The 53024-nt window shown below is 71.4% G+C and carries 58 protein-coding genes and 2 pseudogenes (1 of these 60 running past the window's edge); 25 read left to right on the forward strand and 35 right to left on the reverse strand.

The genetic code is table 11. From position 1 onward, the window contains the following. A partial coding sequence (locus ACZ6CL_RS23675; RefSeq protein ID WP_468938417.1) for an MFS transporter occupies positions 1-1385 on the reverse strand: 1385 nt, incomplete at its 3' end. A 252-nt stretch (positions 1386-1637) separates the two neighbouring features. Here ACZ6CL_RS23675 and ACZ6CL_RS23680 point away from each other — a divergent pair. Continuing rightward, positions 1638-2180 (forward strand): GNAT family N-acetyltransferase, encoded by a 543-nt coding sequence (locus ACZ6CL_RS23680; RefSeq protein ID WP_468938419.1) that lies wholly within the window; start codon positions 1638-1640, stop codon positions 2178-2180. 84 nt (positions 2181-2264) lie between these two features. On the opposite strand, the gene ACZ6CL_RS23685 is transcribed toward ACZ6CL_RS23680, so the two are convergent. The 5 genes from ACZ6CL_RS23685 to ACZ6CL_RS23705 form a co-directional block, all read right to left on the reverse strand. Then, positions 2265-2618 carry a VOC family protein gene (locus ACZ6CL_RS23685; RefSeq protein ID WP_468938420.1) on the reverse strand — a complete coding sequence of 118 codons (354 nt, stop codon included), beginning with the start codon at positions 2616-2618 and terminating at the stop codon, positions 2265-2267. 26 nt (positions 2619-2644) lie between these two features. Further along, positions 2645-3457 (reverse strand): methyltransferase domain-containing protein, encoded by an 813-nt coding sequence (locus ACZ6CL_RS23690; protein WP_468938423.1) that lies wholly within the window; start codon positions 3455-3457, stop codon positions 2645-2647. Positions 3458-3602: 145 nt separating this feature from the next. After that, the gene (locus tag ACZ6CL_RS23695; protein WP_468938426.1) at positions 3603-3743 is read right to left on the reverse strand and encodes a CBS domain-containing protein; all 141 of its coding nucleotides are present in this window, start codon (positions 3741-3743) and stop codon (positions 3603-3605) included. 131 nt (positions 3744-3874) lie between these two features. Then, on the reverse strand, positions 3875-4258 hold the full coding sequence (locus tag ACZ6CL_RS23700; RefSeq protein ID WP_468938428.1) for a DUF2795 domain-containing protein: 384 nt from the start codon (positions 4256-4258) through the stop codon (positions 3875-3877). Between the two features lie 59 nt (positions 4259-4317). After that, on the reverse strand, positions 4318-5490 hold the full coding sequence (locus tag ACZ6CL_RS23705) for a baeRF2 domain-containing protein (protein ID WP_468938431.1): 1173 nt from the start codon (positions 5488-5490) through the stop codon (positions 4318-4320). 258 nt (positions 5491-5748) lie between these two features. On the opposite strand from ACZ6CL_RS23705, the gene ACZ6CL_RS23710 reads away from it, so the two are divergent. Continuing rightward, positions 5749-6348 carry a TIGR03086 family metal-binding protein gene (locus tag ACZ6CL_RS23710; protein ID WP_468938433.1) on the forward strand — a complete coding sequence of 200 codons (600 nt, stop codon included), beginning with the start codon at positions 5749-5751 and terminating at the stop codon, positions 6346-6348. 19 nt (positions 6349-6367) lie between these two features. Here the strand turns inward: ACZ6CL_RS23710 and ACZ6CL_RS23715 are convergent, their stop codons facing one another. Beyond that, a complete protein-coding gene (locus ACZ6CL_RS23715) occupies positions 6368-6964 on the reverse strand; it encodes a MarR family winged helix-turn-helix transcriptional regulator (RefSeq protein ID WP_468938436.1) in 597 nt (198 codons plus the stop codon). Positions 6965-7332: 368 nt separating this feature from the next. On the opposite strand from ACZ6CL_RS23715, the gene ACZ6CL_RS23720 reads away from it, so the two are divergent. The 3 genes from ACZ6CL_RS23720 to ACZ6CL_RS23730 all read left to right on the forward strand — a co-directional run bounded on the left by ACZ6CL_RS23720 (position 7333) and on the right by ACZ6CL_RS23730 (position 10177). Further along, positions 7333-7908 carry an NADPH-dependent FMN reductase gene (locus tag ACZ6CL_RS23720; protein ID WP_468938438.1) on the forward strand — a complete coding sequence of 192 codons (576 nt, stop codon included), beginning with the start codon at positions 7333-7335 and terminating at the stop codon, positions 7906-7908. Between the two features lie 113 nt (positions 7909-8021). After that, positions 8022-9287 carry an MFS transporter gene (locus ACZ6CL_RS23725; protein ID WP_468938441.1) on the forward strand — a complete coding sequence of 422 codons (1266 nt, stop codon included), beginning with the start codon at positions 8022-8024 and terminating at the stop codon, positions 9285-9287. Positions 9288-9319: 32 nt separating this feature from the next. Further along, positions 9320-10177 (forward strand): arylamine N-acetyltransferase family protein, encoded by an 858-nt coding sequence (locus ACZ6CL_RS23730; protein ID WP_468938442.1) that lies wholly within the window; start codon positions 9320-9322, stop codon positions 10175-10177. A 16-nt stretch (positions 10178-10193) separates the two neighbouring features. Here ACZ6CL_RS23730 and ACZ6CL_RS23735 read toward each other — a convergent pair whose 3' ends face one another. From ACZ6CL_RS23735 to ACZ6CL_RS23755, 5 genes are all read right to left on the reverse strand, one after another. After that, positions 10194-12299 carry a catalase gene (locus ACZ6CL_RS23735; RefSeq protein ID WP_468938443.1) on the reverse strand — a complete coding sequence of 702 codons (2106 nt, stop codon included), beginning with the start codon at positions 12297-12299 and terminating at the stop codon, positions 10194-10196. Next, positions 12299-12862 carry a type 1 glutamine amidotransferase domain-containing protein gene (locus ACZ6CL_RS23740; protein WP_468938843.1) on the reverse strand — a complete coding sequence of 188 codons (564 nt, stop codon included), beginning with the start codon at positions 12860-12862 and terminating at the stop codon, positions 12299-12301. Before ACZ6CL_RS23740 ends, ACZ6CL_RS23735 begins: the two co-directional genes overlap by 1 nt. A 95-nt stretch (positions 12863-12957) precedes the next feature. Continuing rightward, on the reverse strand, positions 12958-14049 hold the full coding sequence (locus ACZ6CL_RS23745; RefSeq protein ID WP_468938445.1) for an enolase C-terminal domain-like protein: 1092 nt from the start codon (positions 14047-14049) through the stop codon (positions 12958-12960). A 13-nt stretch (positions 14050-14062) separates the two neighbouring features. After that, positions 14063-15883, reverse strand: coding sequence for a thiamine pyrophosphate-requiring protein (locus tag ACZ6CL_RS23750; protein WP_468938447.1), 1821 nt, complete (start codon positions 15881-15883; stop codon positions 14063-14065). 68 nt (positions 15884-15951) lie between these two features. Then, positions 15952-16917 carry an LLM class F420-dependent oxidoreductase gene (locus ACZ6CL_RS23755; RefSeq protein WP_468938449.1) on the reverse strand — a complete coding sequence of 322 codons (966 nt, stop codon included), beginning with the start codon at positions 16915-16917 and terminating at the stop codon, positions 15952-15954. Between the two features lie 236 nt (positions 16918-17153). Here ACZ6CL_RS23755 and ACZ6CL_RS23760 point away from each other — a divergent pair, with 236 nt between their 5' ends. Further along, complete coding sequence (locus tag ACZ6CL_RS23760; protein WP_468938450.1) at positions 17154-18038, forward strand: SigB/SigF/SigG family RNA polymerase sigma factor; 885 nt, start codon at positions 17154-17156, stop codon at positions 18036-18038. A 14-nt stretch (positions 18039-18052) separates the two neighbouring features. Here ACZ6CL_RS23760 and ACZ6CL_RS23765 read toward each other — a convergent pair whose 3' ends face one another. Continuing rightward, a complete protein-coding gene (locus tag ACZ6CL_RS23765; protein WP_468938452.1) occupies positions 18053-19297 on the reverse strand; it encodes a PAS domain-containing protein in 1245 nt (414 codons plus the stop codon). Positions 19298-19412: 115 nt separating this feature from the next. Here ACZ6CL_RS23765 and ACZ6CL_RS23770 point away from each other — a divergent pair, with 115 nt between their 5' ends. The 5 genes from ACZ6CL_RS23770 to ACZ6CL_RS23790 all read left to right on the forward strand — a co-directional run bounded on the left by ACZ6CL_RS23770 (position 19413) and on the right by ACZ6CL_RS23790 (position 24786). Beyond that, positions 19413-20156: an ANTAR domain-containing protein gene (locus ACZ6CL_RS23770; RefSeq protein ID WP_468938454.1), complete on the forward strand. Its 744-nt coding sequence runs from the start codon at positions 19413-19415 to the stop codon at positions 20154-20156. Between the two features lie 118 nt (positions 20157-20274). Further along, the gene (locus ACZ6CL_RS23775; RefSeq protein WP_468938456.1) at positions 20275-21495 is read left to right on the forward strand and encodes an aminotransferase class I/II-fold pyridoxal phosphate-dependent enzyme; all 1221 of its coding nucleotides are present in this window, start codon (positions 20275-20277) and stop codon (positions 21493-21495) included. Between the two features lie 28 nt (positions 21496-21523). Continuing rightward, positions 21524-22600, forward strand: a complete 1077-nt coding sequence (locus ACZ6CL_RS23780) for an MBL fold metallo-hydrolase (RefSeq protein WP_468938458.1) — start codon at positions 21524-21526, stop codon at positions 22598-22600. 73 nt (positions 22601-22673) lie between these two features. Beyond that, positions 22674-23738: a right-handed parallel beta-helix repeat-containing protein gene (locus ACZ6CL_RS23785; protein WP_468938461.1), complete on the forward strand. Its 1065-nt coding sequence runs from the start codon at positions 22674-22676 to the stop codon at positions 23736-23738. Position 23739: 1 nt separating this feature from the next. Next, positions 23740-24786 carry a methyltransferase gene (locus ACZ6CL_RS23790; RefSeq protein WP_468938462.1) on the forward strand — a complete coding sequence of 349 codons (1047 nt, stop codon included), beginning with the start codon at positions 23740-23742 and terminating at the stop codon, positions 24784-24786. A 71-nt stretch (positions 24787-24857) separates the two neighbouring features. Here the strand turns inward: ACZ6CL_RS23790 and ACZ6CL_RS23795 are convergent, their stop codons facing one another. The 9 genes from ACZ6CL_RS23795 to ACZ6CL_RS23835 all read right to left on the reverse strand — a co-directional run bounded on the left by ACZ6CL_RS23795 (position 24858) and on the right by ACZ6CL_RS23835 (position 31847). Next, positions 24858-25586, reverse strand: coding sequence for a class F sortase (locus tag ACZ6CL_RS23795; protein ID WP_468938845.1), 729 nt, complete (start codon positions 25584-25586; stop codon positions 24858-24860). Positions 25587-25694: 108 nt separating this feature from the next. Further along, complete coding sequence (locus ACZ6CL_RS23800) at positions 25695-26273, reverse strand: hypothetical protein (protein ID WP_468938465.1); 579 nt, start codon at positions 26271-26273, stop codon at positions 25695-25697. 341 nt (positions 26274-26614) lie between these two features. Next, positions 26615-26938, reverse strand: a complete 324-nt coding sequence (locus ACZ6CL_RS23805) for a TcmI family type II polyketide cyclase (RefSeq protein ID WP_468938468.1) — start codon at positions 26936-26938, stop codon at positions 26615-26617. A gap of 5 nt (positions 26939-26943) precedes the next feature. After that, positions 26944-27408: an SRPBCC family protein gene (locus ACZ6CL_RS23810; protein ID WP_468938471.1), complete on the reverse strand. Its 465-nt coding sequence runs from the start codon at positions 27406-27408 to the stop codon at positions 26944-26946. Position 27409: 1 nt separating this feature from the next. Beyond that, positions 27410-27667 (reverse strand): acyl carrier protein, encoded by a 258-nt coding sequence (locus tag ACZ6CL_RS23815; RefSeq protein ID WP_468938473.1) that lies wholly within the window; start codon positions 27665-27667, stop codon positions 27410-27412. Continuing rightward, positions 27667-28941 (reverse strand): beta-ketoacyl synthase N-terminal-like domain-containing protein, encoded by a 1275-nt coding sequence (locus ACZ6CL_RS23820; RefSeq protein ID WP_468938476.1) that lies wholly within the window; start codon positions 28939-28941, stop codon positions 27667-27669. Before ACZ6CL_RS23820 ends, ACZ6CL_RS23815 begins: the two co-directional genes overlap by 1 nt. Then, complete coding sequence (locus ACZ6CL_RS23825; RefSeq protein ID WP_468938479.1) at positions 28938-30200, reverse strand: beta-ketoacyl-[acyl-carrier-protein] synthase family protein; 1263 nt, start codon at positions 30198-30200, stop codon at positions 28938-28940. The genes ACZ6CL_RS23820 and ACZ6CL_RS23825 overlap by 4 nt, the downstream gene beginning before the upstream one ends. Further along, positions 30197-30604, reverse strand: coding sequence for a cupin domain-containing protein (locus ACZ6CL_RS23830; protein ID WP_385446916.1), 408 nt, complete (start codon positions 30602-30604; stop codon positions 30197-30199). The genes ACZ6CL_RS23825 and ACZ6CL_RS23830 overlap by 4 nt, the downstream gene beginning before the upstream one ends. A 76-nt stretch (positions 30605-30680) precedes the next feature. Beyond that, positions 30681-31847 (reverse strand): SchA/CurD-like domain-containing protein, encoded by a 1167-nt coding sequence (locus tag ACZ6CL_RS23835; RefSeq protein ID WP_468938482.1) that lies wholly within the window; start codon positions 31845-31847, stop codon positions 30681-30683. Positions 31848-32006: 159 nt separating this feature from the next. Here ACZ6CL_RS23835 and ACZ6CL_RS23840 point away from each other — a divergent pair, with 159 nt between their 5' ends. Next, on the forward strand, positions 32007-33644 hold the full coding sequence (locus ACZ6CL_RS23840) for an FAD-dependent oxidoreductase (RefSeq protein ID WP_468938485.1): 1638 nt from the start codon (positions 32007-32009) through the stop codon (positions 33642-33644). Positions 33645-33912: 268 nt separating this feature from the next. Here the strand turns inward: ACZ6CL_RS23840 and ACZ6CL_RS23845 are convergent, their stop codons facing one another. Both ACZ6CL_RS23845 and ACZ6CL_RS23850 read right to left on the reverse strand, forming a co-directional pair. Beyond that, a complete protein-coding gene (locus ACZ6CL_RS23845) occupies positions 33913-34518 on the reverse strand; it encodes a DedA family protein (RefSeq protein WP_468938488.1) in 606 nt (201 codons plus the stop codon). Further along, positions 34515-35297 carry an MBL fold metallo-hydrolase gene (locus ACZ6CL_RS23850; protein WP_468938491.1) on the reverse strand — a complete coding sequence of 261 codons (783 nt, stop codon included), beginning with the start codon at positions 35295-35297 and terminating at the stop codon, positions 34515-34517. Before ACZ6CL_RS23850 ends, ACZ6CL_RS23845 begins: the two co-directional genes overlap by 4 nt. Positions 35298-35396: 99 nt before the next feature. Here ACZ6CL_RS23850 and ACZ6CL_RS23855 point away from each other — a divergent pair, with 99 nt between their 5' ends. Continuing rightward, positions 35397-35990 carry a MarR family winged helix-turn-helix transcriptional regulator gene (locus ACZ6CL_RS23855; RefSeq protein WP_468938494.1) on the forward strand — a complete coding sequence of 198 codons (594 nt, stop codon included), beginning with the start codon at positions 35397-35399 and terminating at the stop codon, positions 35988-35990. 7 nt (positions 35991-35997) lie between these two features. Beyond that, positions 35998-36846: an EamA family transporter gene (locus tag ACZ6CL_RS23860; protein ID WP_468938497.1), complete on the forward strand. Its 849-nt coding sequence runs from the start codon at positions 35998-36000 to the stop codon at positions 36844-36846. A 35-nt stretch (positions 36847-36881) separates the two neighbouring features. On the opposite strand, the gene ACZ6CL_RS23865 is transcribed toward ACZ6CL_RS23860, so the two are convergent. Further along, positions 36882-37361 carry a GNAT family N-acetyltransferase gene (locus ACZ6CL_RS23865; protein WP_468938499.1) on the reverse strand — a complete coding sequence of 160 codons (480 nt, stop codon included), beginning with the start codon at positions 37359-37361 and terminating at the stop codon, positions 36882-36884. A 71-nt stretch (positions 37362-37432) separates the two neighbouring features. Here ACZ6CL_RS23865 and ACZ6CL_RS23870 point away from each other — a divergent pair, with 71 nt between their 5' ends. The 4 genes from ACZ6CL_RS23870 (at position 37433) to ACZ6CL_RS23885 (ending at position 39918) form a co-directional block, all read left to right on the forward strand. Then, complete coding sequence (locus ACZ6CL_RS23870) at positions 37433-37918, forward strand: MarR family winged helix-turn-helix transcriptional regulator (protein WP_468938501.1); 486 nt, start codon at positions 37433-37435, stop codon at positions 37916-37918. Positions 37919-38033: 115 nt separating this feature from the next. Continuing rightward, positions 38034-38699 (forward strand): nitroreductase, encoded by a 666-nt coding sequence (locus ACZ6CL_RS23875; RefSeq protein WP_468938502.1) that lies wholly within the window; start codon positions 38034-38036, stop codon positions 38697-38699. A gap of 48 nt (positions 38700-38747) precedes the next feature. Beyond that, positions 38748-39164, forward strand: a complete 417-nt coding sequence (locus ACZ6CL_RS23880; protein WP_468938505.1) for a cupin domain-containing protein — start codon at positions 38748-38750, stop codon at positions 39162-39164. 19 nt (positions 39165-39183) lie between these two features. Next, complete coding sequence (locus ACZ6CL_RS23885) at positions 39184-39918, forward strand: SDR family oxidoreductase (protein WP_468938508.1); 735 nt, start codon at positions 39184-39186, stop codon at positions 39916-39918. Positions 39919-40112: 194 nt separating this feature from the next. Here ACZ6CL_RS23885 and ACZ6CL_RS23890 read toward each other — a convergent pair whose 3' ends face one another. The 7 genes and pseudogenes from ACZ6CL_RS23890 to ACZ6CL_RS23920 form a co-directional block, all read right to left on the reverse strand. After that, on the reverse strand, positions 40113-40793 hold the full coding sequence (locus ACZ6CL_RS23890) for a polysaccharide lyase family 7 protein (RefSeq protein WP_468938511.1): 681 nt from the start codon (positions 40791-40793) through the stop codon (positions 40113-40115). A 131-nt stretch (positions 40794-40924) separates the two neighbouring features. After that, a complete protein-coding gene (locus ACZ6CL_RS23895) occupies positions 40925-43327 on the reverse strand; it encodes a SpoIIE family protein phosphatase (protein ID WP_468938513.1) in 2403 nt (800 codons plus the stop codon). A gap of 74 nt (positions 43328-43401) precedes the next feature. Further along, entirely contained in the window at positions 43402-43755 is a 354-nt protein-coding gene (locus tag ACZ6CL_RS23900) for an MmyB family transcriptional regulator (RefSeq protein WP_468938846.1), read from the reverse strand. Continuing rightward, positions 43680-44323: pseudogene (locus tag ACZ6CL_RS23905) on the reverse strand (NADPH-dependent F420 reductase). Before ACZ6CL_RS23905 ends, ACZ6CL_RS23900 begins: the two are co-directional and overlap by 76 nt. 36 nt (positions 44324-44359) lie before the next feature. Then, a pseudogene (locus ACZ6CL_RS23910) lies at positions 44360-44560 on the reverse strand (inositol monophosphatase family protein); the annotation flags it as partial. A 407-nt stretch (positions 44561-44967) separates the two neighbouring features. Next, a complete protein-coding gene (locus tag ACZ6CL_RS23915) occupies positions 44968-45948 on the reverse strand; it encodes a hypothetical protein (protein ID WP_468938516.1) in 981 nt (326 codons plus the stop codon). Then, positions 45948-46292 carry a PadR family transcriptional regulator gene (locus tag ACZ6CL_RS23920; protein ID WP_468938517.1) on the reverse strand — a complete coding sequence of 115 codons (345 nt, stop codon included), beginning with the start codon at positions 46290-46292 and terminating at the stop codon, positions 45948-45950. Before ACZ6CL_RS23920 ends, ACZ6CL_RS23915 begins: the two co-directional genes overlap by 1 nt. Before the next feature lie 116 nt (positions 46293-46408). Here ACZ6CL_RS23920 and ACZ6CL_RS23925 point away from each other — a divergent pair, with 116 nt between their 5' ends. The 3 genes from ACZ6CL_RS23925 (at position 46409) to ACZ6CL_RS23935 (ending at position 48676) form a co-directional block, all read left to right on the forward strand. Further along, positions 46409-46879, forward strand: coding sequence for a DUF3592 domain-containing protein (locus tag ACZ6CL_RS23925; RefSeq protein ID WP_468938520.1), 471 nt, complete (start codon positions 46409-46411; stop codon positions 46877-46879). Positions 46880-46931: 52 nt separating this feature from the next. Further along, positions 46932-47381, forward strand: coding sequence for a hypothetical protein (locus ACZ6CL_RS23930; RefSeq protein ID WP_468938522.1), 450 nt, complete (start codon positions 46932-46934; stop codon positions 47379-47381). Between the two features lie 86 nt (positions 47382-47467). Continuing rightward, positions 47468-48676: a cytochrome P450 gene (locus tag ACZ6CL_RS23935; protein WP_468938524.1), complete on the forward strand. Its 1209-nt coding sequence runs from the start codon at positions 47468-47470 to the stop codon at positions 48674-48676. Here the strand turns inward: ACZ6CL_RS23935 and ACZ6CL_RS23940 are convergent. Together ACZ6CL_RS23940 and ACZ6CL_RS23945 are read right to left on the reverse strand one after the other, a co-directional pair. Next, positions 48660-48902 carry a DUF397 domain-containing protein gene (locus ACZ6CL_RS23940; RefSeq protein WP_468938526.1) on the reverse strand — a complete coding sequence of 81 codons (243 nt, stop codon included), beginning with the start codon at positions 48900-48902 and terminating at the stop codon, positions 48660-48662. The genes ACZ6CL_RS23935 and ACZ6CL_RS23940 overlap by 17 nt on opposite strands. Then, positions 48899-49720 (reverse strand): helix-turn-helix domain-containing protein, encoded by an 822-nt coding sequence (locus tag ACZ6CL_RS23945; RefSeq protein ID WP_468938528.1) that lies wholly within the window; start codon positions 49718-49720, stop codon positions 48899-48901. Before ACZ6CL_RS23945 ends, ACZ6CL_RS23940 begins: the two co-directional genes overlap by 4 nt. Before the next feature lie 119 nt (positions 49721-49839). Here ACZ6CL_RS23945 and ACZ6CL_RS23950 point away from each other — a divergent pair, with 119 nt between their 5' ends. Next, positions 49840-50253: an ATP-binding protein gene (locus ACZ6CL_RS23950; RefSeq protein ID WP_468938531.1), complete on the forward strand. Its 414-nt coding sequence runs from the start codon at positions 49840-49842 to the stop codon at positions 50251-50253. A gap of 14 nt (positions 50254-50267) precedes the next feature. Here the strand turns inward: ACZ6CL_RS23950 and ACZ6CL_RS23955 are convergent, their stop codons facing one another. Further along, positions 50268-50735, reverse strand: a complete 468-nt coding sequence (locus tag ACZ6CL_RS23955) for a MarR family winged helix-turn-helix transcriptional regulator (RefSeq protein ID WP_468938534.1) — start codon at positions 50733-50735, stop codon at positions 50268-50270. A gap of 160 nt (positions 50736-50895) precedes the next feature. On the opposite strand from ACZ6CL_RS23955, the gene ACZ6CL_RS23960 reads away from it, so the two are divergent. From ACZ6CL_RS23960 to ACZ6CL_RS23970, 3 genes are all read left to right on the forward strand, one after another. Next, a complete protein-coding gene (locus tag ACZ6CL_RS23960; protein WP_468938536.1) occupies positions 50896-51552 on the forward strand; it encodes a hydrolase in 657 nt (218 codons plus the stop codon). Positions 51553-52028: 476 nt separating this feature from the next. After that, positions 52029-52976 (forward strand): GlxA family transcriptional regulator, encoded by a 948-nt coding sequence (locus ACZ6CL_RS23965; RefSeq protein WP_468938539.1) that lies wholly within the window; start codon positions 52029-52031, stop codon positions 52974-52976. A gap of 42 nt (positions 52977-53018) precedes the next feature. Next, positions 53019-53024: the 5' end (the start) of a DJ-1/PfpI family protein gene (locus tag ACZ6CL_RS23970; protein WP_468938540.1), read on the forward strand. The gene runs 627 nt beyond the window's last position; only the first 6 of its 633 coding nucleotides appear in the window; it begins with the start codon at positions 53019-53021; its stop codon lies beyond the right edge, outside the window.

Consider the following 53024-nt stretch of genomic DNA (forward strand, 5'->3'; position numbering starts at 1 on the left):
CCTCCCCTAGGCACACCCCTCCCGCGCTCTCCCCTCAACCCCCCGGCGGCGTCACCCCCTCCCCCCTCCCCGGCGCCGGTCCCCGCCGCCGGGCGGCGCAGTAGGTAGACCCCGACGACGGCGACCAGGGAGGCGGCGGAGAGCGCGTAGAGCCCGCCGTTGGTGCTGCCCGTGCTCTCCTCCAGGTAGCCGAAGAGCGTCGGGGCGACGAAGCCGCCCAGGTTGCCGAGCGAGTTGATGACGGCGAGCCCGGAGGCCGTGACCTTGAGGTCGAGGCTGGACTGGGCCAGCGGCCAGAAGAGGTTGGCGCCGCACTTGCTGCCGACGGCGGCCAGCGTGATGGCCGCGAGGCCGAACCACGGGGAGCCGAGCGTGGCCAGGAAGGTGCCGATGGCCGACAGCACCAGCACGATCGCCAGGTAGGGGCGCCGGTCCGGCACGCGGTCGGTGTAGCGGCTCATGGTGTACATGGTGATCACGGCGCAGATCCACGGGACGGCCGAGAGCAGTCCGATCTGGAAGGGCGACAGCCCGCCGATGTCGTCGACCAGGCTCGGCAGCCAGAAGGTGATGGCGTAGCCGGTCAGCGCCATGGCGAAGAAGACGAGCGTGAGGAGCGCGACCTGCGGGTGGAGCACCAGCCGCAGCCGGGACACCTTGGGCTCGCGGCTGCGGCTGGCCCGGTCGCGCTCGACCGCCGCGCTCAGCGCCGTCCGCTCCTCGGCGGTGAGCCAGCGGGCGTCGGCGATCTTGGAGACCAGGAAGAACGCGGCGATGAGGCCCACCACGATCGAGATGGCGCCCTCCATGGCGAACATCCAGCGCCACCCGGCGAAGCCGCCGAGGCCGTGCATTTCGAGGAGCGCGCCGCTGATCGGGCCGGTGACGATGTAGGCGGTCGCGGAGCCGCCGAGGAAGAGGGCGCTGGCCCGGCCCCGGTAGGAGTTGGGCAGCCAGGTGGTGAAGTAGTACATGACGCCCGGGAAGAACCCCGCCTCAGCGATGCCGAGCAGGAAGCGCAGGACGTAGAAGGAGGTGACGCCGTGCATGAAGCACATGGCGAGCGTCACCGCTCCCCAGCTGATCATGATGCGGGTCAGCCAGACGCGGGCGCCGAAGCGCTCCATGAGCATGTTGCTCGGCACTTCGAAGATCGCGTAGCTGATGAAGAACAGCCCGGCGCCCAGTCCGTAGGCGGCGGCGCCGACTCCGATGTCGGCACTGAGGTCGTCCTGGACGAAACCGACGTTGGTGCGGTCCATCTGATTGACGACCAGCATCAACACCAGCATCGGCATGACGCGCCGCAAGAACTTGCTCACCGCCCGGTCGACCAGCTCCGGGGCGGGCGCCGCGTCCTGGCCGGTGGGTCCCTGCTGTGCCATGGTGCTCTCCTGGCGATATGTTCATCCCTGTGAACGCTCAACGAGTGGTGCGCAGGACCATACGGTTCTGCATGTACTCGGTCAATGCCTCATGAAGCAACGATTCCGCAGTGCTGACCTGGCGTTCAGGTCTCCCGTCGAGCCCGAAAAGTCAAGAGGGCCTTCGCGGGCGGAGTTCATGAATGTGACCGTAGAGGTGTGGCGTGGCCCAAAGCGGTGGCAGAGGAGCGGCCTCCGTACCATCATCGGCCCATGCCTGATCACGCGTATCTCGCCGAGGGGGCCCGCGCGGCCATCCGGCCGCACCGGCGCGAGGACGGTGCCGAATTCGTCCGTCTCGCGCGGCAGAGCGCCGGCTTCCACAGCCCCTGGCTGACGCTGCCCACGACCGACGAGGCGTACGAGGGCTTCATCGGTCAGCTGGAGCGGGAGGACCGGCGCGGCTTCCTGGTCTGCGTACGGGAGACCGGAGCGCTCGCCGGGTTCATCAACATCAACAACATCGTGCGCGGCGCGTTCCAGTGCGGCGCGATCGGCTACGGCGCCTTCCCGCCCGCCGCCGGGCGCGGCTATATGTCCGAGGGGCTCGGGCTGGTGCTGCGGCAGGCCTTCGGGCCGCTCGGGCTGCACCGGATCGAGGTCAACATCCAGCCCGGCAACGAGGCGTCGACCGCGCTCGTGAAGCGGCACGGCTTCCGGCTGGAGGGCTTTTCACCCGACTTCCTCTACATCGAGGGCGCGTGGCGCGACCACGACCGCTGGGCCATGACCAGTGACATGCTGGGGCCGGAGTGAGGCTCACGGCTGGTGAGGTTCACCGCTGACGAACAGGAGACGCCCCCGGCCCGATCCGGCCGAGGGCGCCTCACCAGGGGGTTCTCATGCGCCGGGGTTGCGGTCCACGTACTCGAAGATCGAGCCGTCCGGGTGGCGGGCGATCAGCATGCGGCCGGTGGGGGCGGGGATCGGGCCCGCGACGATCTGCGCGCCGACCGCCGTCAGATCGGCGATCGCCTCGTCCACGTCCTTCACCGCGATCGTCGCCGCGATCTTGCGGAGGATCTCCATCTCCGACTCCGGGCCGCTCATCAGAAAGAAGCAGCCGACCGCCGCGACCGAGACGCCGCCGCGCTGGAAGCGGGATGCCTCGGCGCCGGTGAGCCGTTCGTAGACGGTGATGGCCGAGTCCAGATCGTCGACGCAGACCCGCAGTGAAGTCCCCATGATGTCCATGCGGGCGAGCCTAGTTGAACCGCATGTCAGACGCGGCACAGGACCTCGCCGTGCAGGACGGCGAACCATCCGTCGGCCCGGTCGCCCCACTCCCGCCAGGCGCTCGCTACGTCCCGTAGCTGCGCCTCGGTGGCGTGGCCGCCCTCGACCGCGCGCCGGGCGTACGAGGACGCCACCGTGCGGTCCGCCCACAGTCCGCTCCACCACGCGCGCTCCTCGGGGGTGGCGTAGCACCACGTACCGGCGGTCGAGGTGACGGCGGTGGCAGGGAAGCCCGCCTCCAGGGCCCAGGAGCGCAGCCGCCGCCCGGCGTCCGGTTCGCCGCCGTTGGCGCGGGCGACCCGGCGGTAGAGGTCCAGCCAGGCGTCCAGCCCGGGGACGTGCGGATACCAGGTCATCGCGGCGTAGTCGCTGTCGCGGGCCGCGACGATGCCGCCCGGTTCGCACACCCGCCGCATCTCGCGCAGCGCGCGCACCGGGTCACCGACGTGCTGGAGTACTTGGTGGGCGTGGACGACGTGGAAGGAGTCGTCGGGGAAGTCCAGACCGTGGACATCGGCGACCGCGAAGCGCGTGTTGGTCAGCCCGCGCTCATCGGCGGCCGCCCGCGCCTGCTCCAGGATGGACGGCTCCGCGTCGACGCCCACGACCTCGCCCTGGGGCACCAGTTCGGCCAGATCGGCGGTGATGGTGCCGGGGCCGCAGCCGATGTCCAGGATGCGCGTGGAGGGTGTGAGGTGGCCGGTCAGATAGGCCGCGGAGTTGGCGGCGGTGCGCCAGGTGTGCGAGCGCAGCACCGACTCGTGGTGTCCGTGGGTGTAGACGGCGTCGTTCGGCATGCCGGAACCCTACGCCGCCATCTCGTATCACGAGAAGAGTTGTCTCGCCATGTGGTCTAGTGATGGGTGTGAGAAAGGCGGTGGGGAACGGCAACTACCGTTCCCCACCGCCCATGTGACGTCCCTTGGCGTCCGGGTCCGTCCCTCAGGCGGGCGCCCGCTCCAGGTCCGCCATGCTCACCACACCCACCGGGCGCCCCGCCCGGACCACCGGCAGCCGCCGCACCTCGTGCTGCCGCATCAGCGCGGCCGCCTCGGCGATCTCCTCGTCTGGGCCGATGGTCACCGGGTCCGGGGCACACCGGATGGCAGCTGACCGTCAGCGGACGGATCGACGCCGTCCGCGACCGCGCGCAGCGTGATGGGTGAGGGCGCGGAGTGGGGACCCTATGCCCTGAAGCCTTACGCCGTGAGGCGTTACGCCTCCGGGCGCAGGCCGAGCGCGGAGACCACCTCCTGCACGGTGTGGAACGTCTCGTCGGCGGGCAGCTCCTGGGCCAGGGCGATCAGCTGGTCCGGCGCGTGCCGCTCGTGCAGTACGCGCAGCACGGCGCTCCGCCCCGCCGGGAACGTCGTACGGCCCAGATGGCGGGCGAACTCGAAGCGGAGCGCCTCCGCCTGGCCGGTCGCCCCCGGTGCGGGCACCGGCCCGGTCGTCACCTCCGGGTCGTCGTCGGCGGCGGGCTCCGGGTCGTGCCACTCCTCGACCCGGGTTGGATGGCCGGAACGGATCAGGCCCTGAAGCTCCTGCTTCATCTCCTCGTCCCGGTGAACGCTCAGCCGGCTGCTGCCTCGCTGCATGTCGGTCCCCTTCCTTCACGGGTCCGTGGTGCTCGTGGGATGGTCATGTCCCCGAGAATTCACTGCGTTCCGCCGCCCTCGTACGGCCAGCGCAGCAGTGCGCCCAGTCCCCCGACCGGGGCTCCGTTCGTGTCGTCCGGCCCGCTGCCGGGCGGCACCGTCAGCACCTCGGCGCCGGTGGCCACGGCCGAGCGGATCAGCGCGTCGTCGGCGCGCACCGCGACGGGGTGGGCGTCGCCCAGGTACTGCAGGTCGGTACGGCGCATCGCCACCTGGTCCGGCTCGGCGCCCGCCCATACCTCGCGGTACAGGTCGGTGCCGTCCGGCCGGATCAGCAGCGTGCCGATGCGGTGCTCGCGCGCCGCGTCGACCAGCGTCGGAACGCCTTCCGCCGCCGTCACCCGGCCGTCCACCGGCACGCGGCCCGCCCGGAACCGTTCCATCGCCTCCTCGGTGTGGTCGTGCACATGCCGGGCCCGCACCTCGTCCACGTCGCGGTCCAGCAGTCGGGCGGCGTGCGTACCGGGCGAGGCCGAACCGGCGGCCCGGCCGCCGTGAGCGGTCTCCGCGGTCCTGCCGCGCAGCTGCTCCGGCAGCCGGTCGTGGACGGCGCGCCGCTCGCGCGCGTCCCCCACCAGCAGCACCAGATCGGCCTGGGTCTCCTCCTGGTGGGCCCGCAGCTCGTCCGCGATCAGCCCCGCGTTGTGCTCCCAGGTGTTCTCCGTCCGCAGCTGGAAATGGCGCTCCGACCAGTCGGCCGTCGCGGTGCGGTGCACCGGCCACTGCTGCCCGGTCACCTGCCCCACGGCCCGGTCGCCGCGCGCGCCGCGCAGCTCGAAGTCCGCGCCGGTGCGGTCGATGTACGCCACCAGGCAGGACGGGTCGTCGCCCGCCAGCTCCATCAGCGGCCCCACGTGCGGCAGGGCCGACCAGCAGGCCCGGGGCGCGGTCTGTGGCGGCGCCGTCAGCGACGGGCCGAGCACCACCTCGCCGCGCGAGGCGAAGACGGCACGTCCCACCGGCTCGGTCGCCGGTGTCACGGTGGCCAGCTCGTCGTACATCGCACGGCAGGTGCGCTCATCGGCGCCCTGCTGCTCCAGTCGGCGGCACGCCTCGCGGGCGGAGCGCTCGTGCTCCTCGGCCGAGGACTGGTCGGGGTGCGAGGTGTCGACGTAGACGGTCGCCCAGGGGCCTGGGCGTTCGAACAGCGGATTCAAAAATCCGAGTCGCATGTACTCCCTCCCGGCGGTCCGGGTGTTTCGTCCCTCCCGCGTACCCGTCACCACGTCATCGACACGGACCGCACTGCTGGCGTCCGGAAGATTTTTTTTCACCGGTTCACGGTTTTACGCAGCCCGGTCCGGGGACTCGACGGGTGGCCGAGCGGCCCGCAGGGAGTGAGGGTGGCGCCGGGCACGGGAGATCAGGGGCTCGTGCCCGGCGCCTCTGCGTCCCTTATTAACGCCGCGTGGCGCGGGTACCCGGCGCGCATGACTGACACCTCCGCGAACCCCATGGCGGACAATCCGCTGCTGGCCAGACACGCTGAGGCGCTGGACCTGTTCACCGAGCGGGTGCACACCGTAGGGGCCGACCAGTGGGACGCCCCCACGCCCTGCGCCGAGTGGACCGTGCGGGACCTGGTGAACCACTTGGCGGTCGAGCAGATGTGGGTGCCCTCGCTGCTCCGCGAGGGCGCGAGCGCGAGTGGCGAGGGCGATGTGCTGTCCGGTGACCAGCTCGGCGAAGATCCCGTCGCCACCTGGGACGCGGCCGCGGCCGTCGCCCGTACGGCCTTCCGCGAACCGGGCGCCCTGGAGCGCACCGTCGCCCTCTCCTACGGGGCGAGCCCCGCCACCGAATACTGCTCCCAGATGACCGTCGACGCGACGGTCCACGCGTGGGATCTGGCCCGGGCCATCGGCGCCGGGGAGCGGCTCCCGAAGCCGCTGGTCGACTTCTCCGTCCGGGCGGTCGCGCCGTACGCGGCGGAGCTGGAGAAGAGCGGCCTCTTCGCGGCCCCGGTGGAACCCCCGCCGGGCGCCGACGCCCAGACGAAGCTGCTGGCCTTGCTGGGCCGCGAGACGTAGCGCCGAGGCGAGGCACCCCTCAGTGCTCGATGACGGGCACCGGACACTGGACCGGGCATGACTCATCGGTGGCGACCTTCGTCTCGTCCCCGAGGGAGACGAGGAGAAGGCGCAGCAGGTGGGCCAGCTGGTCCTGCTGTTCCGGGGTCATGCCTTCCATGAGTTCGCGTTCGTTCTCAAGGTGTCCTTCGACGACCCGGTCGACCAGTTCCATGCCTTCGGCCGTCAGGGTGATCTTCACCCTGCGCCGGTTCTGGGCGTCCTGCTCGCGAGTGAGCAGCCCCCGGTCCAGGAGCCGGGCCACGCGGTTGGTCATCGCCGCGGCTCCGATCATGCTGGCGGAGGCCAGTTCCTTGGAGCTGAGGGTGTACGGCGCACCGGCTCGCCGCAGGGTCGCGAGGACGTCGAATTCCCAGCTCTCCAGCCCTTCGGAGCGCAGGTAATCGTCGACGTGCAGGCCGGTCAGCCGCGCGGCACGGGACAGGCGCCCGATCACGCCCATCGGAGAGGCGTCGAGATCTGGCCGGACGCGCCCCCACTGCTGGAGGATCACGTCGACGGCGTCGGTCACGCCTGCCGGTTCGGCGGGCTCGCCCGCCGTGGTCTCCCTGCTCATGGTGGCCAACGTGTTGTCGGCCGCCTGCCGCTGGTCCCTCACGCGCCGACTGCCCTCCGCTCCTTGATCGACCGACCCCAACTTCGAGGTCGAATCATTCGACGCTAAATCTTCTGAAACTGAGCATACAGCTCGTGCAAACGCAAGGTGGCGTCCGCCCGGTCCGCCGTAACCCCTGATAGTTCGATGGCGAATTGTTTGACGTCGATGGCTGGAATCTGCTTACGTGTGAACCGCGGTGGGCGATGACCGGCGAGATGGCATGCCCACATCAATCAAGCTCGCACCAGACATCACCGAACGTCCCCAACTCCACGAACACTTCAGGCCCAGCCTGAGTCAAAGCCAGTTTTAGGAGTCACTTCGTCATGCCTGTGCGCATCATCGCTCTCGTCGGCAGCCTCAGAGCCGGCTCGTTCAACCGACAACTCGCCGAAGCCGCGGCCAGGGTGAGCCCTGACGGCGTGGCCATCGAGATCGTCGAAGGGCTGGCCGAACTCCCCTACTACGACGAGGACATCGATCTCGGCGGCATCACCCCGTCCCAGGCCGTCGCCGTGCGCCGGGCCGTCGCCGACGCGGACGCCCTCATGTTCTTCACCCCGGAGTACAACGGCACGACTTCGGCCGTTCTGAAGAACGCCCTCGACTGGCTCTCCCGCCCCTACGGGGCAAGCGCCCTGTCCGGCAAACCGACGGTTGTACTGAGCGCGACGTACGGCCAGTTCGGCGGCGTATGGGCCCAGGAAGAGGTCAAGAAGGCGCTCGGTGTCGCCGGTGCCCAGGTGATCCCCGGCCAGGGAGTGGCCGTGGGCGGGACTCAGGAGCGCTTCGCCGACACCCACCCCGCCGACGACCCCGAGATCGCGATGCAGTTGCGCCGGGCGGTCATCAGCGCCGCCCCACCTGTCGGCCGGCCTGCCGGCCGACTGCAGGAGGCCTGACCGCACGCCCCCGGAAACCGTGGCCTGCGGCGCGTCACGACCGTGTGTACCGGACCGCAGGCCACGGTCCCGCACGGTTTCGAACACCACTGCCCCGGAGAGGCACAGCCATCATGACAACCGACACCGGGACGAAAGCGCTCGAAGCGCCGTTCGCCCGTACCGTGGGGACGCTGGCCCCGATCGCGATCATCCTGGCCAGCCAGGCTTACGCCACGATCCCGCTCATACCCAGCTTCGCTTCCGCCTGGCACACCACCGACGAGGGGGCCGCCTGGGCCACCACATCCTTCGCCATCGCCTTCGCCTTCGGCTCGCTGCTCGCCGCGCCCCTCAGTCACCGGCTCGGCCGGAGGGGCGCTCTGGTGTGGTCGATCTCCGTGATGGCCGTGATCACGATGCTGGTGCCGTTCACCGAATCACTCCTGGCCGGCTCCCTGGTCCGAGCGGTGCAGGGCATCGCGGCAGGCGTCTTCTCTCCCGTGGTCTACGCCTACTTCGGCCAGCGGCTGCCCGCCTCCCGGCTCGCCACGGCGATCACCATCATCTCCTGTTCCCTGGGCGGTTGCCTGGTCGTCGGACAGGTCGCCGCCCAGCTGCTGGAACCGGCGTTCGGGTGGCAGTCGCTGTTCTGGGTCTCCGGTCCGCTCCTGGCCCTGTCGGCCGTGGCGGTGCACAAGGTGATGCTCCCCGACCTCCCCGGCTCCACGGCCAAGGGGGCGCCCCAGAAGGCCGGACAGCCGGCCACCGCGCCGCGCTCCGGTCTGCTGCGCGTCGTCCCCTTCCTGGTGGGCGGCGTGATCTCACTCGGCGGCATCACCTCCGCCTACACCGCGATCCAGCTCTACGGACCCTCCGGCCTGGCCGGTGATCACGAGGCCATGCTGGGACTGCGCGCCAGCGCGCTGCCCGCCCTGGTCGCCTCGGTGCTGCTGGCGCCCGTGCTCGCCCGGATCGTGGCCAAATGGCGGGCCGCCGGGGCCCTCGCGCTCTGCGGTACCGGCCTGGGCACCGCCGCGGTCCTGAACGACAGCGTGGTCGGGATGGGCGCCGCCATGTTCGTCACCATGCTCGCCTCGTCCAGCGCCACACCGGCCCTGGTGCAGTCGACCGGCCAAGCGGCGGGGCCCGCCGCGGGGACCGCGCTCGCGGTCTTCAGCTTCGTCCTCAACCTGTGCGCCGGGCTGGGCGCCCAAGTCCCGGCGCTCTTCGGGGAATTCGTGCCCACGGCCCTGTGCCTCGCCGCGACGTACCTGATCGCGGCCCTCATCGTCACCCTGCTCGGACCGACCGGCGCCCGGCCGCACAAGGACACGGTCGCGGCACGCTCCCAGCCCAGCGAGAAGGCCGAAGCCGAAGCCGTGTCCCAGCGCGCCTGAGCCACGCCACAGCATCGTCGAGGAGACCTGCGATGACCCATTCTCTCCCCACCTCCGCCAGCACCGTCCAGCGCTCGCTGTGGGAGGACGCAACCCCGGATCTGGACGCGTACTTCGCCCGGATCGGCTACTCCGGCCCGCGCGAGGCGACCTCGGCGACCCTCACCGAAATCCATCGGCGCCATGTCGACACCATCTGCTTCGAGTCGATCGACGTGGGGCTCGACATCCTCGTACCGACCGGCGTCGCGGGCATCCAGGACAAGCTCGTCCACCGTGGGCGGGGAGGCATGTGCCTGGAACACAATCTGCTGTTCGCGGCCGTCCTGGAGACCCTGGGCTTCACCGTTCACCGCCACCTGGCCCGCGTCCGCCGCGGCAACACCACGGACGTCCGCTTCCGCTCCCACACCATGCTGACCGCGGAGGCCGGGGGGCGCACCTACCTCGTGGACGTCGGCTTCGGGGACGCGGGGCCGCTCCACCCCGTCCCCTTCGAGCACGGGGGCCGGGCCACCGTCGGTGATTGGACGTGGCAGGTGGTCAGGGAGTGCGAGGAGACCTGGGTGCTCCGCTCGCTCAATGGGGACAGCTGGTTCGACGTCTACGCCTTCGGACTGGAGACCCAGGCCCCGAGCGACTTCCTGGCGTCCTTCCACTACACCGCCACCCACCCCAAGTCCGTCTTCACCGGCCACATCGTGGCCCAGCGCGGCGACGACACGTCCCGCCGCGTCCTGCGTGACCGGACGCTGCGGACGCAGCGTCCGGACGGCCTCATCGACGAACGCCAGCTCACCGCGGACCAGGCGGTGCAGGAGCTGCGCGACGGCTTCGGCATCACCCTCACCGACGAGGAAGCCGCCGCCGTACGGGCCTTCCTCGACTGAACACGACCCCGCCGGGTCAGGGACGGGCCGGGGGGCGGGTCCAGTGGCGGTGGGCGGCCAGGGCTTCGGCGAAGGCCCGGGTGAACTCCTCGCTCGCCGCGCCCGTCGTCGTATCGGTGACCACACCCCGGTCCGTGCAGACCTGCCCGTGTCCGGCGGACAGGTGCAGGCCGTCGGGGTTGAGGGCGGTGAGGATGCCGACGCCGGAGCCCAGGGCGCCGATCGGCTTGCCGTGGCGGTAGGCGTCGCGGACGAAGCGCATGGCGGCCTCGTCGGAGGCCAGGTCCGGGGTGCCGGGGGGCCCGCCGGGCAACAGGACGGCGTCGTAGAGGACGGAGGCGACCGTGGGCAGGGCGCGGTCGACCGCGTACCCGTTGCCGTCGCTGCCGCGCACCTTGCCGTCGTGGGCCGCGAGCGCTTCGACGATGGCGCCCTCGGCGGTCAGCGCCTCCTGGGCCTGGGTGAGCTGGTGGGCGTCCACGCCGTCCGTGACGAGCACCGCGACGGTGCGGGTGCGGATGGAGTGGTCGCCGCCCAGGTTGTCCAGGCTGAGGGCGGGGGAGGCGACGGGTTTGTGGTTGTCGTTGACCGGGGTGGGGTTGGCGACGCCGATGCCCTCGGCGACGGCCGTGGCCAGGCCGTAGTCGATGTGGGCCAGCTCGCCGACCGTACGCTCCCGTACCTGCACCGCGCCGACCTTGCCGAGTTCGAAGCGGAAGGCGTCGACGATGTGCTTGCGTTCCCAGTCGCTCATGCTGTTCCAGAACATGGCGGGCTGGCTGTAGAAGTCCTTGAAGCTGGGGCTGCGCTTGCGGATCTTGTCGCCGTCGACGCGTTCCGCGTAGTGGGTGTAGGCGTAGCCGTCCGCCCCGGCGAGGGCCGGGCAGCCACCGCCCAGTGAGTTGGGGGAGTAGTTGGTGCCCCGGTGGATCTCGGTCTGGTGGTAGCCGTCGCGGTGGTTGGTGCGGACCGGGGCGACGGGCTGGTTGACCGGGATGTGGGCGAAGTTGGGGCCGCCGAGCCGGATCAGCTGGGTGTCCAGGTAGGAGAAGTTGCGGGCCTGGAGCAGCGGGTCGTTGGTGAAGTCGATGCCGGGCACGACATTGGCGGTGTGGAACGCGACCTGTTCGGTCTCGGCGAAGAAGTTGTGCGGGTTGCGGTCCAGGACCATGCGGCCGATGGGCCGGACGGGCACCTGCTCCTCCGGGATGAGCTTCGTGGCGTCGAGCAGGTCGAAGTCGAAGTTGAACTCGTCCTCTTCCGGGACGAGCTGGACGCCCAGCTCCCACTCCGGGTATTCGCCCGCCTCGATGGCGTCCCACAGGTCGCGCCGGTTGAAGTCGGGGTCCCGGCCCTGGCACTCCTGGGCCTCGTCCCACACCAGGGAGTGGACGCCGAGCTTGGGCTTCCAGTGGAACTTCACGAAGGTGCCCTTGCCGCTGGTGTCCACGAAGCGGAAGGTGTGGACGCCGAAGCCCTGCATCATGCGGTAGCTGCGCGGGATCGCCCGGTCCGACATCAGCCACATGATCGTGTGCAGGGTCTCGGGCTGGAGGGAGACGAAGTCCCACAGGGTGTCGTGCGCGGAGGCACCCGTCGGGATGTCGTTGTGCGGTTCGGGTTTGACCGCGTGTACGAAGTCGGGAAACTTGATGCCGTCCTGGATGAAGAAGACCGGCATGTTGTTGCCGACCAGGTCGTAGTTCCCCTCCGAGGTGTAGAACTTGGTGGCGAAGCCGCGGACGTCGCGCACCGTGTCGGCCGAGCCGCGCGGCCCCTGCACGGTGGAGAACCGTACGAAGACGGGGGTGCGCACGGACGGGTCCTGGAGGAAGGCGGCCTTGGTGAACTCCGCGCAGGACTCGTACGGCTCGAAGTACCCGTACGCGCCCGCGCCGCGCGCGTGCACCACCCGCTCCGGGATCCGCTCATGGTCGAAGTGGGTGAGCTTCTCGCGGAAGTGGAAGTCCTCCATCAGCGTGGGGCCGCGCTCGCCCGCCGTGAGGGAGTCGTCGGTGTGATCGACCGCCACCCCCTGGTCGGTGGTCAGCGGCCCCTCGGCGGGGTCGGCGGCCAGGTGCGCTTCGCGCTGCCGCTCCTTGCGGTCCGGCTGCTGGGTCATCACGCCGCTCCCTTCCGCGCCGAGCCCGCGGCCTTCGCGAACTCCTCCACAAAGGCCTCGTCGAACGCCTTGAGGTCGTCCGGCTTACGGCTGGTGATCAGGGTGTTGGAGCCGCCCCGGCAGATCTTGACCTGCTCGTCCACCCAGACGCCGCCCGCGTTGGTGATGTCGGTGCGCACGCTGGGGAACGAGGTGAGGGTGCGGCCGCGTACGACGTCGGCCTCGACCAGCGTCCAGGGGGCGTGGCAGATGGCGGCGACCGGTTTGCCCGCGTCGAAGAAGCCCTTGACGAAGGCGATGGCCCGCTTGTCCAGGCGCAGCAGGTCGGGGTTGGCGACCCCGCCGGGCAGCACCAGGCCGTCGTACTCGTCCACGCTCGCGTCCTTCACCGTCTGGTCGACCTCGAAGGTGTCGGCCTTGTCGAGGTGGTGGAACGCCTGGACGCGGCCGGACGCGGTGGACACCAGTCGGGGCGTGCCGCCGGCGTCGCGGACCGCCTGCCACGGATCGGTGAGTTCGACCTGCTCAACGCCTTCTGGGGCGACGAGAAAGGCGACCTTCATTGTGTTCACGTCCTTCCGGTGTATCCGTACGCACGTCATCCGTCGTCCGCCCGGCGGGTAGCCAGCAGGACGGCGCCGAAACCGAGCGCGGCACGTCAGAGCACCCGGTACGGCGTCGCCGTCTCGTGGCGGAAGGACATGCCGTGCCCGGGCGCGCCGCTCACGCCGGGCCGCACCTGGCCGCCGGTGGGGTCGAGGGCGCCGGTGAAGAGGGTGGACTCGATGCGCGCGTGGTCGTGGAACCACTCGAGGTGGCGCAGGTTCGGTACGCACGCGGCCGCGTGCGCGTGGGCGTGCGGGGCGCAGTGCGCGGAGATCTCCAGCCCCATGGCCTCGGCGAGGGCGGCCGCCCGCAGCCAGACGGTGAGCCCGCCGCAGCGGGTGGCGTCGGCCTGGAGGCAGTCCACGACCGGCGCCAGCCGCGCGAAGTACGGCAGCATGTAGCCGTACTCGCCCGCCGTGACGTCGCAGACCACCAGGTCGCGGACGACCCGCAGACCGTCCAGGTCGTCGGAGGAGACCGGCTCCTCGAACCAGCCGACCCCGCTCTCGGCGAGCGCGTGGCCCATCCGCACCGCCTGCTTGCGGTTGTAGGCGCCGTTCGCGTCCACGTACAGCTCGGCGTGCGGGCCGATGGCGTCGCGGGCGTGGCGCACCCGGGCCAGGTCGCGTTCGACGGCCCGGCCCCAGGCCTCGCCGATCTTGATCTTGACGCGTTCGATGCCCTGGCCGTGCACCCAGCCGGTCAGCTGGGTGGCCAGATGGGTGTCGTGGTACGTGGTGAAGCCGCCGGAGCCGTACACCGGCACGGTCTCGTGCACCGCGCCGATCAGCCGCGGCAGCGGCAGCTCCAGCAGCCGCGCCTTGAGGTCCCACAGCGCGATGTCCACCGCGGAGATGGCGCAGGACACCAGCCCCGGCCGCCCCGCGTTGCGCACGGCGCGGCCCATGACCTCGTTCGTCCCCGCGACGTCCATGACGGGGCGGCCCAGGACGTGGGCGCGCAGCAGGTCGCAGACCACCGACCCGGCGTCGGCCGGAGCGTAGGTCCAGCCGAGGCCGGTGGTCAGCTCGCTGCGCGCCTCGACCACCACGACGGTGGTCTCGTCCCAGGCGTACGTGCCGTCCGCCTCGGGCGCGTCGGTCGGCACCGTATAGGCGGTGACGTCCAGCCGGTCGATCTTCACGGCGTACCCGGGCTCACGTGTCGTCGCCGTCGGGCTTCTTGCCCCGCTGCGACCGGTGTGGCAGGAACTCCTGCACCTTCGCCTTCAGCCCCTGCCGGACCATGCCGGTGCGGTCCGGGTCGCCCTTGACCATCGATTCGAGCGTGGCCTCCATCTGCTCCCAGGTCGCGTGCGGCGGGATCGGCGGCACGGCCGGGTCGGTCAGGAACTCGATGCACACCGGGCCGTCCGCGGCCAGCGCCTCGCGCCACGCCTGCTCGACCTGTTCGGGCTTCTCCACCCGGATGCCTCTGAGCTCGAGCGATTCGGCGAACCGCGCCGAGGACACGTCCGGGATCTCCTGCGAGGGCAGGAACTGGGGCGCGCCGCCCATCGCCCGCATCTCCCAGGTCACCTGGTTGAGGTCCTGGTTGTTCCAGACGGCGACGATCAGCCGCGGATCGTCCCACGTGTGGCGGTACTTGGCCGCGGTGATCAGCTCCGCCATGCCGTTCATCTGCATCGCGCCGTCGCCGACGAGCGCCACCACGGGCCGGTCCGGCTGGGCGAACTTGGCGCCGATCGCGTACGGCACGCCGCTGCCCATGGTGGCCAGGGTGCCGGACAGGGAGCCGCGCATCCGGCCGCGCATCCGCACATGGCGGGCGTACCAGTTGGCGACGGAGCCGGAGTCGCAGGTGAGGATGGCGTCCTCGGGGAGCAGCGGGTTCAGGCAGTGGGCCACGTACTCGGGGTTGATGGGGTCGGCGGACACCTCGGCGCGGCGCTCCATCACCTCGTCCCAGCGCCGTACGCCCGCCATGATGTCGTCCTGCCAGTCGCGGGACTCCTTGCGGCGCAGCATGGGCAGCAGCCGCAGCAGCGTCTCGCGCGCGTCCCCGACGAGGTTGACCTCGTACGGGTAGCGCATCCCGATCATGTGCGGATCGAGGTCCACCTGCACCCCGCGGACCTTGCCGAACTCCGGCAGGAACTGGGTGTACGGGAAGCTGGAGCCGATCGTCAGCAGGGTGTCGCAGTCGCGCATCAGCTCGTACGAGGGGCGGGTGCCCAGCAGGCCGATGGGCCCGGTGACATACGGCAGGTCATCGCTGAGCACATCCAGTCCGAGGAGCGCCTTGGCGATGCCCGCGCCGAGCGTGTCGGCCACCTGCCGAACCTCGCCGCGCGCCCCGGCGGCGCCCTGGCCGACCAGGATGGCGACCCGCTCGCCCGCGTTCAGCACCTCCGCGGCGCGCTCCAGCGCGCTGCTGGAGGGCACCGCGGACCAGCCGCTGCGGTCCAGGCTGGAGGGCACCATCTTGAAGTCGTGGGTGGGCGGGGTGTAGTCGAGGTCCTGGACGTCCGCCGGGATGATCACGGCGGTGGGGGCGCGCCGGGCGTAGGCGGTGCGGATGGCCCGGTCCAGGACGTTCGGCAGCTGCTCGGGGACGGTCACGGTCTCCAGGAAGTCGGAGGCGACGTCCTTGTAGAGGCTGTGCAGGTCGACTTCCTGCTGGTACGAGCCGCCCATCGCGCTGCGGTGGGTCTGGCCGACCAGCGCCACCACCGGGACATGGTCCAGCTTGGCGTCGTAGAGCCCGTTCAGCAGGTGGATGGCGCCGGGCCCCGAGGTGGCCGCGCAGACGCCGAGCCGTCCGCTGAACTTGGCGTAGCCGACCGCTTGGAACGCGGCCATCTCCTCGTGCCGGGCCTGGATGAACCGTGGTTCGTTCTCCGCCCGTCCCCAGGCGGCGAGCAGTCCGTTGATGCCGTCGCCCGGGTAGCCGTAGACATGCTCGACGCCCCACTCGCGCAGCCGGGCGAGGACGTAGTCGGCGACTGTGGTGGTCATGTCGGTCACTCACTCCTGTGGGGTGCTCGGAGGTGCTCGAAGGTGCTCGGAATTGCTGAGGGGCCGGCTCAACCGGCCAGCTGCGGCAGCACCTTGGTGCGGTAGAAGTCGAAGAAGCCGCGCTGGTCGGGGCCGATCTGGTTGACGTAGACCGTGTCGAACCCGGCCTCGGCGTACGCGGACAGCGCGCCGATGTGGGCGTCGATGTCGTCGCCGCAGGTCACCTTGCGCGCCGTCCGCTCGGGCGTGACGAGTTCGGAGGCCTGCTCGAAGTGGGCCGGGGTGGGCAGCGACGTCAGCAGCTGGCCGGGCAGCGACTCGACGGCCCACAGCCGGTGCGCGGTGCGCAGCGCCTCGTCGGCGTCCGGGCCCCAGCACACCTTCAGGCCGCCGCGTACGGGTTTGTGGTTGCCGCCGGCGCCGCTGCCGCGCCGGAACCGCTCCACCAGCTCCGCGTCGGGAGACATGGTGATGAAGCCGTCGCCGACCCGCCCGGCCAGCGCGCAGGCGGCGTCCCCGGACGCGGCGATGTCGATGGGCACCGGCTCGTCGGGGACCGTGAACAGCCGGGCGTTCTCCACCGTGTAGTGCTTGCCGTGGTGGTTGACCCGGCGCCCCTCGAACAGCTGGCGCATCACCGTCACGGCCTCTTCCAGCATCTCCAGCCGGATCGGGGCCGGGGGCCAGCGGTCGCCCAGCACATGCTCGTTGAGGGCCTCACCGCTGCCCACGCCCAGCCGGAACCGGCCCTCCAGCAGGACCGCGCTGGTGGCCGCCGCTTGGGCGACGACGGCGGGGTGGACGCGGAACGTCGGGCAGGTGACGGCCGTCTGCACGGGCAGCGAGGTGGCCTGGGCCAGCGCGCCGATCACCGACCAGACGAAGGAGGCCTGGCCCTGCGCCTCGTTCCAGGGGTGGTAGTGGTCGGAGATCCACAGCGAGGTGAACCCGGCCTGTTCCGCCATCCGCGCCTGCTCGACTAGCTCGGCGGGACCGTGTTCCTCGGCGGCCAGGAAGTAGCCGTACTCGGTCATCGGACCCTCCTTGAGCGGCGGATGCGGTGCCACGGGTAACCCGGCGCGCAGGGAAGAAAACACGGGAGAAAACCTTGTTTGGCAAGGTCTCGGACGGGCACGCGATCTTTAGTGCTTCGGACCGGAGGCACGCCACGGGAGCAGCCCGGCTGCGCGAGGCGTGTCCCGAATGGTCGCCCCATTTGTCCGATTTGCTCCCACGGTGACACACCATAGCCCAAGGGAGGCACGGGCGCATGACAGCGGTACGGACACACACCCGTCAGACCCACCCCTCGCAGGCCCGCCCCGCGCGGGCAAGCCCCTCCCAGGCGCACGCGCACACCCGGCAGGCGCGCTCCCGCAGGCCCCGGCGTCCGCACGACGACGCCCCCGACACCGCCGCCCAGTTCCGCCGCATCGCCGCCCTGCCGGAGGGCCCGGCGAAGGACGCCCTGCGCCAGGACGTCGTCCGCGCCTGGATGCCGATGGCCGAGCGGCTGGCCGGGCAGTTCCGCAACCGCGGCGAGTCCGCCGAGGATCTGCGCCAAGTCGCAATGCTGGGCCTCGTCAAGGCCGTGGGGCGCTACGAGCCGGACCGCGGGACGGCCTTCGAGAGCTTCGCCGTGCCGACGGTGGTCGGCGAGGTCAAGCGCCACTTCCGCGACCACCTGTGGGGTCTGCACGTCCCGCGCCGGGTCCAGGAGCTGCGCAACCGGGTCCGTACGGCGGTCCAGGAGCTGACCCGCACCCCGGACGGCCGTACGCCGAGCGCCGCGGAGGTCGCCGAGCACACCGGGATGAGCGAGGAGGACGTCCGGGCCGGGATGGAGGCGCTGGAGAGCTACAGCACCCTGTCCCTGGACGCCGAACTGCGCGGCGCGGACGACGGGTACGCGCTCGTCGACACCCTCGGCGCGCCGGAGCCCTCCTACGACCGCGTCGTCCTGCGCGAGGCGCTGAAGCCCCGGCTGGCCGCCCTGCCCGAACGCGAACGGCGCATCCTGTACCTGCGGTTCTTCTGCGATGAGACCCAGGGCCGCATCGCCGACGAGATGGGCATCTCCCAGATGCATGTCTCCCGGCTGATCAGCCGCACCTGCGAGCGCCTGTGCGACCAAGTCAACGCGGAAGCCGCTTAGGTCCTGCCCGCCCCTCAGGCCTCCCGGACCCGGGGGCGGCTGAGGGCCAGGGCGATGTGGCGGGAGACGCGGTCCGCCGCCCCCGCCTCCGCCATCTCGAAGGCCCTGCGCCCGCCCGTACGGAACAGCGTGAGCGCGCCGAGCACCGGGGACGTGGGGGAGACCCGCAGCGGGATGCAGAGCAGCGAGGTGACCTCCTCCCGGACGAGCACGGGCGCGCCCGTGGCGTCCCGGCCGAAGGCGTTCGCGTCGGGCGGGCTCACCCGCAGGGCCGACACCCCGTCGTCCAGGGCGTCGACCACCAGCGGGCAGTCCGCCGGGTCCTGCGCGGCCAGCGACGCCGTACGGTCCCCGGCCGCCTGCGGCGGGCCGAGGGCCGCCGTCCGGCGCGGCGCGTCGTCGCCGTCCGGGGCCAGGTCGGCGATCACCCAGTCCGCGAACCGGCCGTGCAGCAGCTCCGCCGCCCGCCCGAGCACGTCCTCCGGGCCGCCGCCCGCGAGGGTGACCCGCAGCAGCGCCGTCGCCATGTCGTCGACCAGGTCCAGCAGTTCGGCGTGGCGCGTCACCTCGTCCAGATCCGGCTGCGCGGCCAGCCCGTCGGCGGCGTCCTTCCCGAGGCTCCCGTTCCCCTCGCTTCCGCTGTCCCCTCCGGCGGCCCTCGGCACCGGGAGCGTGGCCGAGGAGGCGACCGCCGGGACGCCCCGCTCGGGCTGGAACGCGGCCAGTACCGCGGGGTGCGGCTCGCCCGGCGGGCGCAGCGCCGCCAACGTCACCCGCACCGAGCCGTCCGGCTCCGGCTGCGACAGACGCACGGTCAGACTGCGCCCGCCCTCCCCCCGTGCCACGGCCGCGACCTGCGAACGCAGCGCCGCCTGACCGTCGCGGCGGAGCGACGAGGTCAGGGGACGGCCGGTGGCGTATCCGGCGCGGGTGTTGAACAGCTGGGTCGCGGCGAAGTTCATACGCCGTACGACGGACTCCCGGTCCAGCAAAACGACGGGGATCGGCAGGCGCTGGAAGAGGGCGCGCAGCAGCTGCTGCTCATGCGGGTCGGCCCGGCCTCTCCGGGGGACCCGGCTGGCCGCGGCCAGCTCCTCGTAGCGCGGCCACAGCACGTCCACCACGTGCTGAAGCTCAAAAAGAGCGGCGTCCAGCAGGGACAGCCGCTCTTGCGAAGGCAGCGCCCTCGCCGTTCGCAATTCATCGACACGTCTGCGGAAATCCGTGAGTTCCGCACCAAAATCCTGCGCCCGGGACATGCGCATACGGTAACCGGACCGGACACGGCGCACCGGCCGGGTGTTGTTTTCCGCGCAAGGCAGCGGGAAGCCGAACGAAAAGGACCTCTGCTGAAGGAAAGGACCGGAATCGGCGATGCCGGAACGCTCGTACAGTCGTCCGCAGTGTCAGACCGACGCCCCCTCGCTCGGCCGGGGTCTCGCGGAGCTGGCGGAACAGGCCGCCTCGTGCACTCCGGCCAGCTGCGGGGCCACCGCCACGGCGCTCCTTCCCCAGGACGCGCCCGGCGACGCGGAGGACGACCGCACGACCGCCGCCACCCACCCCGACCTCTCGGCGCTGGTGTCGGTGCAGATGCTGTCGGGTGAGGGCCCGATCCTGGCCGCCCTGGACACCGGCCGCCCGGCGGGCGCCGACGATCTGCTGCACGATCTGCGCTGGCCGCGCTTCCGGGCCCGGGCGCTGGACGCGGGGGTGCGGTCCAGCGCGACGCTGCCGTTCGAATGCGACGGGCTGTCGGTGACGATCTCCGTCTACGGGCTGCGCCCCGGCCCCCTGGAGAAGGCGGCCCAGGGCACCACCGAGCTGCTCGGCGACCTCGCGACCGAGAGCCTGGCCAAGGACCGCCTCTACCAGGCCGCCCTCGTCCAGGTGGACCAGCTGGACGCGGCGCTGCGGTCGCGCCCGGTGGTGGACCAGGCGTGCGGGATCGTGATGTACGTATTGGGCTGCGACGCCGACCGCGCGTTCGACCTGCTGCGCCGGACCTCGCAGCGGACGAACCGGAAGCTGGTGGAGCTGGCCGAGACGGTCGTGCGGACCCGTGGCCGCGGCCTGGAGCGCCAGCTGATCGCCATGAACCAGGACGGCGCCTCCTGACCGTCCCATCGGCTGAGTGTCGTCCCGCGCCGCCGCCCCCGCCGATCTGCGAAGGTGGACAGCGTCGGCACACATGCGCACACACGTGCACCTGTGCACGCACGAAAGGTGTGGACGAATGCGACGGCAGTGGACCGCACCGGCCCCGGCCGACCGGGACGACGGCGGGCTGCCGGTCCTCCCGGAGCTGACCGCGTGCTTCGCGGCGGCCGCGGACCGGGTCGTGCCGGAGCCCGTCGGCGGCTCCGCCGACCTGCGCTCGGCCGCCTGCGGCTACTGGGCGCGGCGCGGGCTGTGGACCGACCCGGCGCACGTGGTGGCCGCCCCCGGCGCCGAACCGCTGCTGCTCGCGCTGCTCGCCTCGGCCCCCGGCGGTGACGTCCTGCTGCCCCGCCCCTGCGCCGCTTGGTACGAGCCCCTGGTGCGGCTGGTGGACCGGCGCGGCCACCACGCCCCGGTCCCGGCCGAGTGCGGCGGGCTGCCCGATCCGTTCGCGCTACTGGAGACCGTCCGCCGGGTCCGGGCTGAGGGCGGGGTGCCGAGCGTCCTGCTGCTGTCCGTCGCCGACGACCCGACCGGCACCGTGGCCCCGCCCGAGCTGCTGCACGAGGTCTGTGAGGCGGCGTTGGCCGAGGGGCTGCTGATCGTGAGCGACGAGACCTGGCGGGACACCGTGCACCATCCGCACGGCACGGTGCTGCTGAGCCCCGCCGAGATGGCACCTGAGGACGTGGTCGTGCTCACCGACCTCGCGGGCGCCTTCACCCCGGTCGGCTGGCCCGCCGCGGTGGCCCGGTTCCCGGCCACCGAGCGCGGGGACGAGCTGCGCGCCCGGGTGCTGTCCACGCTCACCGCCGTACGGGCCGGGCTGCCCGCGCCGGTCTCCGCGGCCGCCGCGTACGCGCTCACCGAGCCCGAGCCGGTCCGCATCCGGATGGCCGCCGCGGCCCGCGCGCACGGGGCGGTGGCGGCCGCGGCGTACCGGGCGCTGACCGCCGTCGGCGCGCTCTGCCGCCCGCCGCAGGCCGGGCGCCAGCTGTACGCGGACCTCGACGAGCTGCGCGGGGTGCTGGCCGCCCGCTCGCTCACCGATTCGGTGGAGGTGGAGCGCGAGCTGGCCCGGCGGCTCGGCCCGGCGGTGGCGGGCGGCCACCGGTTCGGCGACCCGCCGCACACCCTGCGGGTCCGGCTGTCGACGCTGCCGCTGCTGGGGGCCGCGGACGAGCAGCGGCTCGCCGCGCTGGCCGCCCCGGATCCGCTGGAACTCCCCTCCGTGGCGGAGGAGTTGACCGCCTTCGAAGCGGCCTTCCGGGACCTCGTCCGGGCCGGGGCGCCGTGACCGGCCGACCGCGAAGGGAGCGCACCCCATGACCGACCAGGCCGAACCCACCGAGGCGGGCGGGGGGAGCGGTACGTCCCGGCTGCCGCTCCCGGCCCGGGCGCGTCCGTCCCTTGACGCGGCCCCGCCGCTGCCCGCCCCGCGCCCGCTCGGCGAGGTCCGTACCTGGCCGCGGTCGTTCGTTCACCGGCTCACCTCCCCGCTGCCCGGGGTGCGCGCCCTCGCCCGGCTGGCCCGCGAGGGGCGGCTGCGGCCGCCGGTCGAGACGCTGCGCCAGATCCCGGAGCTGCCCTTCGCGCCGGGCCCGCTGCCGCCGACCGGCCCCGCGCAGACGGCGCTGACCTGGGCGGGGCATGCGAGTTGGGTGCTGCGGATCGGCGGGTTGACCGTGCTCACCGACCCGGTCTGGGCGCGCCGGATCCTGGGCACCCCGGCCCGGGTCACCCCGCCCGGGGTGCGCTGGGAGGATCTGCCGCCCGTCGACGCGGTGGTCATCAGCCACAACCACTACGACCACCTCGACGCCCCCACCCTCAAGCGGCTGCCCCGGGCCACGCCGCTGTTCGTCCCGGCCGGTCTCGCCGGGTGGTTCCGGGCGCGCCGGTTCACCCGGGTGACCGAGCTGGACTGGTGGGAGGCGGCCGAACTGCCGGGCGCGGGCGGACCGGTCCGCTTCGACTTCGTCCCCGCGCACCACTGGAGCAAGCGCACCCTGACCGACACCTGCCGCTCGCTGTGGGGCGGATGGGTCGTCACCGCGCCCGACGGGCAGCGGGTGTACTTCGCGGGCGACACCGGATACGGCCACTGGTTCCGGGAGATCGGCCACCGCTACCCGGGCATCGACCTGGCGCTGCTGCCGATCGGCGCGTACGACCCGCGCTGGATGCTGCGGGCGGTGCACACCGATCCCGATGAGGCCGTACGGGCGTATCAGGATCTCGGGGCGCGGACGCTCGTCCCCATGCACTGGTCGACGTTCCTGCTGTCCGCCGAACCGCCGCTGGAGCCCCTGCACCGGGTCCGGGCCGCCTTCGAGGCGACCGGCCGTCCCCGCGAGGAGCTGTGGGACCTGCCGGTCGGCGGCTCCCGGGTGCTGGAGTAGCGACGAGAGGGGCGTACGTAACAAGGAGGGGTATAAGTGGCGAGTGGTGAAAGTCGCTCATAACTTCCTGTTCATGCGCACACTCAAGCTTCGCTACCTCGCGGGCCTCACGGCCGCCCTCGCCATCGAACTCACCCAGCTGCCGGGCGCCCACGCCGCTCCGGCCCCCACCGTGCACACCGTGAAGCCGGGTCAGTCGATCCAGGCCGCGGTGAAGGCGGCCCGGCCCGGCGACACCATCCAGCTGCGGGCCGGTGTCTACCGGGAGAACGTCCAGATCACCAAGAGCCTGACCCTGCGCGGCGTGGGCCGGACGACCGTCCTCACCGCGCCCGACAAGGCGTCGGCCAACGCCTGCGGCAAGGCCGGCCACGGCATCTGCGTCACCGGTACGGCTCAGCGCCGCGTCAAAGATGTCCGGATCCGCTCGCTGACCGTCACCGGCTTCCCCAAGAACGGCATCTGGGGCTCCCAGACCGTCCGGATGGACGTACGCAACACCCTCGCCGAGAAGAACGGACAGCAGGGCATCGGCCAGCAGCTGTCCACCCGCGGGACCTTCCTCCGCAACATCTCCCGCAACAACAAGGAATCGGGCATCTTCCTCGCGAACACCGTCGACGTCGAGGGCGGCGCCACCGACGCCAAGGGCACCCGGGTCGCCGAGAACCGGCTGACCGGCAACCGGATCGGCGTCGTGGTGCGCAGGCTGCGGAACCTGACCGTCGAGCAGAACACCGTCTCGGGCAACTGCGGCGGCGTGTTCGTCGTGGGTGACGAGTCCAAGCCGCGCGCCGGGGACCTGACGGTGGCCCACAACGCCGTCCAGGCGAACAACGCCTACTGCGCGCCCAACGCCCGGCTGCCGTTCATCCAGGGCGCGGGCATCGTGCTCACCGGCACCGACACCACCCGGGTGACCGGCAACCAGGTGCACAACAACGTCGGCACCTCGCCCATGTCCGGCGGCATCGTGCTGTTCAAGAGCGTCGTCGGCGTCGCCAACAGCCAGAACGCCATCAGCCGCAACGTGCTGACCGGCAACAAGCCCGCCGACATGGCCGACCGGGACAAGGGCCCCGGCAACACCTTCACCGGCAACGTCTGCACGCTGTCGGTGCCCACCGGCCGGTGCTGAGATGACCACCACCGTCACCCCGGCCCCCGACAGCGCGGCCGTGCCCGAGGCGGCCATGCAGCTGCGGGAGATCGCCTTCGGCGCCGCCCGGGCCGCCGCCGTACGCGCCGCCGCCCGGCTGCGCGTCGCCGACGCGCTGGGGGAGGAGCCCACCTCCATCGGCGAACTCGCCGCCACGGTGGACGCCGAACCCGACCCGCTGTGCCGTCTGCTGCGTGCCCTGGCCTGCTGCGGGATCTTCGCCGAGACCGACGACGGCCGCTTCGTCCACACCGACATGTCCCGGCTGCTGCGCGAGGACGCCCCGCGCAGCCTGCGGTACATCTCGCTGTGGTGCACCGAGCCGTGGACCTGGGAGGCCTGGCCGCGGCTCGACCGGGCGGTGCGCTCCGGCGGCATCGTCTTCAACGACCTCTACGGCAAGGACTTCTTCACCTATCTCCACGAGGACGCGCCCGAGTCGGCCGAGGTCTTCGACCGGGCGATGACCACCTCGAGCCGCCAGTCGGCGGCCGAGGTAGCGGCCTTCATCGACCTCGACGGCATCAAGGAGGTCGCCGACATCGGCGGCGGCCAGGGCCATGTGCTGGCCAGCCTCCTGGAGAAGCGCCCCGATCTGCGCGGCACCCTGCTGGACCTGCCGCAGGTGGTGGCGGGCGCCGACCCCCGGCTGCGGGACGGCGGGGCGCTGGCCGACCGGGCCACGCTGGTGCCGGGCGACTGCCGCCGGGAGATCCCGGTCCAGGCCGATCTCTACATCATCAAGAACATCCTGGAATGGAACGACGAGAACACCCGTCGCACCCTCGCCAACGTGGTCGCGGCCGCGCGGCCGGGTGCCCGGGTCCTCGTCATCGAGAACCTCATCGACAACAGCCGCTCCTCGTTCACCACGGCCATGGACCTGTTCCTGCTGCTCAACGTGGGCGGCCGCAAGCACACCACGGACAGCCTGGTGGCGCGGATGACCGAGGCCGGGCTGAACGTCACCGAGAGCCGCCCCGTCAACTCGTACCTGCACGCCATCGAGAGCACGGTGCCCGGCTAGCCGCCGGTGCCCGGAATACGGCGAAGGTGCCCGCGTCCGCGGGCACCTTCGTTGTTCTGACGTGTGGGGGCTCAGGCCCAGCGGAACGAGGTGAGGTGGGCGTAGGCCACCACGTTCGCCGTGTAGTCCTTCGCGGTGTGGTCGTACGCACCGCCGCAGGTGATCACGCGCAGCTGGGCGTCGTTGGTGTCCCCGTACACCTGCCGGTCGGGGAAGTCCTTCTTCTTGTACGTCCGCACCTTGTCGACGACGAACGTGGCGAGGATGCCGTCGTCGCGGGCGACGGTCACCTTGCTGCCCGCCTTCAGGGTGTTGAGCAGGGAGAACACCGCGGGGCCAATTTTGGTGTCCACGTGCCCGGCCACGATGGCGTTGCCGCGCTCACCGGGGGAGGGGCCGGCCTGGTACCAGCCGACGAGATTGTTGTCGGTGTCGGGCGGCGGGATCAGCGTGCCCTGGCGGTCGAGCGACAGCGCGGTGAACGGGGCGCTCACGCCGATCGAGGGGATGTCCAGCCGGTTCGGGGCCGACCGGGGCAGCGCGGGCCCGGGCCGGGAGGCGGGCTTGGCCGCCGGCGACTGCGCGTCGGGCCGTTCCGCCGGGGGGACCTCCGCCGTCTCCGGCTGGGAGTCCGCGTCGGAGGCGGTGGCCGCGGGCGTGGCCGGTGCCACCGGGGAGGACTGGGAGGACGCGTCGACCGAGTTGTAGATCAGGAAGACACCGATGAGCGCCGCGGCCGCGGCCCATCGGAGCGTGCGGGTGTTGCTGTCAGTACCGCCCTGCTTGCCCTGTTTGCCCATGCGGGTGTCCGCCTTTCTCACAGCGCCCGTTCGTGGCGCTGCCGTGGCACCTCCGCCGAAGCGAGCGGTGGTGCCACGGCAGCACGGGGTGAATCAGAAGCGTCAGGCTCAGATCGCGGTGCCGGACGGCTTGCGGCGACGCAGGGCGTAGGCGCCGGCGCCGAGCCCACCGAGGAGCAGAACCGAACCGGCGGCCATGCCGCTGCCCGTGGTGGCCATGCCGCCACCACCGGTGTGGACGCCACCCTTCGGCTTGTCGTGGCTCTTCCAGGAACCGCCGTCCCAGTCGCCCTTCTTGCCCGACCAGTCGTGCTCGCTGGGGTCCTCGTCCTTGCCCTTGGAGGGGTCGCTGCCGGACCAGTCGTGCTCGCTGGGGTCCTCGTCCTTGCCCTTGGAGGGGTCGCTGCCCGACCAGTCGTCGTGGTGGCTGGGGTCCTCGTCCTTGCCCTTCGAGGGGTCTTCCTTCGCGGGCTCTTCCTTCCCGTGCTCTTCCTTCGGGTCCTTGTCCTTGTCCTTCCAGGAGCTGCCGCTCTGACCGTAGCCGTCCTCGGAGGACTCCTGGCTGCTCGAGTACCCGCCGTGACCGCCCGGGTCCGAGACGTCGGCAGCGAACGCGGCGGCGGGGGCGCCCAGGGTCAGGGTGGCGGCAATCGCCGCCCCGGCGAAGAGTGCGCGAGTAGATCGCATGAGTCATTCCTTCCGGCACCGGCGCGATTACTGACCATTTGCCAGACAAAGGGATCGCGTCGGCGTCTTAACCACCGTCAGCGAAGAGGAGCCCCGCTGCCACCTGACGCGGCCAGCAAATCGGACGGATGTAAGCCCTCCGAGTGGAGTTCGGACCCTTGATCACTCTTCTGCCGCGCGAACGGGCTGATGGTTATTCACCTGATTGTCCGACAGGCTTTTCGGGACGGGCGGACGCCTTTCCCTGTAACGCCGGAACCGGCTTCCGCGCGGATGCGGCAGCCGGTTCGAAAAAAGCCCGTCGGAATGAAGCGGGCCGGGCCCTCGCCCGGCCCGGTCTCTCAGCGCTCCCAGCGGTAGAACTCGTTCGCCATGGCGTCCTTCGGCTCGCGCCAGGTCGCCGGGTCGTAGGCCTGTACGTACGCCGAGAGGCGTTCGCTGATGGCGCGGAACTCCGGATGGCCGGCCATCCGCGCGACCTCGGGTCCCGGCGGCTGGTCGGCCTCGATCAGATGCAGATACACATCGCCGAACTGGAACAGACTCCGACCGCGCACACCTATCAGATGCGGCAGTTCTCCATGGCGGTCCGACTCGTCGAAGACGGCGGCTATGTCCTGCGCCGCATTCTCCTTCATCCGGGCCACGATCAGTTCGCGGTGCATTTTCCTCACGCCTCCACCCGCGCACGGGCGCGCTGCTCGATCTTGTCCCGGATCAGCTCCATCTGGATTTTGGAGTTTCGGTTGATGTGCTCGGTCATTCCGGCGTCGTCGACCGGCGCTTCCGGCTTCATCTCGAAGTCCTGGGTCCAGCGCATGCGGGTGCCCTCGGACTCCTCCTCGTACTCCCAGCGGATGTTCATGAAGGCGAACGGCCCGGTCTCCACCCGGCGCGCCCAGACGGTCCGGACGTCGCGGGCCGTCTCGCGCTCGGAGACCCAGCTCCAGACCTTGCCGTTCTCGTCGGGGTGCATGGTCAGCCGGAAGGTGGTGGTGTCGCCGTTCCGCTGGAGCACCTCCAGCGACGCGTACTCGCTGAACAGGCTCGGCCAGTTCTCCAGGTCGTTCGTCATGTCCCAGACCAGGTCCAGAGGGGCCTTGATCAGGATCTCGTTGTCGGTGTGGCCGGTCATCTCAGGCTCCCGTGGTGAGTGAGGTGTTGATGACGTCGAGGAAGTCGCCGGGGGTCTTGGCGCTCTCGGCGCCGGGCTCGATCGGGGTGCCGTAGTTGTTCTCCAGCTCGCCGACGATCGCGAGCAGACCGAGCGAGTCCAGCCCGTACTCCTCGAACGTGGAGTTGGGCCGGGTGCGCATCAGCTCCGGGTCGACGGTCAGTCCCGCGCAGCGCTTCATGAGCGAGGCCAGGTCCCCGTAGGACAGTTGACTGGACATCACATATCTCCTTCCGGACCGCGGAGCACGAGCGCCGCGTTGCAACCCATGAGCCCCCGGCTCAGCACCAGCGCGGTCCGCGGCCGGGCGGCGCGGGAACTGCCGGTGACCAGGTCGAGGTCATGGCATACGTCGGTGACGTACGGGGTGGGCGGCACGACGCGGTGTTCCATGGCGAGCAGCGCGGCCGCCACGTCCAGCACCGGAGCCGCGCAGTACGCCCGGCCGAAACCGGTCTTGGGGGCGGTCACCGGCACCCGCTTGCCATGGGCGCCCAGCGCGTCGGCGATCGCCAGCGCCTCGGCGCGGTCCGCCTCCGGAATGCCGAGGGCGTCCGCGAACACCACGTCGATCTCCTCGGGAGCGCACTCGGCCTCGGCCAGCGCGACGCGGATGGCCTGCGCCAGGCCCTCCCGGGACCGCTCCCAGTTCGAGGGGCCGGTGAAGGTCGCGCCGTGGCCGAGGACGCGGCCGCGCACCCGCGCCCCGCGCCGCAGCGCCGCACCCTCATCCTCGATGATGAGCATCCCCCCGCCCTCGCCCGGCGCGAAGCCGCAGGCGTCGGCGGTGAACGGCAGATAGGCCCGGCCCGGGTCCCGGGCCAGGCTCATCTCCTCGTACCCCAGCTGGCAGACCACCGAGTACGGGGCGAGCGGCGCCTCGGCTGCGCCCACCACGATCGCGTCCGCCCCGTGCCGGATCGACCGGCAGGCGTGCGCGAGCGCGTCCAGGCCGCCCGCCTCGTCGTTGGCCACCACCCCGCACGGGCCCTTGAACCCGCCACGGATGGAGATCTGGCCGGTGCTGGCCGCGTAGAACCATGCGATGGACTGGTACGGGCCCACATAGCGCGGCCCCTTGCCCCACAGCTGCTGCAGCTCGCGCTGGCCGAACTCGCCCCCACCCGAGCCGGACGCGGTCACCACGCCCACCGCGTACGGCGACATCTCCCGGCGCGGCAGCAGGGCGTCGTCCAGCGCCAGCTCGGCCGCGGCCATCGCGAAGTGGGTGAAGCGGTCGGTCTGGACGAGATACCGCTCCTCGATCACCGATCCCGGTTCGAAGTCGCGGACCTGGCCCGCGACCCGCAGCGGGGAGTCCTCACAGCCCTCGCGGGTGAGCCGGTCGAGGAAGGTGATCCCCTCCCGTACGCCCTTCCAGAAGGCGTCCGTGCCCACGCCGTTGGGCGCCACGATCCCCATGCCGGTGATCGCCGCGCCCCGGACGTGCTTCCTGGCCGCGGTCTTCTCTGTCGTCTTCACGGTCGCGTTCATGACGCACCCCCATGACTGAGCACCACCGCGGACTGGAAGCCGCCGAACCCGCTGCCCACCGAGAGCACATGGCGCAGCGGCAGGGAGCGGGCGGTGCGCGGTACGTAGTCCAGGTCGCACTCGGGGTCGGGATTCTCGTAGTTGGCCGTGGGTGGCACGACGCCGTGCGCGAGGGCCAGGGTGCAGGCCACGATCTCGATGGCCCCGATGGCGCCCAGCGAATGCCCCACCATGGATTTGATCGAACTCATCGGCGTCCGGTACGCGTGGTCGCCCAGCGAACGCTTGACGGCGGCCGTCTCGTGGCGGTCGTTCTGCTGGGTGCCGGAGCCGTGCGCGTTGACGTAGTCGATGTCGGAGCTGTTGATCCGGGCGTGGCCGAGGGCATGGTCGATGGCCTCGGACATCTCCAGGCCCTCCCGGGTCAGCCCGGTCATGTGGTACGCGTTGCCGTAGGTGGCGAACCCCCTGATCTCGCAGTAGATCCGGGCGCCGCGGGCGCGGGCGTGCTCCAGCTCCTCCAGGATGAGCACGGCGGCGCCCTCGCCCAGCACGAAGCCGTCGCGGCGCGCGTCGAACGGGCGCGACGCGTGCGCGGGGTCGTCGTTGTTGGCCGAGGTCGCCTTGATCGCGTCGAAACAGGCCACCGTGATGGGGGAGATGGGCGAGTCCGCCGCGCCCGCGACGCACACATCGGCACGGCCCTCCTCGATCGCCTGGAAGCCGTAACCGATCGCGTCCAGCCCGGAGGTGCAGCCCGTCGAGACGGTCTGCACCGGCCCCTGCGCCCCGATCAGCTCCGCCACCCCGGAGGCCAGCGCGCTGGGTGAGAACGCCCGGTGCAGATGCGGCCCGGCCCGCCGGTGGTCCACGTTCCACGACTCGCCCTTGTTGCTGACCGCGACGTAGTCGTGCTCCAGCCGGGTGGTGCCGCCGACGGCGGTGCCCAGCGACACCCCCGTACGCCACTGGCCCTCGCCGCCGGTCTCCAGGCCCGCGTCCCGTACGGCCTCCATGGAGGCAGCCAGCGCGAACTGCACGTACCGGTCGGAGCGTTCGATCTGCTCCGTGGTCAGCCCGGCGGCCACCGGGTCGAAGTCGCATTCGGCGGCGATCCGCGAACGGAACCCCGCCGGGTCGAAGAGGGTGATGCCGCGCGTCGCCGTGCGCCCGGCGGTGAGCATGTCCCAGAAGGCCGGAGCCCCCACGCCCCCCGGTGCGACCACGCCGAGCCCGGTGATCGCCACCCGTCGCGTCACGATGACGCCTCGGCAGGTTCGGTGGCCTCCGTGTCCACGTGCCCCAGCTCGGGACGGGGAGCCAGCGGGCCCAGATGGAAGACCATCCGGGCCTCGGTGTCACCGACGTTGCGGAAGCGGTGCCGCATGTCGCGGGGGATCAGCAGGCCCTGGTCGGGGCGCAGTTGGTGCGCGGTCCCGTCCAGGTCCACCTCCAGGTCGCCGCAGACGACGAACACGAACTCCTCGGAGTACGGGTGGTAGTGCTCACCGATGCGCTCACCCGGCCGCATGAGGGCCAGGCCCATGAAGCCGCTGGTGGCGCCCACCGTGCTCGGGGTGAGCATGGCGCGCAGATCGCCGCCGCGCCGCGTGTTGTGAGCGACGTCGGCGAGGTCGACGATGTGGGGGGACTGCGTGATCATGATCGGTGCCTCCGGACATGGGACGTGACATGGGGTCATAAAGGTTGGGAAGGCCGCAAGGAAGGGGTGGGGAACGTCAGTAGTCCGCCGCCCGGCGGTCGGTGACCGGCTCCATGTCGCAGTCCGCGAGGAAGCGCCGCAGCCCGTCCTCGTGGGACAGATCCCGGTCCTGGCCGCGTTCGACGAGGCGGGCCAGCACGGCCGCGGCACGCTTGCCGCCGACTCCCACCGCCAGCGCGGGGTCCTGGTCCAGCGGGGCCCGCATGTCCACCATCCGGACGACGAGGTCCTCGTGCTGGAAGATCGTGCTGCTCACCAGGGGCGCCGTGCCGCTGTTCATCGCCAGTTCGTCCTGGCGGGCCAGCAGCCGGGCCACGGCCGTGCCGGACCCCTCCCGGACCGGGTAGCTGAGGGCGTGCCGCCGCAGCGGCCCCGCGGGCGCGCCGCCATTGGCCCCGTTGACCGCCGTCAGGTGGTGCACCACGGGAAGCGCGGCCCGGTAGAAGAACTCCCGCGCCGCGTCCGGGTCGTCCAGGTCGCGCGGCTCCTCCAGATACGGGTTGACGGCCGCCTCCACCGCACGGACCTCGGGCTGCCGGGACACATGGCGCAGCGCCGCCACCAGGTCGCCCTTCACCTCGACGGCCCGGACCACCCGGTTGCCGGTCATGAACAGCGACGTCCGGCACAGCCGCGTGGTGTCGTCCACCCGCGTCTCCATCGGGGCGTAGTCGGCCAGGATCGCCGCCACGTCCTTCTCCGAACCGGGCTTCACGGTGAACGTCAGGCCGTGCCGGACCAGTCCGTCGCCGATCCGCGGCGCGGCCTGCAGCCGTCCCCGGGCGGCCGTCGTCCCACGGCCCCGCTTGTCGGTCTCCCGCAGGATGCCGAACCGCAGCGACCGGGTGTCCTCCACGCAGCCGTGCATGGGCTTGACCATCTCCCGGTGCGCCTCGCTGTCCACCCAGGCGAGGAATGGCGGCGCGCTCTCCCACTCACTGGTGATCAGCCACTTGGAGGGGTCCTCGATCGACTGGCACAACTGGTCGCTGAGATGCCCCGGAACCGAGGCCACCTGCTGGCACAGCTCGTCATACGCGCGCAGAAAACGCTCCTCGGCACCGCTGCGCACATCCAGCAGCAGCACCACGCGCAGCCGCGAATCCGCCAGTGAGGACTGCGAGGACCGCGTGGTCATGGTTGGTGTCGTGGTGGGCTGTGGAGTCTGGGGCAGGGTGCTCATATTCCACTCCTTCTAGGGGGATGCGTCCTTCCTTGGATGCGCCGCCCGTCAGACCGATCGTGGAGCGCTCCCACGTATGGCGCGAGATTTGTGAGCCATCTGAGGGAACGCCTGGTCAGAGCCTCGAACGGGGCTGGAAACACCGGGCATAGCAGCAAGATGAATCGTCTTGCCGACACTGCGACACGCGTGCCCGTCCTCATCGCGGGCGGCTCCCTGGTGGGCCTGTCCGCCTCACTGTTCCTGGGCCGTCTGGAGATCGGCCACCTGCTCGTCGAGAAGCATCCGCGGACCTCCCACCACCCGCGCGGGCGCGGGAACAACATCCGCACGATGGAGCTGTACCGCACCGCCGGAGTGGAGTCCGCGATCCGCGAGGCGGCGGCCGTCCTGGCCGACAACCACGGCATTATGCAGACCCCGTCGCTCGCCGGAGCCGAGCACAACTGGCTCTTCAGGGACATCGACCCGGGCGGCAAGGCCGCCCGCATCAGCCCCTCCGCCTGGTGCCTGTGCAGCCAGAACGACCTCGAACCGGTCCTAGTGAAAGCCGCCCAGGACCTCGGCGGCGACCTCCGCTTCGGCACCGAGCTGCTCTCCTTCGAGCAGGACGCCGACGGGGTCACCGCCGTCATCCTGGACCGCCGCACCGAGACCCGCTCCACCGTCCGCGCCGACTACCTCATCGCCGCCGACGGCCCCCGCAGCCCGGTGCGCGAGGCGCTCGGCATCGGCCAGAGCGGACACGGCGAGCTGTTCCACAACGTGTCCATCACCTTCCGCGCCAAGCGGCTCGCCGACGTGGTCGGCGACCGCCGCTTCATCGCCTGCTACCTCACCAACCCCGAGGCCGACGGGGCGCTCCTGCCCGTCGACAACCAGGAGCAGTGGGTCTTCCACGCCCCCTGGCACCCCGAGCGCGGCGAAACCCTGGAGGAGTTCACCGACGAGCGCTGCGCCCAGCACATCCGCACCGCGGTCGGCATGCCGGACCTGGAGGTCGAGATCACCGGAAAGGCGCCCTGGCACGCGGCCGAGCGGGTGGCCGACAGCTACGGCTTCGGCCGCGTCTTCCTCGCCGGGGACTCCGCCCACGAGATGTCCCCCACCGGAGCCTTCGGTTCCAACACCGGCATCCAGGACGCCCACAACCTGGCCTGGAAGCTGGCCGCCGTCCTCGGCGGCTGGGCCGGGCCCGGGCTGCTGGAGACGTACGGCACCGAGCGGCAGCCCGTCGCCCAGGCCACCAGCGCCCGCGCCGCCTCCCGCTCGGCCGAGCACAGCCACCCCGGCTACTCGGCGCCGCCCACCGCGGGCCCGCAGAGCAACGTCATGGCCGTCGCCATGGGCTACCGCTACGTGAACGGCGCGGTCCTGGGCGCCGACCCCTCGGGCTCCGCCGTCCCCGACCGCTTCGAGATCTCCGCCGAACCCGGCGGCCGCGCCCCCCACATGTGGGTCCACCGCTGCGGGGTCCGGCTCTCCACCCTCGACCTGTACGAGCGCACCTGCGTGCTGCTCACCGGCCCGGGCGGCGCCGCCTGGCACGAGGCGGGCCGCCGCGCCGCCGACGCCCTCGGCGTCCCCCTCGACTGCTACCGCGTCGGCACCGAACCGGACCACGAACTGGCCCCCGAGCCGGGCACCGACTGGTCCGAACTCCACGGCACGGCCCCCGACGGCGCGGTCCTCGTCCGCCCGGACGGCTTCGTGGCCTGGCGCGCGGAACGCGCGGCGTCCGACCCGTACGCCCTGCTGACGGAGGTGTTGCGGGAGGTCCTGCGCCTCGGCGCCTGAAGCCCCGGCCGGTTCCGGGGGCACGCCCACGAGGCCCCCGGGGTCCGGGGCGGCTCCGCACCACATCGGTGCCGCCCACTGCCCCCGGGCCAGGGCGATCCGCATCAAGTCCAGCTCGTCCAGTGCCCCTGGACCCGCGGCCGGGGGCGGATCTGCATCAAAACCATCCCGCCCCGGCCCCCCGGACCCGCGGCCGAGGGCGCATGTGCACCACAACCAGCCCCTCCGGCGCTTGAGGAGCGGGGGTGCGGGGCGGAGCCCCCGCAAATCAGCGCCGTACGCGGCGCCACGCGCCCGGGGCCAGGCTCACCGCCACGGTGAGGAGCACCGCCGCCACCACCCCCTGCCACGGCTCGCGGAAGAGCGAGCCGCCGAGCAGGCCGATCAGCTGGTACGTCCCGGCCCAGGCCAGCGCCGCCGGGGCCGCGCCCCGGGCGAACCTCCGCAGCGGCCAGCTGGCCAGCAGACAGGCCAGCATCACCGGGATACGGCCCGCCGGGACCAGCCGGGACAGCACCAGCACCGCCACCCCGTGCTCGGTGAGCTTCGTCCGCGCCTGGTCCAGCCGCTCCGGCGCCGCGTGGTCGTGGATGCGCTCCAGCCACCGCGAGCCGCCTCTGGACCGCACGCCGCGCCGCCCCAGCCAGTACAGCGCGAGGTCCCCGAGGAACGCGGCCAGCGCGGCCACGCAGAAGCTGAACAGCAGCGAGAACGGCGAGGACTGGTGGACCGCCACCACCGCCGCAGAGCTGACCACCGCCCCGGTCGGCACCACCGGCACCAGCGACCCCAGCACCACCAGCAGGAACAGCGACGGATAGCCCACCGCCTGCTGGGTGGACTCGGCCGGCAGACGCGCCAGTTCGCCTATCACCTGGCGGGCTCCAGCCGCACGCACTCCCCGTGCCGCAGCCGGTGCACCGAGGCGTCGGGGGCCAGCCGCCCCGCGTGCCGGACGAAGTCGTCCCCGGGCGCGTGGAACTCGTGCGGCCGCACGGCGTCCAGGCCGATCGGCCAGTACGTCCCGTAGTGCACCGGCACCGCGCTGCGCGCCCCCAGCCGGGCCAGCGCCTCGGCCGCGCGGCCCGCGTCGAGGTGGCCGTGGCCCAGGTACGGTCCCCAGCCGCCGACCGGCAGCAGCGCCACGTCGCACGGGCCGACCGCGTCCGCCATCGCGTCGAACAGCCCGGTGTCGCCCGCGAAGTACGTGGTGGCCTCGCCGCGCAGCACGTACCCGAGCGCGGGCGCCCGGTGCGGCCCGAACGGCAGGCGGCGGCCGTCGTGGGCGGCGGGCACGGCCCGGATCCGTACGTCGCCGACCGACACCTCGTCGCCCGGTCGCACCTCCGTGACCCGCAGGTCACCCGCCGCGGCCACCCGCCGCAGCCCCGGCACGGCCCGCCCGGCGCCGTACGGCACGATCAGCCGGGTGCCGGGCCACAGCCGGGCCAGCGAACCGAGGTGCAGATGGTCGGCGTGCAGGTGCGAGACGAGCGCGACGTCCGCCACCGCCGCGTCCGGCGGCGGCACGGGCCCGCGGCGGCGGCGCAGATGGGCGAGGCGGCGTACGAAGAGGGGATCGGTCAGGACCCGTACGCCGGAGTCCCGCACGGTCGCGGTGGCATGCCCCCACCAGGTGATCTCCACCGACACGCGGTGCCTCCCGTCGCGCACGTACCACACCGTCCGGTCCGATCCTCTCACTCCGGCGGCCCCTGATTGCAGTCACCCGAAGCAGGGTATGCATGACTCATGCATACCTCTGAAGAGAAAACCGGAACCGAGCCCGACGCCGAACCCGACATCGAACGCGTGGCGAACCTGCTCGGCGCCGCCGCGCTGGCCGTCACGGACGACCTGCTCACCGCCCCGGCCGCCGCCTCCCGCCTCAGCATGAGCGCGGCCGCCGCCCTGATCGTCCTGCACGCCGACCCCGGCGTGAGCGTGACCGAACTGGGCCGCCGGGTGGGGCTGACCCAGTCCGCGGCGGTGCGGATGGTCGACGGCCTGGAGCGGTCCGGCCTGGTCGAGCGGCGGCGTACGGTCGGCAACTGGACCGGCGTCCACCCCACCTCCCACGGGCGCCGCACCGCCGAACACCTGCTGACCGCCCGCACCTCCCACCTTGCCGGGGTGCTGAACGGCCTGGACCGCACCGAGGTCCGCGACCTCGGCCGACTGCTGGCCAAGCTGCTCGACGGCCTCTACCAGGGCTGCGGCGCGGCCGACCGGATGTGCCGCATGTGCGACCGGGCCGCCTGCGTCCACCAGGGCGCCGCCTGCCCGGTCGGCGCCGCGGACCGGGCGGCGGCCGCCGAGCGCGCGGCCTCGGCCGCCGAGGAGTGATCCCGCCATGGGGGAACTGCTCGCCCTCACCTCCGCGCTGTGCTTCGGCACCACCCACTTCCTCAGCGGTCTGGTCTCCCGCCGCCACCACGGCGTGACCGTCGCCGCCCGCGCCCAGACGGGCGGGACGGCGGTGAGCCTGGTCCCCGTCGTCCTCACCCACGCCGCCCCGGCCCCGCCCTCGGCCCTGGCCTGGGGCGCGCTGTCGGGGGTGGGCACGGGGGTGGGGGTGGCCTGCCTGTACTGGGCGATGAACACGGGCCCGATGAGCGTGGTCGTCCCGGTCAGCGACATCACGGCGGTCGGCATCCCGGTGGCCGCCGGTATAGCCCTCCTGGGCGACCGCCCCTCGCCCCTGGCCCTGACCGGCATGGCCCTGGCCCTCCCGGCCCTCTGGCTGATCTCCCGCGCCGACCCCGGCGTACGAGGCGACGGCGGCCGCCGCCGCACCGCGTCCCTCGCCATCGCCCTCGTCGCGGGGCTCGGGCTCGCCGTGCACTTCTTCGCGCTCGGCCGCGTTCCCGCCGACAGCGGATGGTGGCCGGTGGTGGTCAGCCGTGTGGTGTCGGTGGCCGTCATCCTGGCGCTGCTCCCGGCGGTGGGGGCGTCCGTACGGCTGCCGAGACGGGCCGCCGCCACCGCGGCCGGGGCGGGGGCGCTCGGTACGCTCGCCACCGTCCTCTATCTGCTGGCCACCCGGCAGGAGCTGCTGTCGGTCGCCGTCGTGCTCTCCGCGCTCTATCCGGCGGTGCCGGTGCTGCTGGCGCTGACGGTGCTGCGGGAGCGGATCACCCGGGCCCAGGCGGCCGGGCTGCTGGGTGCGGGGGCGGCGCTCGGGCTCATCGCCCTGGGATAACGGCCGCACTCACCCCAGGCACTCACCGCGAGCCCTCACCCCAGGATCAGCACCAGCTCGCCGATCTCCCGCCCCCGCGCCGCCGCGAACGCCCGCTCTTCCCGGGCCACCCGGAACCCGCACTTCTCCAGCACCCGCAGCGAGCCCGCGTTGTCGGCCGCGACCCGGGCGTACAGCGGGCGCAGCGGCACCTCCTCCAGGAACGCGGTCAGCGCGCGCGTGGCGATCCCCTTGCCCCAGTGCTCGCGCCCGATCCAGTAGCCGACGGACGGATCGCCGTACTGCGCGAAACCCAGCACGTTCCCGGCCACCCGCCCGTCGTACAGCACCGTCCGCTTCACCACGCTGTCGTCGCCGAGGATCCGGTCCCAGCGCTCGTCGAAGGCGCCCCGGTCGTCGGGATCCTCGGCGGTGAAGGCCGCCATCCGGCTGGCCTCCGCGTCCCGGTGGTAGTCGAAGAAGACCGCGAGGTCGTCCCGGTTCACCGCACGCAGCCGCACCCTGGGTCCGCTCATGTCCTCAAGTCTGCACCGAGGGCCGTCGCCCCAGCCCGTCACGGCTGGTTTCCAGTGCTACCGTCACGAAAATGACCAAGGACTCTCCCCGTAACAGCACCGTCTCGCGGGCGACCGACCGTCCCGGGGATGAGTCGCCCTTCGCCCTCGGCCTGCTGCTGCGCCGCGCGCACGCGCGCGTGGCCGCGGTGATGGCGGAGGCGCTGCGACCGTTCGGCATCGAGCTGCGGCACTTCGCCGTGCTGATCGTGCTGGTCAACCAAGGGCCCACCGTGCAGCGGGACTTGGCGACGGCCACGGGCGCGGACAAGGCGGGCGTCATGCGGATCGTGGACGACCTGGAGCGCAAGGGGCTGGCCGTCCGCAAGGCTGTCCCGGGGGACCGGCGGGTGCGGGCGGTGGAGATCACGCCGCAGGGCGTCGAGCTGTTCGACGCGGCCCATGTGGCGGCGGAGCCGCTGGCCGGGCGGCTGATCGCCGACCTGGAGCCCGGCGAGTCCGCCCAGCTGACGGATCTGCTGACCCGGTTCGCCCATCCCGCCGACGACGAGGCATAGGCGAGCACGCCCGTTCCCGCATCGGGCAGCAGTCTCACGCGCGATGGTATCGAGTGATACTATTTCGAGTGTGACGAAGCTTGATGGATGCCGAACGGCTGGGAGGCGGGCGATCGTGGACGTCTATGAGGCGGTGACCACCCGACGAGCGGTGCGCGGATTCACCGACCGGCCCGTCCCCAGGGAGGCGCTGGAGCGCGTGCTGTCCGCCGCCGCGTGGGCGCCGTCCGGGTCGAACCTCCAGCCGTGGCACGCCTACGTGGTGACCGGCGGGCCGCTGGCCGAGCTGAAGAAGCGCGCGGGCGAGCGGCTGGCCATGGGCGACCCCTGGGACGAGCCGGAGTACACGCAGTATCCGCCCGCACTGAAATCCCCGTACCGCGAACGCCGGTCCGCCTTCGGCGAGCAGCGCTACGGCGCGCTCGGCATTCCGCGCGAGGACATCGAGGCGCGCCAGCGGGCCGCCTCCGCGAACTGGGACTGCTTCGGCGCGCCCGCCGCCCTGTTCTGCTACATCGACCGCGACCTGGGCTCGGCCCAGTGGTCCGACGCCGGCATGTATCTCCAGACTGTCATGCTGCTGCTCCGCGCCGAAGGGCTGCACAGCTGCCCGCAAATGGCGTGGGCGAAATTCCACCGGACCGTCGCGGAGGTGCTGTCACCCCCGGATGAGCTGATGCTCTTCTGCGGCATGTCGATCGGATTCGAGGACGCCACGGTGGATGACGTCCGCACGGGCCGGGCGCCGCTCGGCGAGACGGTCACGTTCGTCGGGAATTAGCGCGGGTCGTCACGGCCAGGAGGCCGCTCCGGTCTTTACTTATGACCCATGCCGAGTGAAAAGCCACGATTCGAAGCGTGGAAGACGGCGCTGACCACGCTGCAGACAGCAACGCCGCCGTTCATTCCGGAGGGGTCCGAGGTGATGACCGTCCTCGTCGAATATCCCCCGGGTGACCCCGGCACCCCACCGCACCGGCATTCCGGGCCCGCGTTCGGATACATGCTCGAAGGGGAAATGCTCTTCGAGCTGGAAGGTGAGCCCGAGCGGGTGATCAGGGCCGGGGAGACCTTCTGGGAGCCGGGCGGCGACGTCATCCACTACCAGGACGGGAACAACCGAACAGACTCCTGGAGCCGTTTTCTCGTGACGATGCTGTGCGCGCCGGGCCAGCCCATGCTGACCCTGGTCGACGACGAGGAACTGGCCCAGCGCACGGACCGACGCGCTCCGCGCCCCGCCTGACCCAGAAACGAAGGTGACCATGAAGATCGCAGTTATCGGCGGTACCGGCCTCATCGGATCGAAGGTCGTGCGAAATCTGAACGCCGCCGGTCATGAGGCCGTGGTGTGTTCGCCCTCCACCGGGGTCGACATCGTCACCGGAAAGGGCCTGGCGCAGGCGGTGGCCGGTGCCGACGCCGTCGTCAACCTGACGAATTCCCCGACCTTCGACGACGCCTCCGCGGCCTTCTTCCAGACCTCGATGGACAACCTCCTGGCCGCCGCCCAGAAGGGCGGGGTGCGGCACCTCGTCATCCTCTCGATCGTCGGCGCGGAACAGGTACCCGACCTGGACTACTACCGCGCCAAGGTCCTCCAGGAAGACATCCTCAAGGCCGGGCCGGTCCCGTATTCGATCGTCCGCGCCACGCAGTTCATGGAGTTCATCGACGCGGTCATGTCCTGGACCGCCGAGGGCGACACCGTCCGCCTGCCCGCCACGCCGATCCAGCCGATCGCCGCGCAGGACGTCGCCGACGCCGTCACCGAAGTCGCCGTCGGCGCCCCGCTGAACGGCACCCGCGACATCGGCGGGCCCGATGTCTTCACCCTCGACGAACTCGGCCGGGTCACCCTCGACGCCCGTTCCGACGGCCGTACCGTCGTCCTCGACGACACCGCCGGCATGTTCGCCGCCATCCGCGGCGACGTCCTCACCACCAAGGGCGGCGCCCGCCTCGCCCCCACCCACTACACCGACTGGCTAACCGCCTGAGCCGCTGGGCGCCTGGCCCGTCGTCAGGCGCACCACGTTGGACGCGGGCCGTACCCCCGGCTGCGGGCGGGCCGCGGGCTCCGCCCACCGTGGCCGGGCCGTTGCCGCCCCGGCGGCGGCCGTCGCGCTCGTCGGCCAGCATGAAGTACGGTCCCGCGCTGCCGTCCGTGTCGTTGAACGTCGTCGTCCTCCCCCTACTTCGTCCAGTAGCGCACGTTGCGGAAGCGGGCCTCTGCCTTGCCCGAACCGTGGTGGTAGACGCCGTTCTTGAAGTAGCGGGTGGCCTCGCCGCGGTCGTCGGCGGTCAGGACGAGCTTGTCGTCGGCGTAGACCTGGATCGTTCCGGCGCTCGCGTCGTGGGCGACCTTGAGGTTCCACCAGGTGTTGTAGATCCCGGTCTTGATGGTCTCGTTCGTGTAGCGCTTGAGCGTGCCGCCGTTCGCGCTGGACGCCCGGAACATGATGTCGGTGGCCGGGGTCCCGGACGGGCGCTTGGTGCGCAGGATCTGCATGATGTCCGCGCCGTTGGTGCCGGACGGGATGTACACATCGGCGTCCCACATCCGCTTGCCCGAGGTGTAGTCGTTCTTCCAGCGCATCTCGGTGCGCGGATTGGTCGAACTGCCTTCTTCGAAGGGCTTGTCGGTGGCGTTCACCCACATGGTGTGGGTCTTGGTACCGGAGTTGTAGCTGTAGCGGTCGCTGAGATCCAGGTCGTACGGCTTCTGCATGCTGTACGAGTACGTCTTCTCCGTCCAGCCGTCGGTCGGATCGGCCGCCGCCTCCGCGCCGTGCGCGGTGGTGGTCCCCGTCAGCGCGGCCATGAGCGCGCCGGTGGCGACGCCCACTCTGACCCGCGTGCGTAACCCGGGCATGTGCCCACCTCCTCCAGTCCAGTGGTTCTGTTGGCGTTACGGATCATGGTCTAGACCAAGAGTCAAGGTAGGGCAGGCTCGGTGACGTGTCCATATCAATGAACGAGTTTTGTGGCTTTCGCGGGCATCGTTCACATGGGTGACCCGACCGGCTGCTCACACCAGATCGTCTTGCCCGTGCGGGTGTGCCGCGTCCCCCACCGCTGGGTGAGCTGGGCGACCAGCAGCAGACCCCGGCCGCCCTCGTCGGAGAGGCGGGCCCGGCGCATATGGGGCGCGGTGCTGCTGGCGTCGGACACCTCGCAGATCAGCGTCCGGTCGCGGATCAGCCGCAGCTGGAGGGGGCCCTCCGCGTGCCGGATGGCGTTGGTGACCAGCTCGCTCACCACCAGCTCCGTGATGTACGACGCGTCGCCCAGCCCCCAGGCGTCGAGGCGGCGCGTCGCCCACGCGCGGGCGGACGAGACGGTCACCGGGTCGGCCGCCAGGTCCCGTACGGCGTACCGGTCCGTGCCCAGGGCCTGGGTGCGGGCGACGAGCAGCGCGGCGTCGTCGGCCGGGTGGTCCGGCAGCAGATCGCCGAGCACGCGGTCGCACAGCGCGTCGAGGGTGGGCGCACGGTCGCTGAGCGTCTGGCACAACGCCGCCAGCGCGCCGTCCAGTTCGCGTTCCCGTTCGCGGAGGCCGAGCAGTCCGTCGGTGTAGAGCGCCAGCAGACTGCCCGGGGGCAGCTCCACCTCCACCGCCTCGAACGGCAGATCGCCGAGGCCGAGCGGGGGACCGGCGGGCAGGTCGAGCAGCCGCGCCTCGCCGTCCGGGGTGACCACGGCGGGCGGCGGATGCCCGGCCCGGGCCAGCGAACACGTCCGCGAGACCGGATCGTAGACCGCGTACGTGCAGGTCGCGCCCAGGATGGCGGGATCACCGGGGGTGCTTCCCGTCTCCGACTCCGCCGCGAGCCGGATCACCACATCGTCCAGATGCGTCAGCAGCTCGTCCGGTGGCAGATCGACATCCGCGAGCGTGCGGACCGCCGTGCGCAGCCGTCCCATGGTGGCCGCCGCGCTGATGCCATGGCCGACCACATCGCCCACCACCAGGGCGACCCGCGCCCCGGACAGCGGGATCACATCGAACCAGTCGCCCGCCAGCCCCGACCGGCCCCCCGCGGGCAGATAACGGGACGCGGTCTCCACCGCCGCCTGCGCGGGCGTCCCCTGCGGCAGCAGGCTCTGCTGGAGGCTGAGCGCGGCGGTGCGCTCGCGGTCGAAGCGGCGCGCGTTGTCCAGACAGAGGGCGGCCCGGACCACCAGCTCCTCGGCCAGCAGCTGATCGTCCTCCGTGAACGGATCCTTGGTCCGCCGGTAGAACATGGCGATGCCCAGGGTCATCCCGCGTGCCCGGACCGGCACCCCCATGATCGACTGGAACCCGTACTCCCGGAACTTCTCCGCCCGCGCCGGATCGCGCTCCAGCCAGTCCCGCATGTCCCGGTCCGTGACCCGGTGCCGGGCCGACCGGCCCGTGGCCATGCAGCGCACCGCGGGCGTGTACGGCGGGTAGAAGTCCACCTCGCCCGGCTGCCGCACCGCCTCGGGCGCCCCCTGGATGATCGACTGGTTCGCCGCCCGGCGCAGCGCCACCACCCCGGTGAACGGACCGGGCTCATCGCCCCTGAGCAGCGTCTCCAGCAGATCGACGGTGGTCCAGTCGGCGAGCCGTGGCACCACCGCGTCGGCGAGTTCCCGCGCGGTGCGCATCACGTCCAGGGTGCTGCCGATCCGGGTGCTCGCCTCGTTCAGCAGCATCAGCCGCTCCCGGGACCGGATCTGCGGGGTGACGTCGGCGACCGTCGTGCAGAGCCCGAGCGTCTGCCCGTCCGCGCCCCGCAGGGCGGAGGCCGTGGCCTGGAGGACGCGGTCCTGGTCCGGGTTCGAGGGCAGCCGCCCCCGCATCTCCCCGCTGAACACGGTCTCGCCCGTCTCCAGCACCTGACGCAGCCGCCGCTCCCACGCCGCCGCGTCCGGCCCCGACAACACCTGCGGCAGCCGCAGCCCCTTGCGGTCGGCCTCCGAGATCCCGGCCAACCGGGTCATGGCGGCGTTCTGCCGGATGCACCGCAGGTCCGTGTCGTACATGGTCACGGCCACCGGGGAGCGGGAGAACAACCAGTCCACGACCGCCCGCTCCACTTCCTGCCGCCGGGGCAGGGGCGCGGTGTCCTCGTCGATCGGCGCCATCAGCACCCACTGTCCCCGCGCGTCCCGGTCCATCACCCGGTGCCCCGCCGCCCGCACCCGCATCCGCTGCCCATCGGCGCGCCGCGCCGAAAGCCACCCCGCCCAGTCGTCCCGCTCCACCGCCCCGTCCCAGAACGCCGCCCCGCCCTCCACCGCGAGCAACTCCCCGGCCCGCCGCCCCACGACGTCCCCGGCGGCATGCCCCAGCGCCCGTTCGGCACCGCGGTTCCAGCCCGTGACGATGCCGAACTCATCGACCGTGATCACAGCGGTCCCGGAACCTTCGGCGTTCATGCGCCCATCTCCTCCTTACCGAGCATGCGCCTCCCGCCAGGGCCGTTCAAACGAGCGGCACGGGCCCGGTCACATCACAGCCGGAGCAGGGCGTTCGAGGTCGCGTCGTCCGCCGGGTGGAAGGCCCAGATCCGGTGCTCGCCCCGGGTGGTTCTGAAGACATCGCTGTGCGTGGACAGCTCCTCCACCAGCGGTGTCAGGCGGGCCGCCCCCGCTTCGGCGCCGACCTGTGCGCGCAGGGCCGCCACCACGCAGCGGGCGAGTTCGGGCCACTCGGTGAAGAATGCCGGTGCTCCGGGGGCGAGGAAGACCAGGCGGGCGTAGTTGTCCCCAGGACGGGGCGTTTTCGGGGTCAGCGGGCGAGGGAGACGGCGAAGGGGGTGAAGCCGTTGCGGCGCATGACGTGGGGGACGACGAGGATCATGGATTCGGTGGCGCGGGCGGTGGTGATGTCGCCGAGGTCCTCGATCCAGGCGGGCTGCCAGCCGAGGTCGCCGAGGAGGGCGGTGACGGTCTTCTTGGCCTGCTCGTCGTTCCCGGAGAGGTAGGCGGTGGGCGGGGTGGTCAGCGTTCCGGGGGCGGTCATGACCATGAACAGCATGGTGTTGAGGGTCTTGACGACGTGGGTGTCGGGCAGGGCGGCCTGGAGCTGTTCGGCGAGGCTGCTGCCGGGGTAGCACAGGTCGCCGGGCAGGCCGTCGGCGGCGTCGTGGGTGGCGTTGGAGACATCGATGAGGACCTTGTCCGCGAGTTCGGCCCGCAGGGCGGTGAGCCGGTCCAGGGTGCTGTCGCCGGGGGGGCGTTGATCACGATGTCCGCGCTGCGGGCGGTGGTGGCGTGGTCGGCGTAGCGGATCGCGGTTCCCTCCTCGGGCGGCGTGCCCGTGCCGTCGCCGTTCTCGCGGCGGCCGAGGGTGACGTGGTGTCCCGCCGCGCTGAGGGCGCGCGCGAGGTTGGTGCCGACGCGGCCGGTGCCCAGGATGCCGATGCTGGTCACGGTGTGGTGCTCCTTGGGAGTTGGGGGGTGGGGCGGTCAGATCGACGACAGGACGTCGAGCGCGGCGGCGTGGATGTGCGGGGCGGCGGCCAGGAAGTCGCGGCTGGCCGCACTCCAGGGCTTGCCGTCCAGGTCGGTGACGGTGCCTCCGGCCTCGGTGACCAGCAGGGCGCCTGCGACGAGGCCGGAGCGGACGTCGGAGAACTGCCAGAAGGCGTCCATGCGTCCAGCGGCGACACAACGACCCGGCCCACACCTGGCTGCGCGAAACGGCCACCGGCACCCTCCGGGCCCTGTTCACCCCGCCACCCGCGCCCTGACGTGGTGGGTGTAGCGCTCCTACTCGCCCGGTTCGCCGGGTGCCTAGCGTGCCGGACGGTTACCGAAAGCTTCTCGGTACCCGGACAGAACGCCAAGGAAGGAACTCGCCACCGGGACGTGGCGCGGTACGGAGGTCCTGGAGCTGCAAGGGGAACGCGACGTGAGCATGCGCGAAGCCGTGGATGTGATCGCGAACGCTGTGCGTGCGGGCGACGTGACCTCCATCGAACGGTTCATCGAGGAAGAATTCGCTCCCCGGTACCGCGCGGCCTGACCGGATGGAAGAACCGGCCGTAGGGGTTCGACGTTACGCCGTGGGCGGCTCAGGCTGCGGCCCGTCGATCAGGCTTGACGTTCCGGCGCAGGTGGCCGATGAGCGACGACGCGCTGGTGTACGCACAGATCGCGGCCACCACTGTCTGCCACACCGCTCCATGGCCGTGCAGGTTGTTCACCAGGTACATGCCGAAGAACGCGGTCCCGGCAGCGGATCGCACCTCGTCCCGCTGCCACCAGTGCTGTCGGGGCTCTTCCGCCTTGGAGAGCTGTCGCGCGTATGTCGTCACGGGCCCGAACTCCTCCTCGGGCTCACACCCGGTTTCTGTGACGTGCCGCCTCGCTTCCCGGGTGAGTTCGGCCGCGCGTGCCCGGGGAACCGCGTAGCGTCCTTCCAGCAGCTGCGGCAGCTTGCGCAGCCACGCTTCTGACGACAGCGGCCCCTGCGCGGGGGCGGTCGGCGGGTTGTAGAACAGCGCCCACGCGGGGAGCAGGATGCCCACCGCGCAGATGGCGGGGGTGGGCACGTGTGCGATCACGGTATGGGGCGCCTCCATGAGCGCGAAAGCGGCGAGGACGACGGCGACGACGGTGGCCAGCCCGCAACCGGCCGCGCGGATGCGGGACCCGGCGTGCAAGGCGAACTGCGCGCCGTACAGGACGGCTACGCCGGCGGCAATGGCGGTGCAACCGAGGAGGGCGGCGGTGGTGAGATCGGCCATGAGGCCGTTGGTGACCAGTTCATACGCCCCGGCCCCGAAGGTCATCAAGCCCAACTGGGCGGTCACGGCGACGGCGTAGTCAGCGGTCGTCCACGCGTCGGGGTCGCTTCCGGCGGGAAGCCGCTCGCTCGCCACGGTCTCGGCGAAGTCCTCCGGCGTGCCGAAGGCCTCCTCCGGGTGTTCCCCGCTCTCCGCGCAGTGGGCGGCCACTTCCGCCAACACGCTGTCGGACACGTCCTCTCCCACGGACCGCTCGGCGAGAGCGAGCCGGGTCCGTAAATCCCACGTGTCAGCGGTTTCGCTCATCACAACTCCTGCTGGGTTTGCTTCATGAGCCGGTTCATCGCAGCGGAAAACTCCTGCCACTGCGCGATCTCGTCTCGCAGTTGGGCGCGTCCGGTGTCGGTGAGCCGGTAGACCTTGCGTTCCGGTCCGCCCTCGCCCGGCTCCCAGCGCGATGCGACCAGGCCGTCGGTTTCCATCCGGCCGAGAACCGGGTACAGCGCTCCTCCGCGCACCGCCCCCAGGCCGTGCTCAGCGAGCCGTTGCACCAGCGCGTATCCGTGCCGGTCGGCTTCGGCCAGCACTGCGGCCACGCTCAACTGCAAGGTTCCGCGCAGCCATCCGGCCGAGGGATCCGTTGGTGCCATCTCCCCTCCCGGCGGATTACTCGCGATCCGTGACTAGTTTGATTTCAGAGTAGTGCACCCGGGAGTGCCGCAGGTAGGGTCGCCGCTGTTTGCCGCTGCCGATTGAAACAGGTTTTATGTCCGATTCGCTCGTGCCCTGGATCCTCTCGCTGGTCTTCACCCTGACCGGAACCGTCCTCGGTGTGGTGATGTACCGCCAAATCCGGCAGCGTGGGGCTCTGCTGCGGTCGGGCATGAGCGCGCAGGGTGTGGTGACCGACCTCGAACCGACCCATCTGAAGGGACACGGATCGGAAGGCGGAGTCACCGTCCGGAGCTACGGGACCCTCGTGTACTACCCGGTCATCTCCTGGACCACGGCCGACGACCGGCCCATGGAGACCAGGTTCAACATGGCCCGCCCCCGTGAGAAGACCTTTGCCATCGGTGCCGAGGTCGAGGTCCGCTACGACCCGGCGAATCCCTCCCGCTGGACGCTCCCGGCGGAGAGCAACAACGTGTGGTGGGTCTTCACCGCGATGGGGGCGGTCTTCGCGGCGATCGGGCTGGGCAGCTTCATCTGGGCGCTGTTCTCGCTGTCGCGCTGAGCGGTCTGGCGGAGCGTCGGGGTCATGATCAAAGCTAGGTGTCGTGGACGGAATGACGGACAGCACGGTCCTCGCCCTGATCGGCGTTCTGCTCGGGACGGCGGGGACCCTCGTAGGGCAGCACCTGGCGAACCGCGTCGAGGTGCAGCGCGACCATCGGCACCGCGCGGACGTGGCGCGGGCGGAGCGCAAGGAGGCGATATCGGGGTTCTTAAAGGCGGTCCAGCGGGTCGAGTTGGTCCTTGACCGCCGAAAGCTCGGCATGCCGACGCTCGACGACCCCGAGGACGTGAAGCTGCACGACCTGTGGCTGGCGACGAAGGCGGTCGAGCTGGTGTGTTCCACGGATGCCGCCCAGGCCGCCCACGACTACACCAAGGAGCTGCACGCGCTGATGCGCAGCGAGCGGGGGCGGTCGCCGGTCAAGCGGGAACGGCGCGAGGCGTTCGTGGAGGTGGCCCGCGAGGAGCTGGAGAGCGGCCGCGCCCGCATCAGGCGGTGAATCTCTAATGATCTCCCTGGCGATCCGCGTGGACAATGCGATCCGAGGTGGCCGACCTCCCCCCACCCGGCCGCCGAGGAGGATGCATGACGTCCGCCCAGCCCGCCGAGCCCCTGACCTACCCGTTCGCGGCCGAGAAGCTGAACCTGGCCCCGCTGTACGCACAGTTGCGCCACGAGGAGCCCCTTGCCTGGGTCCAGCTCCCGTACGGCGAACCGGGGTGGCTGGCCACGCGCTACGAGGACGCCCGGCTCGTCCTCGGCGACCCCAGGTTCAGCCGGGCGGCCGCCGTGGGCCGAGACGCGCCGCGCGTCCGGCCGTACGCGCCCGGCCCCGGCACGATCAGTACGTTCGACCCGCCGGAGCACAGCCGGTTGCGACGGCTCGTGACGAAGGCGTTCACCGTGCGCCAGATCGACCGGCTGCGGTCACGCGTCCAGCACATAGCCGACGACCTGGTCGACGCGATACGGGCAGATGGGGCCCCCGCCGACCTGGTCGAGGACTTCGCCCTGCCGCTGCCGATCACGGTCATCTGCGAGCTGCTGGGCGTGCCGTTCGAGGACCGGGCCGACTTCCGGCTGTGGTCCGAGGCGTTCCTCTCCACGACGAAGTACACGCTGGAGGAGATCAAGGGCTACCGGACCCTGCTCCGCGACTACATGGCCGGTCTCGCCGAACAGCGCCGCACCGACCCGCAGGAGGATCTGCTCAGCTCCCTCGTCGCCGCGCGCGAGAACGACGACCGGCTGTCCGAGGACGAGCTTCTCTCGCTGTCCGAGGCGATTCTCATCGCCGGTCACGAGACCACCGCCACGCAGCTCGGCAACTTCCTCTACGTCCTGCTCACCCAGCCCGACCACCTCGCCGCCCTGCGCGCGGACCTTTCCCTCGTCCCGCAGGCGGTCGAGGAGCTGCTGCGGTTCACCCCGCTCGGCTCCGGCAGCATGCAGCCGCGCTACGCGCTCGAAGACATCGAGATGGGCGGCGTGACCGTACGGGCCGGTGAGCCGGTCGTCGTCGCCATCAACTCGGCCAACCGCGACGAGGGCGTCTTCACCGACTCCGGCCAAATCGACCTGCGCCGCCGCGAGGCCACCCACCTCGGCTTCGGCCACGGCCCGCACCACTGCCTCGGCGCCCCGCTGGCCCGGATGGAGCTGCAGATCGCGTTGCGCACGCTGCTGGAACGGCTCCCGGGTTTGCGGTTCGCCGAGACCGAGCGGGACGTGGAGTGGAAGGTGGGCGTGTCCACGCGCGGCGTGCGGAGGTTGCCGGTTACCTGGGACGGGTGAGGTCGCCCAGGAAGGTCGACCAGGCGTCGGCGGGTATGTGAAGGTTCGGCCCGTCCGGGACCTTGGAGTCCCGGACGTGGACGGTGGCGGGGGTTTGGGCCACCTCGACGCACTGGCCTCCGCCGGAATCGCTGTAGCTCGACTTGTGCCAGTCGAGGGCGACCTCGACACAGTCGCCCCCGCTGGAGTCGCTGTAGCTGCTCTTGAACCACACGAGTCTGCTCATAGCTCACCCATCAACTGCTCGATGAAGCGTACGGAATCCTCCGGCCCGAGAGCCTGGGACCTGATCATGGCATAGCGGCGCACCAGCTCGTTTACCTTGTCGGGCTTGGAGAGCAGCATGCTCTCGCCGTGGCTCTCCATGTAGACCAAGGTGATTTGGTCGGGGGTCTCAAGGACGGTAAACGCGCCGCGGAGGCCCGCGTGTTCCGCACGGCTCAGCGGCATGACCTGGATGGTCACGTTGGGACGAGCCGCGCACTCCACGAGGTGCTGAAGCTGGGCGCGCATGACCTCAGGGCCGCCGATCTCTCGCCGCAGTGCCGATTCCTCGATCACGGTATGGACCAGCGCCATCGGCTTGCGGTCGAACAGGGCCTTGCGGTCCAGGCGGGCCTCGACCAGCTGCTCCAGCTCCTCGTCCTCGAACGGTGGGTAGTTGCTCCGGAGCAGCGCGCGGGCATACGGCTTCGTCTGCAGGAGACCGTCGATCACCTGTGTGCAGTACGACGAGATGCTCAGCGCTTCCTGCTCCAGCTGTACGAATCCCTGGAAGAACTCCGGGTACCGCTCAAGCCGCAGGAAGCCGATGGCCGCCCTCAGTAACCCGCTCGCGTCCAGTGCCTTCTCGGCCGCTTCGATGAACTCGTCCGTGGGCGGCTTCGCACATGTCTCCACCGCGCTCACTGCCGAGCCGGTGTAGTTCATCAGCTTGCCCAACTCGTCCTGTGTCAGCCCCGCGTGCTCGCGCAGAATCCGCAGCACAGCGGCGAAGTACTGCACGGTCGGCGGCGCGGTGTCCTTCTTCTTGGCCTGTGGCATCCCAACCACCCCTCAACGCGGCTCAACGCCAATCAACGTCCGTTCGACCAGAGTTGTCGTCCGCCGCAGTCGACGTTCTGTTACTGGTGAAGGTAGCCACCTGCACCGACAGTGGGGGAATGAACGCACAAAGTCACGACGTAAATCCTCGCCATGGCTGGAAGCAGAGGTTTACACCCGTACCCCCATCCGTCCACCGCGCACGCCACGCGGCCGAGGCCGCACTGCGCGGGTGGGGCGTAGCGCCCGGCTCCCTCCCGTTGGCGATGCTCGTGCTGTCGGAGCTGGCGACCAACGCGGTACGGCATGGCCGCGTACCCGGGAGGTACTACGAGGTGCGTATCGCATACGACGCAGAGAAGTTGGTCGGCGTCGAGGTGTCCGACCCCGGCGACGGGCTGCCGGTGGCCGGTGACGCGTCGCCGGACTCCGAGCGTGGGCGCGGGCTGGCGATCGTAGAAGGGTTCGCCGAGGCGTGGGGCGTACGACCGCGCGCCGTCGGCAAGACCGTCTGGGCCCGCGTCCGCCTCTAGGGCAGGCGGCGTCGTCAGTCGGGCTGCTTCTCCATATGCGCGAGGACACGGTTCGAGATCCGGGCGAGCGCGGCGAGGTCTTCAGGGGGGAGGGCGTCGATGAGCAGTCGGCGCACGTGCTCGACGTGCACGGGCGCGGCGTCCTCGATCGCCTTGTGGCCCGCCGCGGTGGCGACGATAAACGCTCCGCGCCCGTCGTCGGGACAATCCTCCTTGGCCACCAGTCCGCGCGTCGTCATCCGCCTGACCTGGTGAGACATGCGGCTCTTCTCCCACTCCACCAGCTTCGCCAGGTCCATGAAGCGCATCCGCCCGCCGCTGGTTTCGGTGAGTTTGGCCAGCACGAGGTAGTCGGAGGCGGACATCCCGGAGTCGGTCTGGATCCGGCGGGAAAGCCGTCCGATGAGCTTCTCCTGCATGTGGATGAAGCTGTCCCAGGCGGCCTGCTGCTCCGAGGTCAGCCAGCGAGGCGTTGCGTTCATGGAGGGAGCGTAACCGCGCGGCTCGGACGCGTTTCCGCCCACCCGGTGCGTACCCCGAAGTCGCCCCCCATGGCAGCCAGTTGACGTATCAACTACTTGCCTCTAGCTTAGTTGTCACGTCAACCAAATGACGGACGTGAAGCTCCAGAAGGGGAATCCCATGAGCACCGAGAACAAAGCCGGACTCGACGCCCTGCTGACGCCCGAGGAGAGCGTGCTCGTACTGATCGACCACCAGCCGTTCCAGTTCGCCAACCTGAACAGCCACGAACCGACGATGGTCGTGAACAACGTCGTTGGACTCGCCAAGACCGCCAAGGTGTTCGACGTGCCGACCATCCTGACGACCGTGCTGGAGGAGCGCGGCGGCTACCTCATCCAGGGACTGCGGGACGTGTTCCCGGAGCAGACGCCGATCGACAGGACCTTCATCAACACCTGGCAGGACGAGCGCGTTGTGGATGCCGTCAAGGCGACCGGGCGCAAGAAGCTGATCATCGCTGGTCTCTGGACGGAGGTCTGTGTGGCGATGCCAGCCATACAGGCGGCGGGCGAGGGCTTCGAGGTCTTCGTTGTCACCGACGCCTCGGGCAGTGGCTCGAACGAGGGGCACGACATGGCCGTGCGCCGCATGATCCAGGCGGGCGTGGTTCCGATCACCTGGCAGGCCGTGTTGGGCGAGTGGCAGCGCGACTGGGCCCGTGAGAAGACCGTGCCGGGCGCCGTCGAGGTCCAGGCGCAGCACGGCGGCGCCTCCGGTGTGGCCTTCGCCTGGGAGACGCAGCTCCTCGCCGAGCGCGCCGGAAGCGGCGCCTGACATGACGTCGTTCCGGGGATCTACGAGCGGCTGACCGGCGAGGACGAGGTGGAGCCAGCGGGCAAAAGGAAGGCCGGGGTGGTGCGCAGAAGCTGGACCTGCTGCCTGCATGGCGGGAGACCCGCGCTGCACGGGTGAGGCGTGGCCCCGGCTTCTCTCCCGATCGCGCTGCTCGTGCTCTCGGAGTTGGCGACGAACGCGGTATGGCATGGCCGCGTACGGCTGCCGAGCAGGCCACTGACGGGCGGTTCACCGCACGTCAGTGGCCAGCCGAGCTGTTCGACGAAGCCGCACCCAATGCGACCACTCCCGAGGCCGCGGAGCTACGCGAACAGATTCGCGCCGCTGGTCCCGAACTGACGACTGCTGAGCAGCCACGCCAAGGCGATCTGTGCGATCTCGCGCCGCGGCCGTTGGCAGGAAAGGTGGGGAACGCGTCATTGCTGCCATCGCTCCCCGTCGCCAGCATGGATGACATGGAAACGCGCACCGTGCTCATCGTCCTCTTCGACGGCGTACTGAGCCTGGACTTCACCGGACCGCTGGAGGTCTTCGCCGGGGCGGCCGGTGCGGTTCCCGGCGCGTACGAGATCAGGACGGGCAGCCTGGACGGCTCACCGGTGCGCACCTCCAGCGGGTTGTCGGTCACGCCGGACCTCGCGCTGGCTGACGCGCCCGCTCCGCACACCCTGATCGTGCCGGGCGGTGAGGGCACCCGCGCGATGGATCCGGGGGTCGTGGCGTGGCTGCGGGAGCACGCCCCGGCGGCGCGGCGGCTGGTGTCGGTGTGTACCGGTGCCTACGCGCTGGCCGCCGCCGGGCTGCTGGACGGACGCCGGGTGACGACCCATTGGGCGCTGTGGGAGGGGCTGGCCGAGCGGTTCCCCGCCGTGGAGGTGGACCCGGAGCCCATCTACATCCGCGACGGGCCGGTGGCCACCTCCGCCGGGGTCACCAGTGGCATCGACCTCGCGCTCGCCCTCGTGGAGGAGGACCTCGGCCGTGATGTGGCGCTCACCGTCGCCCGCTTCCTGGTCGTCTTCCTCCGCCGCCCCGGCGGGCAGCGGCAGTTCAGCGTCCAGCTCGCGGCGCAGAGCGCACAGCGCCGTCCGCTGCGCGACATCCAGCAGTACATCGCCGAACACCCCGACGCCGACCTGTCCGTGTCCGTCCTGGCCGAGCGGGCGAACCTGTCACCCCGCCACTTCGCCCGCGCCTTCCGGGACGAGATCGGCGTCACGCCCGGCCGGTACGTGGACCAGGTGCGGCTCGAAGGGGCGCGGCGGCTGCTGGAGGACACCGACGACGGAATCGAAGAGGTTTCCCGGGCCTGCGGCTACGGCACACCGGAGGCCATGCGCCGCGCTTTCGTCCGCGACCTGGGCACGGCCCCCGCCGAGTACCGGCGCCGGTTCCATCCCTGAGCCCACGTCATCACCCCGTACCACTTACCGAGAGGCACCATCGTGCAG

The organism is Streptomyces sp. NPDC041200 (genome assembly GCF_055591805.1).

Coding starts and splice junctions, on each gene's coding strand:
- ACZ6CL_RS23680 (WP_468938419.1), top strand. CDS start 1,638: ATGCCTGATCACGCGTATCTCGCCGAGGGGGCCCGCGCGGCCATCCGG.
- ACZ6CL_RS23685 (WP_468938420.1), bottom strand. CDS start 2,618: ATGGACATCATGGGGACTTCACTGCGGGTCTGCGTCGACGATCTGGAC.
- ACZ6CL_RS23690 (WP_468938423.1), bottom strand. CDS start 3,457: ATGCCGAACGACGCCGTCTACACCCACGGACACCACGAGTCGGTGCTG.
- ACZ6CL_RS23700 (WP_468938428.1), bottom strand. CDS start 4,258: ATGCAGCGAGGCAGCAGCCGGCTGAGCGTTCACCGGGACGAGGAGATG.
- ACZ6CL_RS23705 (WP_468938431.1), bottom strand. CDS start 5,490: ATGCGACTCGGATTTTTGAATCCGCTGTTCGAACGCCCAGGCCCCTGG.
- ACZ6CL_RS23710 (WP_468938433.1), top strand. CDS start 5,749: ATGACTGACACCTCCGCGAACCCCATGGCGGACAATCCGCTGCTGGCC.
- ACZ6CL_RS23715 (WP_468938436.1), bottom strand. CDS start 6,964: ATGAGCAGGGAGACCACGGCGGGCGAGCCCGCCGAACCGGCAGGCGTG.
- ACZ6CL_RS23720 (WP_468938438.1), top strand. CDS start 7,333: ATGCCTGTGCGCATCATCGCTCTCGTCGGCAGCCTCAGAGCCGGCTCG.
- ACZ6CL_RS23725 (WP_468938441.1), top strand. CDS start 8,022: ATGACAACCGACACCGGGACGAAAGCGCTCGAAGCGCCGTTCGCCCGT.
- ACZ6CL_RS23730 (WP_468938442.1), top strand. CDS start 9,320: ATGACCCATTCTCTCCCCACCTCCGCCAGCACCGTCCAGCGCTCGCTG.
- ACZ6CL_RS23735 (WP_468938443.1), bottom strand. CDS start 12,299: ATGACCCAGCAGCCGGACCGCAAGGAGCGGCAGCGCGAAGCGCACCTG.
- ACZ6CL_RS23740 (WP_468938843.1), bottom strand. CDS start 12,862: ATGAAGGTCGCCTTTCTCGTCGCCCCAGAAGGCGTTGAGCAGGTCGAA.
- ACZ6CL_RS23750 (WP_468938447.1), bottom strand. CDS start 15,883: ATGACCACCACAGTCGCCGACTACGTCCTCGCCCGGCTGCGCGAGTGG.
- ACZ6CL_RS23755 (WP_468938449.1), bottom strand. CDS start 16,917: ATGACCGAGTACGGCTACTTCCTGGCCGCCGAGGAACACGGTCCCGCC.
- ACZ6CL_RS23760 (WP_468938450.1), top strand. CDS start 17,154: ATGACAGCGGTACGGACACACACCCGTCAGACCCACCCCTCGCAGGCC.
- ACZ6CL_RS23765 (WP_468938452.1), bottom strand. CDS start 19,297: ATGTCCCGGGCGCAGGATTTTGGTGCGGAACTCACGGATTTCCGCAGA.
- ACZ6CL_RS23770 (WP_468938454.1), top strand. CDS start 19,413: ATGCCGGAACGCTCGTACAGTCGTCCGCAGTGTCAGACCGACGCCCCC.
- ACZ6CL_RS23775 (WP_468938456.1), top strand. CDS start 20,275: ATGCGACGGCAGTGGACCGCACCGGCCCCGGCCGACCGGGACGACGGC.
- ACZ6CL_RS23780 (WP_468938458.1), top strand. CDS start 21,524: ATGACCGACCAGGCCGAACCCACCGAGGCGGGCGGGGGGAGCGGTACG.
- ACZ6CL_RS23785 (WP_468938461.1), top strand. CDS start 22,674: ATGCGCACACTCAAGCTTCGCTACCTCGCGGGCCTCACGGCCGCCCTC.
- ACZ6CL_RS23790 (WP_468938462.1), top strand. CDS start 23,740: ATGACCACCACCGTCACCCCGGCCCCCGACAGCGCGGCCGTGCCCGAG.
- ACZ6CL_RS23795 (WP_468938845.1), bottom strand. CDS start 25,586: ATGGGCAAACAGGGCAAGCAGGGCGGTACTGACAGCAACACCCGCACG.
- ACZ6CL_RS23800 (WP_468938465.1), bottom strand. CDS start 26,273: ATGCGATCTACTCGCGCACTCTTCGCCGGGGCGGCGATTGCCGCCACC.
- ACZ6CL_RS23805 (WP_468938468.1), bottom strand. CDS start 26,938: ATGCACCGCGAACTGATCGTGGCCCGGATGAAGGAGAATGCGGCGCAG.
- ACZ6CL_RS23810 (WP_468938471.1), bottom strand. CDS start 27,408: ATGACCGGCCACACCGACAACGAGATCCTGATCAAGGCCCCTCTGGAC.
- ACZ6CL_RS23815 (WP_468938473.1), bottom strand. CDS start 27,667: ATGTCCAGTCAACTGTCCTACGGGGACCTGGCCTCGCTCATGAAGCGC.
- ACZ6CL_RS23820 (WP_468938476.1), bottom strand. CDS start 28,941: ATGAACGCGACCGTGAAGACGACAGAGAAGACCGCGGCCAGGAAGCAC.
- ACZ6CL_RS23830 (WP_385446916.1), bottom strand. CDS start 30,604: ATGATCACGCAGTCCCCCCACATCGTCGACCTCGCCGACGTCGCTCAC.
- ACZ6CL_RS23835 (WP_468938482.1), bottom strand. CDS start 31,847: ATGAGCACCCTGCCCCAGACTCCACAGCCCACCACGACACCAACCATG.
- ACZ6CL_RS23840 (WP_468938485.1), top strand. CDS start 32,007: ATGAATCGTCTTGCCGACACTGCGACACGCGTGCCCGTCCTCATCGCG.
- ACZ6CL_RS23855 (WP_468938494.1), top strand. CDS start 35,397: ATGCATACCTCTGAAGAGAAAACCGGAACCGAGCCCGACGCCGAACCC.
- ACZ6CL_RS23860 (WP_468938497.1), top strand. CDS start 35,998: ATGGGGGAACTGCTCGCCCTCACCTCCGCGCTGTGCTTCGGCACCACC.
- ACZ6CL_RS23865 (WP_468938499.1), bottom strand. CDS start 37,361: ATGAGCGGACCCAGGGTGCGGCTGCGTGCGGTGAACCGGGACGACCTC.
- ACZ6CL_RS23870 (WP_468938501.1), top strand. CDS start 37,433: ATGACCAAGGACTCTCCCCGTAACAGCACCGTCTCGCGGGCGACCGAC.
- ACZ6CL_RS23880 (WP_468938505.1), top strand. CDS start 38,748: ATGCCGAGTGAAAAGCCACGATTCGAAGCGTGGAAGACGGCGCTGACC.
- ACZ6CL_RS23885 (WP_468938508.1), top strand. CDS start 39,184: ATGAAGATCGCAGTTATCGGCGGTACCGGCCTCATCGGATCGAAGGTC.
- ACZ6CL_RS23890 (WP_468938511.1), bottom strand. CDS start 40,793: ATGCCCGGGTTACGCACGCGGGTCAGAGTGGGCGTCGCCACCGGCGCG.
- ACZ6CL_RS23895 (WP_468938513.1), bottom strand. CDS start 43,327: ATGAACGCCGAAGGTTCCGGGACCGCTGTGATCACGGTCGATGAGTTC.
- ACZ6CL_RS23915 (WP_468938516.1), bottom strand. CDS start 45,948: ATGAGCGAAACCGCTGACACGTGGGATTTACGGACCCGGCTCGCTCTC.
- ACZ6CL_RS23920 (WP_468938517.1), bottom strand. CDS start 46,292: ATGGCACCAACGGATCCCTCGGCCGGATGGCTGCGCGGAACCTTGCAG.
- ACZ6CL_RS23925 (WP_468938520.1), top strand. CDS start 46,409: ATGTCCGATTCGCTCGTGCCCTGGATCCTCTCGCTGGTCTTCACCCTG.
- ACZ6CL_RS23930 (WP_468938522.1), top strand. CDS start 46,932: ATGACGGACAGCACGGTCCTCGCCCTGATCGGCGTTCTGCTCGGGACG.
- ACZ6CL_RS23935 (WP_468938524.1), top strand. CDS start 47,468: ATGACGTCCGCCCAGCCCGCCGAGCCCCTGACCTACCCGTTCGCGGCC.
- ACZ6CL_RS23940 (WP_468938526.1), bottom strand. CDS start 48,902: ATGAGCAGACTCGTGTGGTTCAAGAGCAGCTACAGCGACTCCAGCGGG.
- ACZ6CL_RS23945 (WP_468938528.1), bottom strand. CDS start 49,720: ATGCCACAGGCCAAGAAGAAGGACACCGCGCCGCCGACCGTGCAGTAC.
- ACZ6CL_RS23950 (WP_468938531.1), top strand. CDS start 49,840: ATGAACGCACAAAGTCACGACGTAAATCCTCGCCATGGCTGGAAGCAG.
- ACZ6CL_RS23955 (WP_468938534.1), bottom strand. CDS start 50,735: ATGAACGCAACGCCTCGCTGGCTGACCTCGGAGCAGCAGGCCGCCTGG.
- ACZ6CL_RS23960 (WP_468938536.1), top strand. CDS start 50,896: ATGAGCACCGAGAACAAAGCCGGACTCGACGCCCTGCTGACGCCCGAG.
- ACZ6CL_RS23965 (WP_468938539.1), top strand. CDS start 52,029: ATGGAAACGCGCACCGTGCTCATCGTCCTCTTCGACGGCGTACTGAGC.